Source organism: Pararhizobium sp. LjRoot255 (genome assembly GCF_964252905.1).
Classification (GTDB): domain Bacteria; phylum Pseudomonadota; class Alphaproteobacteria; order Rhizobiales; family Rhizobiaceae; genus Pararhizobium.
Window position 1 is genome coordinate 335,409 of record NZ_CAXUPQ020000001.1, and the last position, 53,974, is coordinate 389,382.

At 63.2% G+C, this 53,974-nt stretch carries 62 protein-coding genes (2 of these 62 only partly in view); 11 read left to right on the plus strand and 51 right to left on the minus strand.

What is annotated here, in order from left to right:
* The 29 genes from ACSQ2W_RS01685 to ACSQ2W_RS01825 all read right to left on the minus strand — a co-directional run.
* On the minus strand, positions 1–487 hold the 5' portion of the coding sequence (locus ACSQ2W_RS01685) for a bifunctional [glutamine synthetase] adenylyltransferase/[glutamine synthetase]-adenylyl-L-tyrosine phosphorylase (RefSeq protein ID WP_436084679.1). It extends 2,468 nt beyond the left edge of the window; 487 of the gene's 2,955 nt are visible here — the first part of the coding sequence; its start codon is at positions 485–487; the stop codon falls past the left edge of the window.
* Between the two features lie 147 nt (positions 488–634).
* Positions 635–2,044, minus strand: coding sequence for a sensor histidine kinase (locus tag ACSQ2W_RS01690; RefSeq protein ID WP_436084680.1), 1,410 nt, complete (start codon positions 2,042–2,044; stop codon positions 635–637).
* Entirely contained in the window at positions 2,041–2,742 is a 702-nt protein-coding gene (locus ACSQ2W_RS01695; RefSeq protein WP_436084681.1) for a response regulator transcription factor, read from the minus strand. Before ACSQ2W_RS01695 ends, ACSQ2W_RS01690 begins: the two co-directional genes overlap by 4 nt.
* Before the next feature lie 146 nt (positions 2,743–2,888).
* Positions 2,889–4,466: a Do family serine endopeptidase gene (locus ACSQ2W_RS01700; protein WP_436084682.1), complete on the minus strand. Its 1,578-nt coding sequence runs from the start codon at positions 4,464–4,466 to the stop codon at positions 2,889–2,891.
* 205 nt (positions 4,467–4,671) lie between these two features.
* Complete coding sequence (locus ACSQ2W_RS01705) at positions 4,672–5,133, minus strand: cytochrome c-type biogenesis protein (RefSeq protein ID WP_436084683.1); 462 nt, start codon at positions 5,131–5,133, stop codon at positions 4,672–4,674.
* Positions 5,130–7,118, minus strand: a complete 1,989-nt coding sequence (locus tag ACSQ2W_RS01710) for a heme lyase CcmF/NrfE family subunit (RefSeq protein ID WP_436084684.1) — start codon at positions 7,116–7,118, stop codon at positions 5,130–5,132. The genes ACSQ2W_RS01705 and ACSQ2W_RS01710 overlap by 4 nt, the downstream gene beginning before the upstream one ends.
* A complete protein-coding gene (ccmE, locus tag ACSQ2W_RS01715) occupies positions 7,115–7,567 on the minus strand; it encodes a cytochrome c maturation protein CcmE (protein ID WP_018329591.1) in 453 nt (150 codons plus the stop codon). The genes ACSQ2W_RS01710 and ccmE overlap by 4 nt, the downstream gene beginning before the upstream one ends.
* A complete protein-coding gene (gene ccmI, locus ACSQ2W_RS01720) occupies positions 7,564–8,718 on the minus strand; it encodes a c-type cytochrome biogenesis protein CcmI (protein WP_436084685.1) in 1,155 nt (384 codons plus the stop codon). Before ccmI ends, ccmE begins: the two co-directional genes overlap by 4 nt.
* Positions 8,719–8,812: 94 nt before the next feature.
* Positions 8,813–9,259 (minus strand): hypothetical protein, encoded by a 447-nt coding sequence (locus ACSQ2W_RS01725; RefSeq protein WP_436084686.1) that lies wholly within the window; start codon positions 9,257–9,259, stop codon positions 8,813–8,815.
* A gap of 193 nt (positions 9,260–9,452) precedes the next feature.
* Positions 9,453–10,841: an ATP-binding protein gene (locus ACSQ2W_RS01730; RefSeq protein ID WP_436087643.1), complete on the minus strand. Its 1,389-nt coding sequence runs from the start codon at positions 10,839–10,841 to the stop codon at positions 9,453–9,455.
* Positions 10,842–10,968: 127 nt separating this feature from the next.
* A complete protein-coding gene (locus tag ACSQ2W_RS01735) occupies positions 10,969–11,655 on the minus strand; it encodes a response regulator transcription factor (protein ID WP_436084687.1) in 687 nt (228 codons plus the stop codon).
* Between the two features lie 127 nt (positions 11,656–11,782).
* Positions 11,783–12,034, minus strand: a complete 252-nt coding sequence (locus ACSQ2W_RS01740) for a hypothetical protein (protein WP_349433498.1) — start codon at positions 12,032–12,034, stop codon at positions 11,783–11,785.
* 111 nt (positions 12,035–12,145) lie between these two features.
* Complete coding sequence (locus ACSQ2W_RS01745) at positions 12,146–12,352, minus strand: hypothetical protein (RefSeq protein WP_436084688.1); 207 nt, start codon at positions 12,350–12,352, stop codon at positions 12,146–12,148.
* A gap of 35 nt (positions 12,353–12,387) precedes the next feature.
* The gene (locus tag ACSQ2W_RS01750) at positions 12,388–16,248 is read right to left on the minus strand and encodes a baseplate multidomain protein megatron (protein ID WP_436084689.1); all 3,861 of its coding nucleotides are present in this window, start codon (positions 16,246–16,248) and stop codon (positions 12,388–12,390) included.
* 5 nt (positions 16,249–16,253) lie between these two features.
* Positions 16,254–16,694 carry an NlpC/P60 family protein gene (locus ACSQ2W_RS01755; protein WP_436087644.1) on the minus strand — a complete coding sequence of 147 codons (441 nt, stop codon included), beginning with the start codon at positions 16,692–16,694 and terminating at the stop codon, positions 16,254–16,256.
* A 64-nt stretch (positions 16,695–16,758) separates the two neighbouring features.
* The gene (locus ACSQ2W_RS01760; protein ID WP_436084690.1) at positions 16,759–17,649 is read right to left on the minus strand and encodes a DUF2163 domain-containing protein; all 891 of its coding nucleotides are present in this window, start codon (positions 17,647–17,649) and stop codon (positions 16,759–16,761) included.
* Positions 17,646–18,287 carry a phage distal tail protein, Rcc01695 family gene (locus tag ACSQ2W_RS01765; RefSeq protein ID WP_436084691.1) on the minus strand — a complete coding sequence of 214 codons (642 nt, stop codon included), beginning with the start codon at positions 18,285–18,287 and terminating at the stop codon, positions 17,646–17,648. The genes ACSQ2W_RS01760 and ACSQ2W_RS01765 overlap by 4 nt, the downstream gene beginning before the upstream one ends.
* 251 nt (positions 18,288–18,538) lie before the next feature.
* On the minus strand, positions 18,539–19,117 hold the full coding sequence (locus ACSQ2W_RS01770) for a phage tail tape measure protein (protein WP_436084692.1): 579 nt from the start codon (positions 19,115–19,117) through the stop codon (positions 18,539–18,541).
* A 93-nt stretch (positions 19,118–19,210) separates the two neighbouring features.
* Complete coding sequence (locus ACSQ2W_RS01775) at positions 19,211–19,444, minus strand: rcc01693 family protein (protein WP_436084693.1); 234 nt, start codon at positions 19,442–19,444, stop codon at positions 19,211–19,213.
* Entirely contained in the window at positions 19,441–19,797 is a 357-nt protein-coding gene (locus ACSQ2W_RS01780; RefSeq protein WP_436084694.1) for a gene transfer agent family protein, read from the minus strand. The genes ACSQ2W_RS01775 and ACSQ2W_RS01780 overlap by 4 nt, the downstream gene beginning before the upstream one ends.
* Positions 19,798–19,799: 2 nt before the next feature.
* Positions 19,800–20,207, minus strand: coding sequence for a phage major tail protein, TP901-1 family (locus ACSQ2W_RS01785; protein WP_436084695.1), 408 nt, complete (start codon positions 20,205–20,207; stop codon positions 19,800–19,802).
* Between the two features lie 67 nt (positions 20,208–20,274).
* Positions 20,275–20,673: a DUF3168 domain-containing protein gene (locus ACSQ2W_RS01790; protein WP_436084696.1), complete on the minus strand. Its 399-nt coding sequence runs from the start codon at positions 20,671–20,673 to the stop codon at positions 20,275–20,277.
* Positions 20,670–21,005: a phage head closure protein gene (locus ACSQ2W_RS01795; RefSeq protein ID WP_436084697.1), complete on the minus strand. Its 336-nt coding sequence runs from the start codon at positions 21,003–21,005 to the stop codon at positions 20,670–20,672. The genes ACSQ2W_RS01790 and ACSQ2W_RS01795 overlap by 4 nt, the downstream gene beginning before the upstream one ends.
* 2 nt (positions 21,006–21,007) lie before the next feature.
* Entirely contained in the window at positions 21,008–21,577 is a 570-nt protein-coding gene (locus ACSQ2W_RS01800) for a head-tail connector protein (protein ID WP_436084698.1), read from the minus strand.
* Between the two features lie 139 nt (positions 21,578–21,716).
* Positions 21,717–23,003 carry a phage major capsid protein gene (locus ACSQ2W_RS01805; RefSeq protein ID WP_436084699.1) on the minus strand — a complete coding sequence of 429 codons (1,287 nt, stop codon included), beginning with the start codon at positions 23,001–23,003 and terminating at the stop codon, positions 21,717–21,719.
* Positions 23,004–23,018: 15 nt separating this feature from the next.
* A complete protein-coding gene (locus ACSQ2W_RS01810; protein WP_436084700.1) occupies positions 23,019–23,573 on the minus strand; it encodes an HK97 family phage prohead protease in 555 nt (184 codons plus the stop codon).
* A 42-nt stretch (positions 23,574–23,615) separates the two neighbouring features.
* Positions 23,616–23,927, minus strand: coding sequence for a DUF6107 family protein (locus ACSQ2W_RS01815; RefSeq protein ID WP_436084701.1), 312 nt, complete (start codon positions 23,925–23,927; stop codon positions 23,616–23,618).
* 248 nt (positions 23,928–24,175) lie between these two features.
* The gene (locus ACSQ2W_RS01820; RefSeq protein WP_436084702.1) at positions 24,176–25,327 is read right to left on the minus strand and encodes a phage portal protein; all 1,152 of its coding nucleotides are present in this window, start codon (positions 25,325–25,327) and stop codon (positions 24,176–24,178) included.
* A gap of 205 nt (positions 25,328–25,532) precedes the next feature.
* On the minus strand, positions 25,533–26,183 hold the full coding sequence (locus ACSQ2W_RS01825) for a hypothetical protein (RefSeq protein ID WP_436084703.1): 651 nt from the start codon (positions 26,181–26,183) through the stop codon (positions 25,533–25,535).
* A 163-nt stretch (positions 26,184–26,346) separates the two neighbouring features.
* Between ACSQ2W_RS01825 and ACSQ2W_RS01830 the strand changes: the two genes are divergently transcribed.
* Entirely contained in the window at positions 26,347–26,496 is a 150-nt protein-coding gene (locus ACSQ2W_RS01830) for a hypothetical protein (RefSeq protein WP_436084704.1), read from the plus strand.
* 350 nt (positions 26,497–26,846) lie between these two features.
* On the opposite strand, the gene ACSQ2W_RS01835 is transcribed toward ACSQ2W_RS01830, so the two are convergent.
* A complete protein-coding gene (locus ACSQ2W_RS01835; RefSeq protein WP_436087645.1) occupies positions 26,847–28,058 on the minus strand; it encodes a DNA-packaging protein in 1,212 nt (403 codons plus the stop codon).
* A gap of 346 nt (positions 28,059–28,404) precedes the next feature.
* Positions 28,405–28,986 (minus strand): hypothetical protein, encoded by a 582-nt coding sequence (locus tag ACSQ2W_RS01840; RefSeq protein WP_436084705.1) that lies wholly within the window; start codon positions 28,984–28,986, stop codon positions 28,405–28,407.
* A 261-nt stretch (positions 28,987–29,247) separates the two neighbouring features.
* On the opposite strand from ACSQ2W_RS01840, the gene ACSQ2W_RS01845 reads away from it, so the two are divergent.
* Positions 29,248–29,607 carry an MmcQ/YjbR family DNA-binding protein gene (locus ACSQ2W_RS01845; RefSeq protein ID WP_436084706.1) on the plus strand — a complete coding sequence of 120 codons (360 nt, stop codon included), beginning with the start codon at positions 29,248–29,250 and terminating at the stop codon, positions 29,605–29,607.
* A gap of 9 nt (positions 29,608–29,616) precedes the next feature.
* On the opposite strand, the gene ACSQ2W_RS01850 is transcribed toward ACSQ2W_RS01845, so the two are convergent.
* On the minus strand, positions 29,617–30,078 hold the full coding sequence (locus ACSQ2W_RS01850) for a YcgN family cysteine cluster protein (RefSeq protein ID WP_436087646.1): 462 nt from the start codon (positions 30,076–30,078) through the stop codon (positions 29,617–29,619).
* 151 nt (positions 30,079–30,229) lie between these two features.
* On the opposite strand from ACSQ2W_RS01850, the gene ACSQ2W_RS01855 reads away from it, so the two are divergent.
* The 3 genes from ACSQ2W_RS01855 (at position 30,230) to ACSQ2W_RS01865 (ending at position 33,855) form a co-directional block, all read left to right on the plus strand.
* Complete coding sequence (locus tag ACSQ2W_RS01855; protein WP_436084707.1) at positions 30,230–32,476, plus strand: transglycosylase domain-containing protein; 2,247 nt, start codon at positions 30,230–30,232, stop codon at positions 32,474–32,476.
* Between the two features lie 253 nt (positions 32,477–32,729).
* The gene (locus ACSQ2W_RS01860; protein ID WP_436084708.1) at positions 32,730–33,317 is read left to right on the plus strand and encodes a DUF1214 domain-containing protein; all 588 of its coding nucleotides are present in this window, start codon (positions 32,730–32,732) and stop codon (positions 33,315–33,317) included.
* Positions 33,310–33,855, plus strand: coding sequence for a DUF1254 domain-containing protein (locus tag ACSQ2W_RS01865; RefSeq protein ID WP_436084709.1), 546 nt, complete (start codon positions 33,310–33,312; stop codon positions 33,853–33,855). Before ACSQ2W_RS01860 ends, ACSQ2W_RS01865 begins: the two co-directional genes overlap by 8 nt.
* A gap of 201 nt (positions 33,856–34,056) precedes the next feature.
* Here ACSQ2W_RS01865 and ACSQ2W_RS01870 read toward each other — a convergent pair whose 3' ends face one another.
* Positions 34,057–34,239 carry a hypothetical protein gene (locus tag ACSQ2W_RS01870; RefSeq protein WP_436084710.1) on the minus strand — a complete coding sequence of 61 codons (183 nt, stop codon included), beginning with the start codon at positions 34,237–34,239 and terminating at the stop codon, positions 34,057–34,059.
* Between the two features lie 393 nt (positions 34,240–34,632).
* Positions 34,633–34,911: a hypothetical protein gene (locus ACSQ2W_RS01875; RefSeq protein WP_436084711.1), complete on the minus strand. Its 279-nt coding sequence runs from the start codon at positions 34,909–34,911 to the stop codon at positions 34,633–34,635.
* A gap of 294 nt (positions 34,912–35,205) precedes the next feature.
* On the opposite strand from ACSQ2W_RS01875, the gene ACSQ2W_RS01880 reads away from it, so the two are divergent.
* Positions 35,206–35,973: an SH3 domain-containing protein gene (locus ACSQ2W_RS01880; RefSeq protein ID WP_436087647.1), complete on the plus strand. Its 768-nt coding sequence runs from the start codon at positions 35,206–35,208 to the stop codon at positions 35,971–35,973.
* 617 nt (positions 35,974–36,590) lie between these two features.
* The gene (locus ACSQ2W_RS01885; RefSeq protein ID WP_436084712.1) at positions 36,591–37,670 is read left to right on the plus strand and encodes a DUF2336 domain-containing protein; all 1,080 of its coding nucleotides are present in this window, start codon (positions 36,591–36,593) and stop codon (positions 37,668–37,670) included.
* 9 nt (positions 37,671–37,679) lie between these two features.
* Here ACSQ2W_RS01885 and ACSQ2W_RS01890 read toward each other — a convergent pair whose 3' ends face one another.
* From ACSQ2W_RS01890 to ACSQ2W_RS01900, 3 genes are all read right to left on the minus strand, one after another.
* Positions 37,680–38,027: a DUF1491 family protein gene (locus tag ACSQ2W_RS01890; RefSeq protein ID WP_436084713.1), complete on the minus strand. Its 348-nt coding sequence runs from the start codon at positions 38,025–38,027 to the stop codon at positions 37,680–37,682.
* 238 nt (positions 38,028–38,265) lie between these two features.
* Complete coding sequence (locus tag ACSQ2W_RS01895; protein ID WP_436084714.1) at positions 38,266–39,213, minus strand: peptidoglycan-binding domain-containing protein; 948 nt, start codon at positions 39,211–39,213, stop codon at positions 38,266–38,268.
* Positions 39,185–40,762: a sensor histidine kinase gene (locus tag ACSQ2W_RS01900; protein WP_436087648.1), complete on the minus strand. Its 1,578-nt coding sequence runs from the start codon at positions 40,760–40,762 to the stop codon at positions 39,185–39,187. The genes ACSQ2W_RS01895 and ACSQ2W_RS01900 overlap by 29 nt, the downstream gene beginning before the upstream one ends.
* A 599-nt stretch (positions 40,763–41,361) precedes the next feature.
* On the opposite strand from ACSQ2W_RS01900, the gene ACSQ2W_RS01905 reads away from it, so the two are divergent.
* Positions 41,362–41,796 (plus strand): DUF5330 domain-containing protein, encoded by a 435-nt coding sequence (locus ACSQ2W_RS01905; RefSeq protein ID WP_436084715.1) that lies wholly within the window; start codon positions 41,362–41,364, stop codon positions 41,794–41,796.
* Positions 41,797–41,918: 122 nt separating this feature from the next.
* Here the strand turns inward: ACSQ2W_RS01905 and ACSQ2W_RS01910 are convergent, their stop codons facing one another.
* Together ACSQ2W_RS01910 and ACSQ2W_RS01915 are read right to left on the minus strand one after the other, a co-directional pair.
* Positions 41,919–42,281, minus strand: a complete 363-nt coding sequence (locus tag ACSQ2W_RS01910) for a type II toxin-antitoxin system YafQ family toxin (RefSeq protein ID WP_436084716.1) — start codon at positions 42,279–42,281, stop codon at positions 41,919–41,921.
* A complete protein-coding gene (locus ACSQ2W_RS01915) occupies positions 42,211–42,543 on the minus strand; it encodes a type II toxin-antitoxin system RelB/DinJ family antitoxin (RefSeq protein ID WP_436084717.1) in 333 nt (110 codons plus the stop codon). The genes ACSQ2W_RS01910 and ACSQ2W_RS01915 overlap by 71 nt, the downstream gene beginning before the upstream one ends.
* 311 nt (positions 42,544–42,854) lie before the next feature.
* Here ACSQ2W_RS01915 and ACSQ2W_RS01920 point away from each other — a divergent pair, with 311 nt between their 5' ends.
* Positions 42,855–43,277, plus strand: coding sequence for a SufE family protein (locus ACSQ2W_RS01920; RefSeq protein WP_436087649.1), 423 nt, complete (start codon positions 42,855–42,857; stop codon positions 43,275–43,277).
* 11 nt (positions 43,278–43,288) lie between these two features.
* Here ACSQ2W_RS01920 and ACSQ2W_RS01925 read toward each other — a convergent pair whose 3' ends face one another.
* From ACSQ2W_RS01925 to ACSQ2W_RS01970, 10 genes are all read right to left on the minus strand, one after another.
* The gene (locus tag ACSQ2W_RS01925; protein WP_436084718.1) at positions 43,289–44,122 is read right to left on the minus strand and encodes a DUF6456 domain-containing protein; all 834 of its coding nucleotides are present in this window, start codon (positions 44,120–44,122) and stop codon (positions 43,289–43,291) included.
* Entirely contained in the window at positions 44,115–44,606 is a 492-nt protein-coding gene (locus tag ACSQ2W_RS01930) for a helix-turn-helix domain-containing protein (protein ID WP_436084719.1), read from the minus strand. The genes ACSQ2W_RS01925 and ACSQ2W_RS01930 overlap by 8 nt, the downstream gene beginning before the upstream one ends.
* 243 nt (positions 44,607–44,849) lie before the next feature.
* Positions 44,850–45,281 carry a MucR family transcriptional regulator gene (locus tag ACSQ2W_RS01935; RefSeq protein ID WP_436084720.1) on the minus strand — a complete coding sequence of 144 codons (432 nt, stop codon included), beginning with the start codon at positions 45,279–45,281 and terminating at the stop codon, positions 44,850–44,852.
* 478 nt (positions 45,282–45,759) lie between these two features.
* Complete coding sequence (mnhG, locus tag ACSQ2W_RS01940) at positions 45,760–46,122, minus strand: monovalent cation/H(+) antiporter subunit G (RefSeq protein ID WP_436084721.1); 363 nt, start codon at positions 46,120–46,122, stop codon at positions 45,760–45,762.
* Positions 46,119–46,469 (minus strand): cation:proton antiporter, encoded by a 351-nt coding sequence (locus tag ACSQ2W_RS01945; RefSeq protein WP_436084722.1) that lies wholly within the window; start codon positions 46,467–46,469, stop codon positions 46,119–46,121. The genes mnhG and ACSQ2W_RS01945 overlap by 4 nt, the downstream gene beginning before the upstream one ends.
* Positions 46,466–46,942: a Na+/H+ antiporter subunit E gene (locus tag ACSQ2W_RS01950; protein ID WP_436084723.1), complete on the minus strand. Its 477-nt coding sequence runs from the start codon at positions 46,940–46,942 to the stop codon at positions 46,466–46,468. Before ACSQ2W_RS01950 ends, ACSQ2W_RS01945 begins: the two co-directional genes overlap by 4 nt.
* Entirely contained in the window at positions 46,939–48,498 is a 1,560-nt protein-coding gene (locus ACSQ2W_RS01955) for a Na+/H+ antiporter subunit D (protein WP_436084724.1), read from the minus strand. Before ACSQ2W_RS01955 ends, ACSQ2W_RS01950 begins: the two co-directional genes overlap by 4 nt.
* Positions 48,499–48,505: 7 nt before the next feature.
* Positions 48,506–48,883: a Na+/H+ antiporter subunit C gene (locus ACSQ2W_RS01960; protein WP_436084725.1), complete on the minus strand. Its 378-nt coding sequence runs from the start codon at positions 48,881–48,883 to the stop codon at positions 48,506–48,508.
* The gene (locus ACSQ2W_RS01965) at positions 48,883–49,302 is read right to left on the minus strand and encodes a Na(+)/H(+) antiporter subunit B (protein ID WP_436084726.1); all 420 of its coding nucleotides are present in this window, start codon (positions 49,300–49,302) and stop codon (positions 48,883–48,885) included. Before ACSQ2W_RS01965 ends, ACSQ2W_RS01960 begins: the two co-directional genes overlap by 1 nt.
* On the minus strand, positions 49,299–51,662 hold the full coding sequence (locus ACSQ2W_RS01970; RefSeq protein WP_436084727.1) for a putative monovalent cation/H+ antiporter subunit A: 2,364 nt from the start codon (positions 51,660–51,662) through the stop codon (positions 49,299–49,301). Before ACSQ2W_RS01970 ends, ACSQ2W_RS01965 begins: the two co-directional genes overlap by 4 nt.
* Before the next feature lie 254 nt (positions 51,663–51,916).
* On the opposite strand from ACSQ2W_RS01970, the gene msrB reads away from it, so the two are divergent.
* Positions 51,917–52,324, plus strand: coding sequence for a peptide-methionine (R)-S-oxide reductase MsrB (msrB, locus tag ACSQ2W_RS01975; RefSeq protein ID WP_436084728.1), 408 nt, complete (start codon positions 51,917–51,919; stop codon positions 52,322–52,324).
* A gap of 40 nt (positions 52,325–52,364) precedes the next feature.
* Here the strand turns inward: msrB and ACSQ2W_RS01980 are convergent, their stop codons facing one another.
* Positions 52,365–52,631: a hypothetical protein gene (locus ACSQ2W_RS01980; RefSeq protein WP_436084729.1), complete on the minus strand. Its 267-nt coding sequence runs from the start codon at positions 52,629–52,631 to the stop codon at positions 52,365–52,367.
* A 254-nt stretch (positions 52,632–52,885) separates the two neighbouring features.
* Between ACSQ2W_RS01980 and ACSQ2W_RS01985 the strand changes: the two genes are divergently transcribed.
* On the plus strand, positions 52,886–53,404 hold the full coding sequence (locus ACSQ2W_RS01985; RefSeq protein WP_436084730.1) for a hypothetical protein: 519 nt from the start codon (positions 52,886–52,888) through the stop codon (positions 53,402–53,404).
* Positions 53,405–53,423: 19 nt separating this feature from the next.
* Here the strand turns inward: ACSQ2W_RS01985 and trhA are convergent, their stop codons facing one another.
* A protein-coding gene (trhA, locus tag ACSQ2W_RS01990; protein ID WP_436084731.1) for a PAQR family membrane homeostasis protein TrhA crosses the window boundary here: on the minus strand, positions 53,424–53,974 show its 3' portion. The gene runs 109 nt beyond the window's last position; 551 of the gene's 660 nt are visible here — the last part of the coding sequence; its start codon lies off the right edge, out of view — the gene reads right to left on this strand; the stop codon is at positions 53,424–53,426.

Sequence of the window (53,974 nt, forward strand, 5' to 3'; positions counted from 1 at the left end):
GTAGCAGGTGATCCACCGTTGCCGAGACGGCGACACCGGCGAAATCGCTGAGCCAGCGCGTCGTTTCGCGCGCATCGAACAAGCGTGAGAGATCGGCCAGCGCAATGGCGAACGCGATATCACGCTTGGCGTTCCTGAGCCGCGCCATGATCTCGGCATCCGACAAGGGCTTGCCGGCCTCAGCCCCTCGCCAGGCGTCCCTTGCCGTTTGAATGCATTTCTCCAGGTGCAGCGCAATCGGCTCGGCCAGAGCCCGAACGAGCACCTGTGGATGCGAGACCACGGTATCCCGCAGATAGGGCGACAGCGAGAGAGCCGCGACGATGAAGTCCTTCAGCGGCGTTTGCGAGGTCAGCAGACTGGCAATTTCCGGATGCTGTTTGCCGATATCCTTGAGACTGGAGAGGACGGACTTCGCATCCGCCTGGCTCATCGGCCGCAGGGTGCATGTAGCAATATCCGCCAAACGCCGCATATCCGTCTGCATCGTCGCCCTCCTAAGCAGGTTTCGGAAAAGTGTCCCGCGGTTTCCGATCAAACCCTGCGACAAAACAAGAAAAGCTAAGCAGATGAATCGTTGGCTTGCCAACGATTCATCTGCTTAGCCGCTCCCGACTTCGGCTCCCCATGCCTATCAGCCGGAAGGCGTCGCGAAAACCATGCTGGCGGTCAAACCACGATTGTTTTCAGCATCCGGCACCGTATCGCTCAATTCCAGGCGCCCCTGATGCATCTCCATGACGGCCTCGACCAATGACATGCCAAGCCCTGTTCCCGGCTTGCTGCGGCTTTCGTCCAGCCGCACGAAACGAGCAACGACATCGCCGCGCTTGTCCGCCGGAATGCCGGGTCCATGGTCTGCCACCGATAGCACGATCGTCCCATCGCGTTTCGCAAGGCTGACCTTGATCAGCGGATCGTCGCTTCCCTCTGAATATTTGATGGCATTGTCGATCAGGTTGCCGAGCGCCTGCCCGATCAGCTCGCGATTGCCGGACACGTGGATATCGGGCGACACATCGGCTTCCAGCTTCAGCGCCTGTTCGTCGGCCAGCGGTTCGTAGAGCTCGACGCAATCGGCAACGCTCTGTGAAAGATTGACATCGCTCATTTCCGCAGGCGCCGACCCCGCCTCGACGCGCGAAATCATCAGGAGCGCGTTGAACGTGCGGATGAGTTGATCGGATTCGCCGATGATCTCTTCCAGAGAAGAGCGGTAACCGGCATTCGTCGCCTTGTGTGCCAGTGCCGCCTCCGCCTTGTTGCGCAGGCGCGTCAACGGCGTCTTCAGGTCGTGGGCAATGTTGTCGGAAACCTGCCGCAAGCCCTCGTTCAGCTTTTCGATCCGGCCGAGCATGGCGTTAAGCGATTCCGAGAGCCGGTCGAACTCGTCGCCGGAGCCACTCATCGGCAGCCGCTGCGACAGGTCGCCCGCCATGATCCGCGTGCTGGCATCCGACATGCGGTCGATTCGCCTCAGCGCGTTGCGGCCGATGGCAAACCAGATGATCAGCGCGCCGAGACCCATGATGCCGAGGGCAACAACCAGCGCCTGGCGCACAAGCACGCGAAATTTCTCCGGCTCCTGCAGGTCGCGGCCAACGAGGATGCGCAGCCCGTTGTCGAGCACCAGAACATGCGCAAGCGCCACATGGCTCTCCTTGCGGCTTTCGTCGGTGTAGCGCTGATAGCGGAAGGCCTCGCCCGTCCAGCCCTCCTGATCCAGAAGCCCAGGCTGCAGAGAAGCTACGTTGCCGGCAAGAATTTCACCGGTCGGCCCGGCGATAACGTAGAGATTGGCGCCCGGCTGGCGCGCGCGACGTTCGAGCGTCCGCAACAACCCATTGACGCCCCCCCGGCTGTAGATCTCCTCGATCTGGGAAACCTCCGTCGCCACCGCATCCTGCGTCTGCTGCTCCAACAGCCGCTGCGACATGGCGGTGACGTAAAAGACGAGAAAGGCTGCGCACAGTGAAAAAAGCAGGAGGTAGAGCGCCGAAAGGCGCAGCGCAGTCGTGCGGAAGAGAACGCGCAGTCTGCTCATGCCTCGGTGCGTCCGTCTTCCTTGATCATGTAGCCGGCACCGCGAACCGTGCGCAGCAGCGGCTGGTCGAAGTCCTTCTCGATCTTCGAACGCAACCGTGACACGTGCACGTCGATGACGTTGGTCTGCGGATCGAAATGATAGTCCCAGACATTCTCCAAGAGCATCGTGCGCGTCACGACCTGGCCGGCATTCTTCATCAGATATTCGAGCAACCGGAATTCACGGGGTTGCAGGAGAAGCTCGCGCCCCTGGCGGCGTACCGTGTGCGAAAGCCGGTCGAGCTCCAGATCGCCGACGCGATAAACCATGTCCTGCTCCGGCGCGCCCTTGCGGCGGCCGAGCACCTCGACACGGGCCAGAAGCTCGTTGAAGGCATAGGGTTTCGGCAGGTAGTCATCACCGCCGGCGCGCAGGCCGGTCACGCGGTCATCGACCTGACCAAGAGCTGACAGGATCAGCACAGGCGTATGAACGCCCTTGCGGCGCAACTCGGAAATAACGGAAAGCCCGTCGCGGCGCGGCAGCATCCGGTCGATGACCAGCACGTCGTAGCTATTCTCGGTGGCCATGAACAGACCGCTTTCGCCGTCGCTGGCGTGATCCGAGACGATCCCCGCCTCGCGAAACGCCTTGGCCAGGTAGGCGGCGGCCTCAAGGTCATCTTCAATAATCAGAATCTTCATGCGGGTGACCATAGTCCCGGACCCCTGTCTTCCACAACCGGTTTGCCTTCGGGAGCTCATGTCCGCCTGCGCGTCGCAGGCAAGCCTGGCCCGAAACGCCGGGCGCCGCGAAAACCTCGTCGGAAGGTCCGCGGCGCCCGGTTGTCCGATGGACCGCGTCAGCCCTGGCTGATCGGCAGCGCCACGAAGCGGCTGGCGTTATCGGCCTCGATCTGGAACAGCGCCTTGGTGCGGCCGTCCTTCCTGGCTTCCTCTATCACCTTGAGGATGTCGTCAGCCGACTTGACCTCCTGATTGTTGACGGAAACGATCTTCTCGCCTTCCTTCAGCCCGCGGTCACTGGCGTCAGAGTCCGGATCGACCGAGGAGATGGTGACACCGTTACCGTCTTCCGACGGTGTCACGGTGACGCCGAGATCAGCCAGCGCCTTCTCGCTCGAAGGCTGTTGCTCTTCCTGCTGCTGCTCGTCGGTACCAGCAGCGGCTTCCTTGGTTTCGGCCGGCAGCGTGCCAATTTGCAGCTTCACGCTTTCGGCCTTGCCGTCGCGCCACAGCGCAACATCAACGCTCGTGCCGGGGCGCATCATGGCGATCTTGCGAGCCAGTTCACGCGGGCCCTTGATCGTGTCGCCGTTGACGGCGGTGATCACGTCGCCCTTCTTGATACCGGCCTTTTCACCCGGCGATCCAGCCTGCGGCTCGACAACGAGCGCGCCGCTTGCCTCGGCAAGGCCGAGCGAATCAGCGACATCCTTGTCGACCGGCTGGATCTGCACGCCGAGCCAACCGCGTGAGACTTCACCATGCATCATCAGGTCATTGACGACATCCTGGGCGACCGACGCGGGGATGGCGAAGGCAATGCCGACGTTGCCGCCGGACGGCGAGAAGATCGCGGTGTTGATCCCGACCACTTCGCCATTGAGGTTGAAGGTCGGGCCACCGGAGTTGCCGCGGTTCACCGCAGCATCCACCTGCAGATAGTCGTCATAGGGACCGGAACCGATATCGCGGCCGCGTGCCGAAATGATGCCGGCGGTCACCGTTCCACCGAGACCGAAGGGGTTGCCGACGGCAACCACCCAGTCGCCGACGCGAACCTTGCTGTCATCGGCGAAGGCCACGTAGGAGAACTTGCGCTTGTCATCGACCTTCAGCACGGCGAGATCGGTGCGGCTGTCCTTACCGACCAGCTTGGCTTCTAGTTCGGTGCCGTCATTCAGGATGACAGTGAAAGCGGAACCCTCGGAAACGACGTGGTTGTTGGTGACGAGATAGCCATTCTCCGAGATGAAGAAGCCCGAACCCTGCGATGTCGGGCGCAGACGGCCAGGCTTGCCGTCGCGCGGACCATGGCCACGCTCGGCGCGCTTGTCTCTATCCGGGCCGCCGCCATCCGGGCCGCCGAATTCCTTGAAGAAGCGCTTTAGCGGATGGTCGTCCGGAAGTTCGTCCAGACCACGGCCACCGAACTCGAAGCTGAAGCCGTTGCTGACCTCGTCGGAAACCGGGTTGGCGCGGGACTGAACACGAACAGAGACAACGGCCGGCGAAACGGCATCCACCACGTTGGCGAAGCTCGGAACCTGCGGCGCTTCGATCTTCACGGGAGCCGCAAAGGAATTGGTGACGGCGGCGGGAATGCCGGTCGAAAGCAAAACAGCCGCGAGACCCGCAACGGTCGAGGTCTTCAAAACGGTCTTGAGGGAGGGACGCAGTGCGTTTGTCGTAAACATTCGATTCGCCTTTTCTCTTCATGTGTCTGGCTGACTGGAGGAACAGCCGTTGAGAAAGGAATAGCCGAACGCACCTTACTGACTTGTGTCCGAAAAATGAACTTTTGGTAATGTTGGGTCGGTAGTCGGTAGTCGGTAATCGGTACAAAAAGGCGTTCAATCGCCAGAGCCCTGCAACTACTCACTACTCACTACTCACTACTCACTACTCACTGTCCCTCAACACCGCATCCAACCTTGCCCGCTCTTCGTCCGACAGCGGCGTTCCGGTCGCCTTGCCGCTCCGTCGCCGGGCTGAAACGATCATCGCCACAGCACCCGCCAGAAACAGAACGATCGGCGCGCCCCACAAAAGCAGCGTCTTCATCTCCAAACGGGGCTTGAGCAGCACGAATTCGCCGTAGCGCGAAACGAGATAGGTGATGACCGCCTCGTCGCTGTCCCCGGCGGTGATCCGTTCACGCACAAGAAGGCGCAGATCCTTGGCCAATTCCGCGTTCGAATCGTCGATCGACTGATTCTGGCAGACCATGCAGCGCAATTGCGCCGAGAGCGCCCGGGCGCGCGCCTCGAGCGCCGGGTCAGCCAAGACTTCATCCGGATTGACGGCAAAAACCGGCGACGCCGACAGCAACAGTAGCAGAACGAAGACCAGCCGCCGGATCATTGCGCAGGCTCCAGAACGGGCTTCTTCAGTTTCTTCGCCCGCGACGGCGCGCCAATCCGCAGGCGCCGGTCGCTCAGCGAGACCGCGCCACCCATCATCATCACGAGCGCGCCGGCCCAGATGCAGAGGATCATCGGTTTCCACCAGATCCGCACGACAACGCCGCCATCCGCCATACCATCACCAAGCGACACGTAAAGCTGGCTCAAACCGAACGTCTTGATGCCCGCTTCGGTGGTCGGCATCCGCCGTGCCGTATAAAGGCGCTTCGAAGACCAGACCTCGGTCACGACGACGCCCGCGCGCATGACGGTGAAATGCCCGGACTGCTCGGTATAGTTCGGCCCCTTGCCGTCCCGCAATCCGTCGAAGCGCAACGTATATCCGCCAGCGTCGGCCATCATGCCCGGCTTCATTTCGACGATATGCTCGGTCTCGAAGGCGGTGACTGCGACGATCCCGATCAGCGTGACGCCAAGCCCGATATGCGCCAGCGCCGTCCCGAAAACCGAGCGCGGCAATCCCGCAAGACGCCGCAGCGCCACCGATCCCGCCACGTTGCCGACGCCGGACCGCAGAAACAGTTCCGTCAGCGAGCCGGCGATCATGTAGGCTCCCAGCGCCAGGCCGAACAGCGCCATGATCGGCCCGCCATGCTGTGCATAGTAGATCGCACAGCCGGCAACCAGACCGATCGCCACTGCCACGAACAGCCGCTGGCCAGCCCCGAGCAGGTCGCCGCGCTTCCAGGCCAGCAACGGCCCGAACGGCACCGCCAGAAGCAGCGGCAGCATCAACAGCCCGAAGGTCATGTTGAAGAAGGGCGCGCCAACCGAAATCTTCGCGCCGGTCAGCGCTTCCAGGACGAGCGGATAGAGCGTACCGGTCAACACCGTGGCCGCCGCAGTCGTCAGGATCAGGTTGTTGAGAACCAGCGCCCCCTCGCGTGAAATCGGCGCGAACAGCCCACCCGCCTTAAGATGCGCGGCGCGGAACGCGAACAGAGAGAAGGCCCCGCCGATGAACAGGATCAGGATCACCAGAATGAAGACGCCGCGCGTCGGATCGGTCGCAAAGGCGTGAACCGAGGTGAGCACGCCGGAGCGAACAAGGAACGTGCCGAGCAGCGACATCGAAAAAGTCAGGATCGCAAGCAGCACCGTCCAGATCTTCAGAGCCTCGCGCTTCTCCATCACCAGCGCCGAATGAAGCAGCGAGGTCCCGGCAAGCCACGGAATGAAGGAGGCGTTCTCGACCGGGTCCCAGAACCACCAGCCACCCCAGCCAAGCTCGTAATAGGCCCAGTAGGACCCCATCGCGATGCCCGCCGTCAGGCAGGTCCAGGCAGCCAGCGTCCAGGGGCGCACCCAGCGCGCCCAGGCCGCATCGATGCGGCCCTCGATCAGGGCCGCGACGGCAAAGGAGAAACAGACGGAAAATCCGACATAGCCGAGATAAAGCAGCGGCGGATGGATGGCGAGACCGATATCCTGCAGCACCGGGTTGAGGTCACGTCCCTCGCCCGGCGCGTCGATGAGCCGGTTGAACGGGTTCGACGTCAAGAGAATGAACAGCGAAAACGCGCTCGCGATCCAGGCCTGAACGGCAAGTACATTCGCCCTCAGCGTATCCGGCAGATTTTCTCCGAACATCGCAACGAGCGCCGAAAAGAAGGTCAGGATCAGCATCCAAAGCAGCATCGAGCCTTCATGATTGCCCCAGACGCCGGAGAACTTGTAGATCAGCGGGATCTGCGAATGCGAATTTTCCCAGACGTTCTGCACGGAAAAATCCGAGGTCACATGGGCGTAGGTGAGAACGCCGAAGGAAAGCGCGACGAGCAGGAAGGTCGCCTTCGCCGCGACTGTGCCGATCTCCATCAGCGCCCGGTCGCCGCGCGCTGCGCCGAAGACAGGCATGATCGCCTGCAGGATCGACACGCCAAGCGCCAACACCAGTGCGTAATGACCGAGTTCGATGATCATTGGATGTTTTCCTTGCCCCCGAGCGATACACCTTGCGCCTTCAGCCGGTCCGCCACGTCCTTCGGCATATAGGTCTCGTCATGCTTGGCGAGCACTGTATCGGCCACGAAGACCGGGCTGCCTGCCACGAAGGCTCCTTCGGCGACAACGCCCTGCCCCTCGCGGAAGAGATCCGGAAGAATGCCCGTGTAAGTCACCGGCACGCGATCCAGCGTATCGGTCACGCTGAAGCTCACCGTCATGCCGTCGCCGCGTTTGACCGATCCCGCCTCGACCAGCCCGCCCAGCCGGATGCGGGTGCCCGGCGCCAGATGCGCCTTGGCAAGATCGCCGGGAACATAGAAATAGGCAACGGCCTGGCTGAAGGCGAACATCACCAGGAGCACGGCGGCGATGATGAAGCTGACGCCCCCGCCGATGATTGCCAGACGCTTCTGCTTACGGGTCACTTCACGCCTCCATCCACCGTCAGGCCGAGTTCGCCCGCCAAAGCCAGCAATTGTTTGCCCTGTTCGCCTTCGGCCGGAAAGGCGCTCAAACCTTGCTTCAAGGCCTCGGCAGCTTTGTCTTTCTGGCCAAGCACGGAATAGGAACGGATGATCCGCATCCATCCATCGAAATTTTTCGGATCGTTCTTCAGTTTTTCGGCAAGGCTCGCGACCATGCCTTCGATCATGGCGTTACGATCGGCGGCATTGACGATCTGCGCGGCGGCGACGTCATCGGCCGTAGGGCCGCCCAACACGGTACCCGCCTGATCCCCGGAGGGGTCAGCGCCGTCAGCCTTGAGGCTGGCGATATGCTCGTTGACGAGCGGCAGCCAGGGCGCGTCCGCCGGCGATGCCTTGACGATCCCCTGGAACGCCGCAAGCGCTTCCGGCGCCTTGCCTTCCTGTTTCAAGGCCAGCGCCAGATAAAATTGCGCGCGCGGATCGTTCGCCTCGATCGTCAGCGATTTCCGCAGCGCCTCCTGCGCTTCATTCGTGATCAAGCCGCCGGAAAGCGCAATCTGGCTCTCGGCATAGCCGCCGAGGCGCGCTGGCGTCGGCCCGAGAATACGAAGGGCATTGCGAAAAGCGGCGGCAGCATCCTCGATCCGGCCGCTGCGATAGTAGATCGGCGCCAGAACATCCCACCCTGCGCCGTCTTCTGGGTTGGAGACGAGCTGCTGTTCGGCCCGCGCGATTAAAATATTGATGTCGTCGCCCGGATTCGCCAGCCGCGCCGCCAGCGGCGCATCCGGCAGGTCCGGATTTCCCGTCCTCAGGTAAAGACAGAGGCCGATGGCGGGTAGAACGAGAACGACGGCGATCTGCGCCAGCCGGTTGCTCCGTCGCGTTGGCTGGGCGGGTGCCGGGGCCTTCATGGCATCCGTCGCTGCGAGCAACCGGCGCGCCACTTCGGCGCGGGCAAACTCCGCATCCTCGCCGGAAATCAGGCCGTTCTTCTCGTCGCGCTTCAGCTCCTCGAGTTGGTCGCGATAGACTTCGACGTCATGGGATTGCGGAACCTCTGCGCCGGCGGCGGCACGGAGCAGCGGGAGCAGCAGGACAGCGGCAACAGCCGCCGTCAGGGTGGCAACAAGGATCCAGAACAGCATGTGCGCTCAATTACTATGCGCGACACGCCATTCCAATCGGAAAACGCTAAATGACGGAAATTTGAGGCGTTTCGTCGCAATGCGAGGAGCGATGTCAGGTCAGCGGCGTCCAGGTGCCGTTCGGGTTGCGGCAGGCGGCACCACGCGCAATGCTGTCCTGGCCCTTGATCGTCACCGTATGGCTGTACTGGCGGCAGTTTTGCGAACCGACCTGATAGGGTGCTGCGGCCACGACGGTACCGCTGATGCCCGATCCCTCCCAGACGACCGGCTGCCCCCCGCGCGCCGCTTCCAAGGCGCGGTATTCCGCTTCCAGCGCCCGCTGGCGATCGGCCTTGCTGATCGAAAGACCGGCCGTGCGTCCGATCACGCCGCCGCCCAGTGCCGCGATATAGGAAGCCGACGTTTCCGGTGTCATGGCGCCAGCAGTCTTTCCGGCATCACGCGACGCGCTGGCGCAACCGGTGAGCAGCGACGAGGCAATCAGGCACGCGGCTGCGGGAGCGGAAAAGAGCGTGGTGAAACGGGCCTGGTTCTTCATCGTGCGGGGCAGCTCTCGCGATTTCCGTTGCATCGGCTCGACATGGCCGGTGAGACACCGAGTCCATGGCTGACCACCTTTTTACATTCCGCGCCTGGCCAGGCAACAAAGGGCGAGCGCAAAGCTGAACCGTTTCGCGATTTTGCCCGTAACTCTGTCAAAAAAGTCACGCCACCCATGAACGGGCGTCCCATCATGAGACAGCCGGCAGCAGGATCCGCGCATTCAGCCCGCCGCGCTCCCCGCGCGACAGATCGAGCGTCCCCTGATATTCTCCGGCGATCTCGCTGACAATCGAAAGTCCGAGTCCCGTGCCAGGCTTGCTTTCGTCCAGCCGCCTGCCGCGCTTGATCGCCACGGCTATCTGGTCCGGGTCAAGACCGGGACCATCATCGTCGACCTCGATGGCGATCCAGCTCCGCCGCCCCGGGTCCTTGCCCTGCAATCCCTCCGGCGCAATCTGCGCCGTAACGCGAACCTGGCCGGCCGTGTAACGCGCGGCATTGTCCAGGAGGTTGCCTACCGTTTCCTCGACGTCCTGCTGCTCCATCGCAAGGATCAGCCCGGGCGTCGAGACCGTCAGCAGGAAGGTCTTTTCCGGATGCAGCCGGCGCATCACCCTCACCAGCCGCTCCAGCACCGGCTCGACCTCGGTGCGCGCCAGCACCGACTCGCGCTGGGCGGCGATCCGCGCCCGGTTGAGATAGGATTGAACCTGCATCTGCATCGCCCCGGCCTGCGCCTTGACGAGATCGCCATGCGGCGCCTCGAGCACCCGCGCCTCGTTCATGAGAACCGCAATCGGCGTCTTCAACGAATGGGCGAGATTGCCGACCTGCATGCGGGCACGCTCGATGATTCGGCGATTGCTGTCGATAAGGGCGTTGACTTCGCTTGCAAGCGGCTGAATTTCGCGCGGAAACTCGCCGTCCAGCCGCTCGCTCTCGCCGGCACGGATCTTTTCGAGCGAGCGGCGCGCCTGATCGAGCGGTCTGAGGCCGAAGAGGATCGCCAGCGCGTTCATGCCGAGGCCGCCAAAGCCGAAGATCGACAGGGCCAGATAGAGATTACGGTTGAAATCGTTGATGTCGGCTTCCAGCACGTCGCGATTGCCCGCAACCCGGAAGCGGGCCGTATGCCCCTGGATGTCGAGCACGACTTCCGTCTCGGCCACTTCGACTTCGTTATTGAAGGAATCGACCGTCGTGTAGAAGCGCTCGTAGCGGATATCGAACGGAACTTCATCGAGGCTGGCAATCGGCAGCTTGCCTGACCCCAGCGAGGTCGACATCAAGGGCGGCGTATTGAATTCGCCGATCGGCTCGACGATCCAGTACCACCCGGTCTGCGGCTGCGAAAACCGCAGGTCGCCGAGCTGAGGGCTGCCGGCCAGCTCCGACTTGTCGTTCACGACAATCGAATTGATGACGTTGTAGAGCTGCGCGCGCAACAGGTCCTGAAAGCCGCGCTCCGAGCCCTGCCGGTAAAGCGCCGAAATCACCACGCCGATCACCACCAGCGCCGCCACCGCCCAGACGGTGGAGACGAGCAGCACGCGCGCGGTGAGCGATTGCGGTCGCAGCCTCATGGATAAGATCGATACGGCTCAGGGGGAAACGTTTCGCGCGCCGGACCAGCGCATGCGCACGCGTCATGCCTCGGCGTAGCGAATGTGAAAAACCCATTGGTTTCGGTCATGTCGATCCCGCTCAGGATTTCGCTTCCTTGCTGGCCATGCCCGGCGGCTGCATACGGTAGCCGAGGCCGCGCACGGTCTCGATCAGGTCATTGCCGATCTTCTTGCGCAGCCTGCCGACAAAAACCTCGATCGTGTTGGAATCGCGGTCGAAATCCTGATCGTACATATGCTCGACCAGTTCGGTGCGCGAAACCACCTGTCCCATATGGTGCATCAGATAGGAGAGCAGCCGGAACTCGTGCGAGGTGAGCTTCAGCGCCACGCCGTCGACAGTCGCTTTGGAACCCTTGGTATCCAGGCGGACCGGCCCGCAGACGATCTCCGAGCTTGCATGCCCGGCCGCCCGCCGGATCAGCGCCCGGATACGCGCCAGGACCTCTTCGACGTGGAACGGCTTCGTCACATAATCGTCGGCACCAGCATCGATACCAGCGACCTTGTCGCTCCAGCGGTCACGCGCCGTCAGGATCAGAACCGGCATTGCCTTACCGGCGCCACGCCATTTTTCAAGCACGGTGACACCGTCCATTTCCGGCAGGCCGATATCGAGTATGACCGCGTCATAAGGCTCGCCATCACCGAGATAATGGCCTTCTTCGCCGTCAAAGGCCTGATCGACGACGTAACCCGCCTCCTTCAACGTATCCGTCAGCTGACGGTTGAGGTTGACGTCGTCTTCGACCACCAGAATGCGCATGAACAGACCTTTTCCCTTTCAGCGAGCGCCCGTCCGCCGGATCGAGCTGCGCGCTGCCACACGAGACTCAATGAATATCCTATTAGATCCGGTTCGAGAACATTTTCGATGTGCGCCTGCAGCTCCGTTACATCGGCACCCGCATCGTCACCTTCTTCGGCCGGCCGCCGTTGCCGGGAATGAGAACGGTCACGACACATTGACCGTCGCTGGTCGGCTGCGCGGACAGGAGTTCGCCGCCGGTCTTTGCCACGACCTCAGCGGCAGCCTGGCCGCAATCGCCGTCCACCTCGACAACCGCCGATGGCACATCAATCGCTGGCGGCGCGAATCCGGAAAGGCCCGCGGCTAGCGTTGCTATGATCAAGGGTGAGGACATGGACGCACTTTCGACTTGGGAAGCATCATTGCAAATTTAATAGACGATACAGTCTGAATGGCAAATGAATGTCCTTCTAACGCCGCGATTCGCCCCTCATCGGGCATATCTCTAGCGCAACCGCTTTGTCGCCGAAATTCGGCCCCAGATTGCCACCAGCCCGCCCGCCGCGGTAGCAAGTGCGGTCAGGGCGTCCACCAATCCACTCTGGTCGTCCGAGCCTATCTCCACCCCGAGAAGATGACTGCACGAAGCAAGGATCGCAACCACGCCGCCCCACACGGTCTTCGACATATACCAGTTCTTCAATTCACCCATCGCATTGTCCCTTTCCCGTTTGCTGCTTGTTTCCGTCACAGGTTCAGCGTGGCCTGCGCCGGTACCCCAAAGGCAACCTTCTGCCCTTTCTGCCGCACGCGGACGGACAAGACCGTCTGCTGTGTGCCGAAATCGTCCATTTCAAACGCTGCCGCGTAGGCGAACACCGGTTCGGACACATCCACGGCCCGCTTCACCGTCAAGCCATCGAGAATTTCGATCCGATAGCGCTCTAGCGGTTCGTCCAGCGCAATGTCGCCGTCCAGCCAGTGATCGGCATCGCGCCGGGCGCAACGGGTCCAGTTGATCCGGATGCCGCCGCTTTCCAGACGCCGCGCCCGCAGGTGCACCGGCGCAACCGGCGTTTCGGCCCTCAAGCCACCGGCGAATGCGAACGGCCCGGCCGGCCCCGTCGTCTGCCCGCCCGCCTCCACGATCCAGTTGATCATGCGCCCGGCCTCGTCGGCACTCAGCCCGAGCGGTTTGAGCGCCGCATTGAGGACGACGCAGGGCGCGCCGACGCTAGAACCCGCCATCGTCGCATCGCTGGTCCCGTGCAGCCCGCGCAGAAGCTTCGATAGCCGCCAGCGCCCGGCAGCGATTTCCTCCGCAGCGCTGAACCCGATCACCTCCCAGACGCCGTTCTCGGCAAGGATCGCGATGCGGTTCTGCCCGTTCAGCACGGACAGTCGGCCCGCTGAAGACAGGCCGCCGAAATGCAGGTCGAGCGTGATCGTCCGGGCCGCGTCGAACCGGCCCAGCACCCCTTCAGCCAAAGCCTCTTTCAGCGCGCCCGTCTGCGCCGGCTGGTCCAGCCTCGCGCGCGCTTGATACCCTTCCGTCGTCGCAGACGACGAGAGCAAAGCGGTGCGCCACGGCCGCGCGAAGATCGCGCCCCGGGCAAAACTGGCCAACTCGCCGGCCTCGTATTGCGGCAGATCCATCAGATGCACGATCGGCGAAAACCCGTCCGAGGGCGTGCGCGGCGGATCGACAGAGCGCGCTTGTGGGCTCGGTCCTCCGCCACCGCTCGACGGCACGAAGGCCCGTGCCTCGACGGAGCGCACCGCCCCGTCCTCGATCCGGCCGACGATGAAGTTTCCTGCAGGCCCGTCATCGAGCGCCCCACCCGCGAACGCAACGATATCACCCGGCTCGACGTCGATCGCTGTCGGCGAAAGGGAAAACCGGATACTGCGGCGCGAAATCTGATGATCCCGAAGTGCATCCTCGACGGCAGATGCGGCCGAACCGTCGTGCATCGCGCCGGGCACGGAGAGGCGCAAGACCCGGTCATTCGCAGGCGTCACGCGCCGCGACCGGGTCGTTGTCCGCTCATAGGCATTCACCGGATCAAGATGATCAAGAATGGCCTCGCTGCCGAAATCGCTGTCATGGCCGCGTTCCTCCTCGAACAGCGGCTGCTTGTCGATGTCCGCCAGCACCGAAATCGGCCGCGCCGGTGACGCCTGCTTCATGCGCGAACGAAACCGCAGGGTCGCACCCTCTTCCACCGCATCGATCTGCAGTGCCGCCATCAGCGGTTCCAGCACGTCCCGGGCCGAGGCCTGCTCCGATTGCACATAGCCGCTGAGATCGCCGCTGACGAGCCGCGTGTCGCCGGCCTCAAATCCATGATCGGCAAGAACCGCGGCGATCACGTCCGCTGCCGTCGCTGCCCCGAGCCGTCCGTTCAGCCAGTGCCCGGTCTGCCAGTTGCCGCCATCGGACCAGAGGTCCGTATTCTCCGGAAAGGCCGGCACCGGCCGCGCGTCCCAGGTCCAGACGAACATGTGGTCCGGATCAACGCCATCAGGCGCATCCGGCCCCTGCCAGAAGGCATGCTGCGCTTCGAGAAACCGCCGTTGCATGGCGTCGCAGCGGGCGCCATTCGAAAAATACGGAACCGCAGTCTCCGACGATTTCGGATCGGTGAACACATTCGGCTGATTGGCCCCCTTGTCGATCGCCGGGCAGCCAAACTCGGTGAACCAGACAGATTTGGAGGCCGGAACCCATGACGTCGGCGTCGTCTGCTCTGCGCCGCCCACCCGGTTGCGATGCGCCTTGTCCCACCAGTTGGCGATGTCCTTGTAACGATAGACCCACGGCTTGCCTGCCAGCCCATCCGTGATCGGCGTGCGGACCCGATCCCGGCGACCCGCATCATCCGCATAATACCAGTCATAACCTTCGCCGGACGCGATCATCGCCCGCATCGCGTCGGCGTCTTCCGCCAGCGCGAACCCGTCCGGATTGCCTTCGGAAAGATCGCTATCGCGCCAATCGGAAAGCGGCATGTAATTGTCGATACCGATCGCGTCGATATCGGCCGATGCCCAGAGCGGATCGAGATTGTAGTAGACGTCGCCCGAGCCATCGGCCGGGTGGTAGCCGAAATACTCGCTCCAATCGGCCCCGTAGGTCAGCTTGGTCCCTGCGCCGAGAATGGCCCGGACATCGCCTGCCAGCCCAATCAGCTGCTCGACGAAAGGAAACGCGCCCGCCCCATCGCGCAACTGTGTCAGCCCGCGCAACTCCGAACCGATGATGAAACCATCGACGCCGCCCGCCACCTGCGCCAGTAAAGCATAATGGAGGATCAGACGCCGATACCCATCGTCGGCAGCCGCCGACGTCACCGAAGACCCGGACACCGAAAAATCCCCGGCGTCCGTCGCCCCGCAGAATGCCTCGATCTGCACCCGCGCAGCAGCCGTCAGATCGGCGGTCCCCGGCAGTCCCGGCGCCGGATGCGACGTGATGCGCCCGCGCCACGGATAAGCCGGCTGGCCCGTTCCGCCATAGGGGTTCGGCAGCGTGTTGCCGGCCGGAATGTCCATCATCACAAAAGGATAGAGATAGACCTTCAGGCCCCGCGTCTTCAGGTCGGCGATTGCCGCCGCAACGCTGGCATCGCTTGGCGTGCCACCATAGGCCGGCCCGCCGTTATTCCGGCTGACCACCATCGCGTTGCTTCGCGCTGTTCCCGAGACCAACCACGGCCGGCTTTCGTCGTCGCGCGCCGCCGTCTCGACGCCCGGCAAAATTCGGCAATGGCCCGCCCTGAGATCCGTCCCGAACCAGGAGACCACCAGAGCGACGCGCTCAAGATTGGGGCACAGCGCCTGCAACTCGTCGATCGACGCGCGCCAGTCCGAACTCGCATGGAAAACATTGCGATTGATCAGCCGGCTCGCGCCGGCACCCGTCTTTTCCTTGACGACGGCCGGATCGTAGCCATGCTCGCTCGAGCCCGGAATGATCGTCACCGCCCGGATCGCCCTTTCCAGCGCACCAACCGGCCGCAGCACCTCGAACTGGATTACCGGAATGCGGTTGCCGTAGCCGTCGAGCGGAAAGCGCTCGAACACCACATAGGCAAGCCCCCGATAGGCCGGCACTTTGCCAGTTCCCTGCTTGGCCTCGATCAGCGGATCGGGGAGCTGGTCATCCGTTCCGCGATAGAGCCGCATCTCGACCCCGGTCAGGTCGATCTCGCGCCCATCCGCCCAGACCCGCCGCACGCAGGCGATCTCGCCCTCGCAAATGCCGAGCGCGAAATTGGCATGATATCGGAAGGTTTCGACCCGAGGCCCGCTCGCCTTGCCGCCCTGCCGCTCGACGCGCACCTCCTCTTCGAACCGCGTCGCCCAGATCAGCGTGCCGCCGATCCGCACGGTTCCATAGGCCCGCGTGATCGCCGTTCCTTCCTCAGCCCCCGGTATGCGCGCGTCGCCGAGGCGCGTCCCGGATATCGTCGTCATCCCGTTGATGATCGAGCGGTCAATGACCGACCCGGCAAGCGCACCGGCAGCGCGGCCCAGCACCGCGCCGACCGGACCGAACACGCTGCCGAGTGCCGCGCCCGCTGCCTGCAGAAGGATGGTTGCCATTGATGTCAGACCTTTTCCGGAAAACGAAAAATCCCGGCGATGCGTCGCCGCCAGGACGGCACGAGCGCGGATTCGATCACTGCCGCCTGCTCATAGGCATGGATGAACCGGTCGGAGGCGCACAGAATTCCGGCATGTTTGGCTGGCAGCTCCGGCCGCCAGCAAAACAGTACGAGATCGCCCGACCGCATCTCCGCAGCCGCAAGCTCCGCCCCGAAATGCCGCCGCGCCGCGTCGCGCAGCCGATCCTCGCCGCTGCGTTCGGCCCAATCCGGCTGGTAGGCCGGCGGCAGTTCCGGCTCGCCACCATAGATCTCCCGCCAGACACCCCGCACCAACCCCAGGCAATCGCACCCGACACCCTTGAGGCTCGCCTGATGCCGATACGGCGTCCCGATCCAGCCGCGCGCCGTTTCAATAACCCGATCAGCAAATGCGGACGACACACCCTCCCCTTGAGGGGGAGGGTCGGCGCAAAGCGCCGGGGTGGGGTGATCCGCCGAACTCACCTCACTCATAGAGCGCCCGCCCGTCATGCACCGTATCCCCATCCGCATAGCCGAACGCGAAATCCGTTCCGGGCATATGAGGAAACCCCTGAAAATTCAATGAATTGGAAAATTTCCGGCGACAGGTGGCAAAGCTCTTGTCGCACCCGGCCGTCACCGTAAACGCATCCCCCGCGGCAAGCGGCAGCGGCGGCGGCAGCCAGAGTGACAGCGTCACCGTGCCATCGTCCTTCCGGTGATCCTCGATATCGCAGACATGCCCCGCATTCGCGCCGGTCGCGAACCGAAACACCCCGTACCGATAAAATCCCGCTGTTGCCGCATTGAGCCCCGTCACTAGCACCCGCGTCTCGCCAAGGACGGTCGCAACCGCCCCCTCCCCGCGATAAGCCGGATTATCGAGATTGACCTTGCAGCGCCCGTCGCCAAGCACCGCGTCGCAGCGGCGCCCGTAAATCCGCCCCTGCACCTGATCCAGCCGATGCGTCATCCGCCGCAACTCGGCCCGGAACGCGCCTCCGGCCCTGACGACACCGCCGATGTCCTGCACTCTGAGCAGGACATGTTGCTCCGGCGCCTGCCAGTTCACCTGGAAGACCTCGACCCTGGCGCCGTCATAACGGCCGGCGAGGACGTCCGCCTCGCTGATCGCCGCACTCGAAAATCCGCCAGTAACCTCGCCCGCCTCGACCGAAAGCCCGCTCGCCGCCTCGCTGTCCGCCGTCTGGAAACCGCTTGCGGCCAGAAAATTTGTCCCGGCGAAAGTAAGATCATGGTCATGCTCGGTAAATCCAAGCACAACGCCATCCCGCCGCGTCACCCGCCAGCAATGGCACATCGTCGTGGCGTCACCCGAAAGATGCGCGGCAAGCGCCGTTGGAAGCGTTCTCATGGCTTGATCTCCACCAGAGGAATCGACGGAATACGCCCTGCCTGGAATTGCGCCAGATCGACCTCGATCCGGTCGGTATCGAAGCGCACCGGCACATCGAATTCGTAACCGGCGCGAATTGCCGCGCCGCTTGCCGGAATTTTGGCGGGTATGAACGTCACCCGGCCGGTCGTGGCATCGAGCGCAAAGTCGCCCGGCCCCGCCAGGACGCCGCCCACCGAAACGGCCACGCTCCCCGCCACCGGCTTTGCGATCCCGCGGACGCTCGCGCCGCCTGCGTCGCCATAGGTCTTGATCAACTGGAAGGTGGCGGTCAAACCGTCCCCCGTCCCGATCCCCTCGTCGTTCGCCGTCACCGTGCCGCCGGGCGGACAGGATTTGAAATCAAGCGGATCACGAAACCGGAAGCCATAAAGCTGGCCCGCCCGCGCCTCGAAAAATTCAAGCACCGCATAGAGGTCTGCCATCGACTTGATCCCCGACCCCGCATCATAGTGCCGGCGTGCATCGCGCCAGCGCCGGTTGCGGTTTTCCCGCCCGTTCGAAAGGCTGACGATATCCGTCCGCCTGACCGGCCCGCCGCTCGTCCCGAGCGCCAGGCGCAAGGGAAACCGGACCTCGTGAAATCCTGTCGTCATGATGTTTTCCGTTATGTCTTGAATCGGTTGGCTGAAAGTCTTCACCGATCGCTGGATGAAACAGTGGGATGCCCCTCATCCGGCCTGTCGGCCACCTTCTCCCCGCAAGCGGGGCGAAGGGACAAGCGGCAATCTCCGTCGTTGCATATCCGCCTGCGGAGGACAGCAAGCTCGGTCGTCCCCTCTCCCCGTTCACGGGGAGAGGGCTAGGGTGAGGGGCATCCGAGGACGACAAGGCATCAGAAAGAATCTCACACCCCTCGCCGCCCGCGCCCGACCGTCCGCGTCAACATCGCGGCGATCTGGCCCTCGGACTTGCGAAAACTCTGCGCGTCGGATGCCGTGACGTTGAAGACGACATTCATCGGTGCCGCACCGCCCGAAGCGGCCACACCAAGCGAACCATCGGATCCGCGTTTCAACGGCAAGATCGCCTCCGACCCCGCCTCGCCCATCAGCCCCATCTCACCGTCCATCGGAAAATAGGTGGGCATTGAGACGACGCCGCCGGCGGCAAAGGGCGTCACCCGCCCCGGCACCCCGCCGTCGGCAAAAGCCGTCACCCCGCCCAAACTCCCGGCAAGCCCCGACAGGGCCGAGCCAAGCAGCCCCTCAAGCGGCTTCAGGCCCGCCGAAAGCGCGATCTCCGTCAGCCTGAGGCCAGCGCTGCGCAAGACGTCCTCCAGTCCCTTGCCGCCGCGCGTCGCCGAAGCCAGCGCCCCCGTCAGCGCCGAGCCGAACGAGCGGGATCGCCCCTCCAGATCGTCGAGCACGTCCTTCAAAGCCTCCGCATCGTCCGCCGCTGCGGAAAAATCCGTCTCGTTGGTCATCGTGTCTCTCCTTTAGGAAATTGGCGAATGGAAATACCGGCTTCTGCCTTGGCGACAAAAATCCCCTGCTCACTCCTCACTACTCACTATTCGCTATCCGCTATCCGCTGCCCGATCCGGAAAAGCCCCCATCAGCGCCTCAAGCCCGGCGCGCTCCGGCACCGCGGCACGCGGCCGCAACCCGCCCAGCGCCGCCTGCAGCTCGCGCGGCGTCATCGCCCAGAAGTCCTTCGCTGGAAGCCGCAGCAGACAAAGCCCGGCATGCATCGCCGCGCCCCATGGAAAGGGTTGAGGCCGATGTTCCCCCTCGCCCGCTGCGGCCTTCAAGGGTTTGGCGGTTCCTCCGCGCTGCCGAAGGTCGCCGTCAGCAATTCGGCCGTCAGCCGCGCCAGCCCGGCAATGCCGCCCTCGACGCTCATCACCGCCACGTCCTCGTCGGAGACCAGATTGCCGCCGCCACGCAAACCGGCGCCGAGGATGCGGATCATATCTTCCGCCTTCAGCCGGCCGGAGGAAAAACGCACCGCAAGCGCCATCAGATTGTCGGCCGCGAATGCTGTTTCCAATTCGGCCAGGCTGCCCAGCGTCAGGCAGAGAATCCGCCGCTCGCCGCCGATCACCGCCTCCACCTCGCCGCGATGCCGGTTGGCCCGGCCTGTAGCTACATTGTGCCGCGTCATCATCAGAGCGCCGTAAAGGTCAGCGCGCCGGCGGATTCGAGCGCGGTCTCGAACAGGATCTCGCCGTTGTACTGGCCGGAATATTCGAGCGCCGTCACCTGGAAGGCACCGGTCAGCGTGCCGAAATTCGGGATGACGATCTGCCAGCTGAGGATCGATCCGTTGAAGAAGGCCGCGCGCACCAGCGCATCCGAACTCTGGTCCTTGAAAATGCCTGCACCCGAGACCGAAGCCCGCTGGACGCCTGCCCCACCCAGCAGCTCCCGCCACCGCCCCGCCGATTCCGCGTCCGTCGCATCGACGGTCTCCGCATTGAACGCCAGCCGCTTGGAGCGAAGCCCCGCCACGGTGACGTAATTTCCGCCGTTGTCGATCTTCAAAAGAAGATCCTTCCCCTTCTGCGCCACCATGTTCTGTCCTTCCTGAAACGAAAAAAGCGCCCGCGAGGGCGCCGACAACATGCTCCTTAGCGAAACGTCACTCCGTCACCGCCCGAAATACCATCTCCGCGACGTGGCCCTTAGCCTTCGCGTCCCTGCCAATCCGGGTGCGCCGGTGAAACAGGCTGACCAACGCGAAGCCGTCCAGCACAAGTTCGGCGTCATCCAGCAGAGCCCGAATGCGTGCCGAAATCTGCTGCGCCGCCCGGTTGCCGCCTTCGCCGGTGCGAACCTCCAGCGTGACAAGATGCTCTTCTCCCGCTTCGCTCGCGGTCGAGGCATCGCGGCTCTCCAGGCTGACAATCCAGACGCCGGGCCGATGCGACCCCGTCTGCAGATGATCCCGCATGCCGCTGTCCCCGATCAGCGCGATCAGCGCGACGTCGCCCGCCAGTCTCCCGTAGATCGCCTTCTGCAAGGCCGCCGCAGCGCTCATCGTCCTTCCTCCGCGCATTGGCAAACGAGATAGCGCCTCGTCTCGTCCGGGTCGTACCATGCCCGCAGAGCAAAAAGCCGACCACCTTTGCGAAACCGCATGCCCGCCACGAGGTCCTCGCGAAAGCGAATCCAGATGCGGTGCGTCACGGCGAAGACCTCCTCGTCGGCGCGCTCTTCGTCTCTGGCCGAAACCGGCACGATCCGCGCCCAGAGCGAGGTGACGACAGCAAAGCCCGTCACGCCGCCGCCCTGCCCGTCGCTGACCTCTTCGCGCGTTTCCAGCTCCAGGCGCGCCGACATTTGCCCGGGATCAAGGGTGGTCGCCCGCATGGTCACAGCCCCCGCCGGCGAAACGGCGCAATCAGCCGGTCATATCCGGCAGGCACCGCCGCCGGCTGGTCTTCCGGCGCCACCGCGCCACGGAACTCGTACAGCAGCGCCAGATGCAACAGCATCGCCCGCTTCAGCGTGTCCGGCACGTCGGCGCCGGTCGCGCCGAAACCGGCGGAAAAATCGATCTCGATGCCATTGATCGCCCGTCCCGGCTTAGGATGCTCGGGCAGGACAAGCCGCGCCGGACGCGCCTGCCCGTCAAGCACGAAGCCGGAAACGTCGATCTCGCCCGGTATGCCGTCCGCATCGTAAACCGTAACCGCTTCAATCGTTTGCACCGGCCCTCTGAAAATCTGAATCACGCGCGACCGCGGCCAGTCGTCGAGAAAAAGCCGGAAGGTGCGGGTCAAGAGCGCCAGCCCCGTCTCCCGCTCCAGGTGCTCGCGCACCGTGCGCATCAGGGATGAAATCAGGTCGTCCTCGGCGCTGCCGTCGATGCGCAGATGCGCCTTCGCCTCGGCCAGCGTCAGCGGCTCGCCTGCAGACGGCGCCAGTTCCGTAATCGTCATGGGATTCTCCGTCGTGCATCTGGGGAAATGGGCGGACGCGGCGGGAGGGAGCCGCGTCCGCCCTCGCGCCAGGCGGCAGGGAAGGCCGCCGGCGCGAATGATCGACATCCTTTCGAGAAAGGGCCGCCTTACACTTTTTTTAAGATGGCGCGAATTTGACGAGCTTGATAGCCTCGAAATTTTGCACCCCGCCGCCGACGCGCTTGGTCGTGTAGAACAGCACGTAAGGCTTGGCGGAATAGGGATCACGCAGCACCCGCACGCCGGTCCGGTCGACGACGAGGTAGCCGGCGGCAAAATTGCCGAAGGCGATCGCGGTGCTGTTGGCGGCGATATCCGGCATGTCCTCGGCCTCGGCGATCGGGAAGCCCATCAGCGAGGCCTGCTGGCCCGCAGCCGCCGGCGGGTGCCAGAGATAATTGCCGTCGGCATCCTTGAACTTGCGGATTTCGGCTTGCGTCTTGCGGTTCATCACGAACGAGGCATTCTGCCGGTGCCCGGCCTTCAGCGCATAGATCACGTCGATCAGCGTGTCGGAGGGGCCGCTCGCCTTGAAAGCGCCAGCAGCGCCCGTGGCGATATAGCCGATATTGCCCCAGCTCCAGCTCGCCTCGGCCACGTTGGTGTAGCTCAGGAAGCCCTTCGGCTTGTTGGTGCCGTCGCCGGTGATGAAGGCCGTGCCCTCCTGCTCGCCGAAAGCGATATCGACCTCGGAGGCGATCCAGTTCTCGATATCGACCGCCGCGTCGTCGAGCAGTGCAGCCGTTGCCGCCGGCATGGCGTAGAGCTCCATCGTCGGGAAGGACAGCTCGGCCAGCTGCGGCGTCGTCGTCTGCGGCCGCGCTGCCGTTTCCGCCACCCATCCGGTCGCCATGCCGGCAAGCGCAAACGGCTTTTTCAGCACCGCGCCCGAAACCTGCCGGACCGTCGCCATACCCCGGATCGGCGAAACCACCGAAAGGCGGCGACCTATCTCGCTGTCGGTCTCGTTCGGCACCAGATAGCCGCCATCGCTCGCCGAGCCGATCGAAAACGCCTTGGCCTCCAGCTCACGCAGCTCCTGCTCGTCGCCGCGGCGGATGTAGCTTTCGAAAGCCGCCCTGTGCTCCGCCGCTTCGAGACTCGTCTCGCCGCTGCGGCCGAGCGCCGGCCGTGCCTTTTTCAGCGTCATCTGGTCGATCAGCCGCTTCTGCTCGTCCATGCTGCGCGAGATGCGGTCCATCTTGTCGCGGGTGACGACATCGGCCGTCAGCTTGCTTTCCAGCTCTCCCAGCCGCCGGTCGTTGGTTTCCTTGAACGCCTCGAAGGCACCCATGAAATCCTCGAAGGCGGCGGTCATCGTCTCCGGCCCCGTCTTGATCTCAGGGGCTATCTTGATCTCGGGGGCCACCTTGATCTCAGGCGCCACACTGCTTGTCTTGCTCATTGGCATATCCCTTTTTTAGAGCTTCATCATCCGGGCCGCCCGCCGCATGGTGCGCACGAGCTCCGTTTCCTTGTCGCGGAAGAACCGCGCATTCTTGACGTTCGAGACCCTGGCCGATGGCAGCATCGGAAAGGTCACGATCGAGATTTCCCAGAGGTCGGCTTCGAGGATGCGGCGCACGCCGCTCCTGTCGGTTTTTGCCTTCACGGTCTGGAAGCCGATCGACAGCCCGTCGAGCGCACCCGCCTTCATCAGCTGATGCACCTCCCTGGCGCGCGCGACGCCGGGCGAAAGCAGCCCCTCGACATAAAGCCCGCGCCCATCCTCGCGGATCGTCTTCCAGGCGCCGAGCGGCTCGCCCGGGTCGTGCTGGAACAGCATGCGCACGCCTGCGGCGCCACGCCGGGCAAGAGACTGCGCAAACGCCCCCGGCTCGATCGCGTCCTTGCCGAGATCGACCTCGCCGAAGATGCTGGCATAGCCGGAAAAACGCCCCTCGCCGGTCACCCCGGCAAGCGTCAGATTGGCAAACTTCTTCGTTCGCCAGACAGGCAAGCTGTCGGTCGTCATGTGATGTCTCCGATATCTGGAATGCGGCGCCGATCGCCGCCGTTATTTTCTGCCGTAGCGTTCCGCTACCCGCGCCACGGCGCCGAGCACCCACCACGCCGAAAGACTGGCAGCGGCCGATCCGGTCAACATCACCTCGGTTCCCGACAGGTTGCCGGCGATGCCGAGCTTGGTGACGATCCACAGGCCCGCGGGCCTGCCGAAGATCAGCCCGCAGAGCAGGCCGCTAAAGAAACGGGAGCCTGCTTCGCGCTTTCCCTTCGGCAGCATGTAGACAAGCGATACGGCAGCACCCGCCGCCGAGCCGATGCCCTTGGCCGCCCAGAGGCTCGGGTCGTTGCCAAAATCAGCCATTTGTTAAGCCCTTGATGCTATTTGGAATTGATCATTGCTGACGTAAACTCAACCTTCTCACTGAGGGTGAGGCATCGCCTGACGCTGCATCAGCCACGGAAATTCCCGAGTCTTTTGAATCGCTTGGCCGCCCCTCTTCGAGAAGCGATTCAAGGTGCTCGGAATTTGATTCAGGATCGTCGCCGATCGAATGCGGATCGCCCGTCAAACCTCTGAACCATTGTGCAATTCAGCCTCGCGGCAGGAGCTCAATACCCAACCGCCTGCCGCTTCTCCTCGTCGCTCAGGAAATCCGCGTCCTTCACGCGCGCCCAGACCTCGCTGCGCTCTCCCGTCAGCCCCGTCACCTGGTCGAGGTCCGGCACCAGCTTCAGCGCCTCGCCGAAACGCGCCGACAGCCAGCCGGACATCGCCGCGGCCGTGCGGCCGATCAGCGGCAGCACCGTCAGCCGATAGAAGGCCCGGTTGGCCTCCTGGTAATTGGCATAGGTGTTGTCGCCGGGAATGCCGATCAGCATCGGTGGCACGCCGAAGGCGAGCGCCACGTCGCGCGCCGCCCCGTTCTTCGCCTCGACGAAATCCATGTCCTTCGGCGAAAGCCCCATCGCCTTCCAGTCGAGCCCCCCTTCGAGCAGCAACGGGCGGCCCGCCCGCATCGGCCCGGAATAGCCCTCGTCGAGCTCCGTCTTCAGCCGGTCGTACTGGTCGGCCGACAGATTGCCGCCCTCCTTCGGTTGATAGACCAGCGCGCCCGAAGGCCGGGCCGAATTGTCGAGCAGCGCCTTGTTCCAGGTCGCCGCCGCATTGGAGAGATCGAGCGCCATCTGCGCTGCCGCCAGCGGCGGAAAGCCTAAGTGATCGTCGAGCGGATGGAAGAGCCGCAGATGCAACAGGCCGCCCTCGCCCGCTGCGATCCGCCGCACATGGTTGCCGACCCGGTAGTCATAGGCCTCCGGCCAGCCGTCCCGCCCCTCGCGAATGCTCACCCGGTCCGGCCGCAGCAGATGCAGCTCCCGCAGGTCCTCGCCGATATTGACCGCGTCGACATAGGCATTGCCCGAGAGCAGCAGATGACCATAGAGCGTCTCCAGGAAATCGACGCCGGCCATGCGGCCATTCGGCCGCGAGAGCAGCGCAAGCAGCGGGTGCTCGCTGCGCTCCTCGGTCCCCTCGTAGAGCAGCAGCGGCACCGCTGCCGCCGCTTCCGAAATCAGCCTGACTGCCCGGTGCGCCACCGGATTCTTCATGAAGCCCTCGCGCGCCAGCGCCGCATAGGACCGCCCGGTCCAGTGCGCCCGCCCCTCATGCGCGATCGCGATGAAGCCGGAAGCAGTCTTTGTTTCGCGCAAGCGCTCGCTCTCCGCCGGGCGCCGCCACGGCAGACGAAATGGATTTTTCATTGTCTCGATCCTCGAATGCAACGATGGGTGGGTCTGAAAGAGAAGGAAGCGCTTGCCGCTTGCCCCTCACCCCTGCCCCTCTCCCCGCAGGCGGGGCGAGGGAAAACCGGAGTGCGTCGCTTGTCCCTTCTCCCCGTTCACGGGGAGAAGGTGCCCGGCAGGGCGGATGAGGGGCAACACAGTGGCATCATTCGAAACACAGCGCTTAAGCGGCAGACCGGCCGACCGCCGGCGGCGCGCCCGATGCGAGCCTGAGCGCTGCGAGATACTGTTTGCCGTAGCTTGCCACCAGCTCCGCCTTGTCGCGGCCGTTGATGATCCGCCGGGCGCCCGCCCAGCTCTCGCGGGAAAGAGAGAAATAGTCGCCGAGTCTCTTGCCGGTGAAGGCGCCGCCCTGCATGCCCGCAAACAGGATATCGACAGAGACCGGAAGCTCCATCGCCCGCTCCGGATGCGCCACCAGGTCGATCCCCGTCGCCGCCGCCATCTTCGCGTAGTTCTCCCTGTGCGTCAGTTGCACCAGCCCGCGCCCGAGCCAGCTCTTGCCCTCGCCGTCCCGCCGCCAATAAGGCGTAGACACGGCAGGCAGCCTGCGCTTGCGGAACGCCGCCTCCAGGATGGCGATCGCCCGTTCGTCGCTCTTGGCAAAGGTCTCGCGCACAGGCTGCATCGTCCGCCCCGTCTCGTGATGCGCGGTGGCCAGCATATAGGCGAGCCAGCGCCTGTCCGCCGGGGCCGGCATCCGTGCCCAACGATCGAGAATCGCCGTCAACCCGTTCACCTGGCCCTGCTTCAGGACATCGTCGAAAAGTGACGCACGTACCGCTTTGAAAAAGACTGCCCGGTCCATCGTCATTGTCGCTCCGCCATCGTTCACTATGCTGAAAAAAGTCGTGTCTCTAAATCGATTTAACCAATTTAAATCGTTTAAACTATTTAATCCGCTGATTTACTTTGCCTTTGGGATGTGAAATTTGAAGACAGCAATATGACATTGCCCTTTCATCAAGGAGGATCGCATGAACGCAGAGACGAAGATACAAGCCGACGCCACCCGCGCGACGGTCCCCCAGCACATCCTCGACCGCTTCGAAAATGCATGGCAGCAGATGCGCCTCAACGCCTCCTCCGCCCAAAAGCCGTCCAACGGTACCGACGACAAACGCTGATCATCCCATCCTGATTTCTTCCACCGCATTGCCTCGTCCGGCCCGACGTTTCGGCGCCCTCGACGCCACCGGTGGCTGCAAAACCAAAGAGAGGATCGCCCATGCCGGCCCAGCAAATCTCCCAGGCCCAGTTCGAACGCCTCGAAAACGAATGGCGCCAGATGCGCGAAAGCGCATCGGCCGCGCCCAAGCCGTCGGCCTCCACACCGCGCCAATAACCGCGCGTCCACCCTCCCCTTGAGGGGGAGGGTCGGAGCGAAAGCTCCGGGGTGGGGTGACTTTCCGCGACACGCAAATGGATCACCCCCACCCGCGACTTCGTCGCGACCTCCCCCTCAAGGGGAGGTAGATCAAATCCCCCTGACCCGCGGCTCGCCGCCGCCTTCCAGCATCAGCGCCGTCAGCGCCCAGACCAGCGCGTCCAGCCGGTCCGGCGAGCGTCCGGATGACAGCCCTTCCGGGCCGAAATCGCACATCTGGTCCTCGAGTGCCGGAAACGAGCCGGCATGCACCACCCGCCCCTGCTCGTAGAGCGCGGCGACCGGTTCTGCCCGAAGCCATTTTCCGCGCGAGGCCCGCACCGCCGTCACCGGCAATTGCGCGTCGATGCCCTTCAGCACCGCCTGCACCATGTCGCCGCCCTGGTTGACCTCGGCAACGATCCGGTCGGCATCAAACCGCCGATAGGCCTTGACCACGGCACCCGCCCATCCGGCCGGGCTCGCGCCCTCGACCGAGCAGTCCGCCAAAACGACGCCGCGCCCGGTCCGGTCGAGCCCTGCCACAATGATACCACAACAGGATTCCCGTCCCATGCCGGACGGCGGATCAACCGCGACGACGATGCGGCCGAGCGGCCCGGCGTCGCGCAGCTTCAACGCCTCGATCGCAGCCCGCGACCAGAGCGCATCCTCGCGGTCCTCGATCATCTCGCCATCGAGTTCCTGCCGTCCCAACCGCGTGCCGCCATAGCGCCCGGCCATGGCGTCGAGAAAACCCGGCGCCAGGTTTTGCGCGTTGTCGCTGGTGCGAATTCTGCACGTCGTCGTGCCGGGATCGGCGATCAGCGCCTTCAGCACCGGCACCGGCCGCGGCGTCGTCGTCACCAGCGCCCGCGGATTGTCGCCAAGCCTCAGCGCAAACTGCAGCATGTCCCATGTTTCCTGCCCATGTTTCCATTTGCCGAGTTCGTCGCACCAGGCATAGTCGAACTGCGGCCCGCGCAGGCTTTCCGGGTCCTCGGAGGAGAATATCTGCGCCACCGTCCCGTTCGGCCAGACGAGCCTGCGCCGCGACGCCTCGAACTCCGGCCGGTTTTTCCAGGCGATCCGGCAGATGCCGGAAACGCCGTCGACCATCACCTCGCGCGCATCCCCCAGCGTCTCAGCCACCAGCGCGATCCGCAAACCCGGCCGCGCATCCTTGCCGCCTGCCAGTTGCTGAACCCATTCGGCCCCCGCCCGCGTCTTGCCCGAGCCGCGCCCGCCCATCAAAAGCCAGACCCGCCAATTGCCGGGCGGCGGCATCTGTTCGTCGCGTGCATTTTTCGTCCAGCATCGCATGAACCTGAGGAGGTTCGGTCCTGCATGGATTGGTTTTCCTACAGTCTCCTCGACCGTGGCGCTGCCAACTCCGGCCAGCGGCTCCGCAGTGCTCGGCAACGAGCCGTCCTCGTCCACCACTTTCGGTCCCCTATCGTCGCCATCTGGCGTCGCATCGTGTGAGGGAGCATCGACTGCCGTGCCGTCATCCGGCGCTTTGGAGATCTTGAGCGACGGCGCAAGTCCGGCGTCGAGTACCTCGATCAGTTGCCGGCCATTGTTTCGCCCTTCCAGCACGCTACCCATTTCCCGATCGAGATCATCTTCCAGGTCGAAGAACTGCCGCGCCGCCTCGACGAGCCACGGCTCAGGAGGGTCCGCCGCCTCGCGGCACGCCGACGGCGTCTGTGGCAGGCGCGTGCTCAGCCGCAACATTCTCCGCCGCGCCTTCAGCCTCTCGGCGCTTTTCCTCTTGAGACAACTGGAGGGCCCGCTCCTCGACGCGGTTGTTGAATTCGCGCACAAGAGCGTCGTACCCTTCTTCATCCAAATTCTGCTCCGCCTGCAGTTCCCGGTCGCGGACAATCGTCCTCTGCAGGCTGTCGATCTTTTCGAGGGTTCGAACGATCAGCGACATCGCCTCGATGCTCGCCTTGGCATCCGCCTGGATCAGCTTGCGGTCGATGTCGGCCTCGGCCTCGGTTTCCCGCTCGCGTGCCGCCTCGCGCAGCCGCTGGAACTGCTGCATCTGCTCGCGCAGTTCCTTGGTCATGCCGTTCAGCATGTCCTGCAGATCGTCCAGCGAGGTGCGCTCGGCCTTCGTGTCGAGAATGACGTACCGCGCCATGGCCTCGAGTTCCGCCTCGCCGCCCGGCCGCAAGCCATCATAGACCGGCGCCTTCGGCCAGAAACCAAAGAACTCCGGATCGAAATCCAGATCAGATGTCATCGCAATGTCCTTGAGAGCAGCGTATCGTTACGCCGATGATGCCAGGCGCCGGATACCACCCTCCCTCGAGGGGGAGGGTCGGAGCGAAGCTCCGGGGTGGGGTGACCCTTTCGAAGAGAGAGCGAAACCGCCACCCCACCCGCACTTTTCCGACTGTGCCATAACCCTATCAAACCACCGTCACGGCGTCAAGGATTATTTTCCTATACCGGATAATTTTCTTAATTTTGTACATTTAGCGATGCGTGGTAATCTTCCGCCATGAGAGCCGAAGACCTGGAAAAGCGGGCTTTGAGCCTGCCGGGCGCGGTGGAAAGCGCCCATTTCGGCAAACGCGATTTTCGCGTTGGCAATCGCATCTTCATGTCCCTGCCGGAGGCCGGCCGTGCCGTCTTCAAGTTCACGCCCGATCAGCAGAGGATGCTGATCGAAACCGAGCCCAGCGTCTGCGCCGCCGTCCCCGGCGGCTGGGGCGAAAAGGGTTGGACCTCCGTCTGGTTCGCCGATGCCGACGAGGACATCATCGACCACGTGATGGAAACCGCCTGGCGCAACGTCGCCCCAAAAAACCTGCAGAAAAACGAGGAAACCGTGCAGAAATCCGAGGAGCCTGCCGAATAGCCCCGCGCCTCAGCCTTTTGCGCCCACCCTCAGCGGCCACTCCACCAGATAGTCCTCGAAATCCTCGACATCGACATCATCCTCGCTCACCGTGCGGCCGCGCGCGGAAATGCCCGCCTGATGCACCGTCTCCGGGTCGCCGGAAATCAGCGGATGCCACCAGTAGAGATCATGCCCGTCGCGCACCAGCCGGTAGCCGCAGGTCGGTGGCAGCCAGGCGAGCGTCTCGACCTCCTCCGGCGTCAGCCGGATGCAGTCGGGCACCGTCGCCTGCCGGTTCGCATAGTCCTTGCAGCGACAGCTCTCGCCATCGAGCAGCGTGCAGCCGATATTGGTCCAGGCGATCTCGCCCGTCTCCCAGTCTTCCAGCTTGTTCAGACAACAGAGCCCGCAGCCGTCACAGAGGCTTTCCCACTCCGCAGTCGTCATCTCGGCCAGGCTTTTCGTCTTCCAGAAGGGCTCGGCGCCCATGATTTTCATACTTTCATGTGTTGGATTTCGGCGACAATTTTACAAAAGATTGCCGGTTTTTTAAGGCTCATTATCGATATCGCCATAGAATAGAAACCCGCCCCATGCAAATATCGGCCGGAGATGCCGAGCCATCAGGACGCAAACCGCCGTGCAGGATCCACGCCAAGACGACAACCGGACGGAGGAGGACAGCGGCCCGCAGGATGACCGCCCGCGGAAGCGCCATATCCTGCTGCGCATCGACAGCTGGATCGATTCGACCGTCTGGAACGCCGGCTTTAGCCTCGGCGTCTGGTGGGAGGACATCACCATCTTCTTCCGCCGCTTTACCGTGCGCGGCTGGAAAAAGGCGCTGTTCGAGGTGCTCGGCGAGTGCATGACCTGGGGCACCGCCGGCTCCGTGCTGATGCTGGCGCTGGCGTTGCCCGCCTTCGAGGAGACCAAGGGCAACTGGCGCGCCCGGAGCGATTTCGCCGTCACCTTCCTTGATCGCTACGGTAACGAGATCGGTCATCGCGGCATCATCCACGAAGATTCCGTGCCGATCGACGAGCTTCCGGACACGCTGATCAAGGCGGTGCTGGCAACGGAAGACCGCCGCTTCTTCGACCACTACGGCATCGACTTCCTAGGCCTGTCGCGCGCCATCTCCGAGAACGCCCGCGCCGGCGGCGTCGTCCAGGGCGGTTCGACGCTGACGCAGCAGCTCGCCAAGAACCTGTTCCTGTCGAACAAGCGCACCATCGAGCGCAAGATCAAGGAGGCCTTCCTTGCCGTCTGGCTGGAAAGCAACCTGTCGAAAAAGGAGATCCTGCGTCTTTACCTCGACCGCGCTTACATGGGCGGCGGCACGTTCGGCGCGGCCGCGGCCTCGCAGTTCTATTTCGGCAAGGCGATCACCGATATCAACCTTGCCGAAAGCGCCATGCTCGCCGGCCTCTTCAAGGCCCCGGCCCGCTATGCGCCGCATGTCAACCTGCCGGCCGCCCGTGCCCGTGCCAACGAGGTCCTGACCAACCTCGTCCAGGGCGGCCTGATGACCGAAGGACAGGTGATCGCCGCCCGCCTCAACCCCGCGACCGTCATCGACCGGGCCCAGGTCCGCGCCCCCGATTTCTTCCTCGACTGGGCCTTCGACGAGGTGCAGCGCATTGCCGCCCCCTTCGCCCAACACTCCCTCATTGTGCGCACCACGATCGACATGGGCCTGCAGCAGGCCGCCGAGGAATCGGTTGAATCGAGCCTTCGGCAGTATGGCGAAAGCTACAAGGTCAAGCAGGGCGCCATCGTGATGATCGAGAATGGCGGCGCCGTGCGCGCCATGGTCGGCGGAAGGGACTATGGCGAAAGCCAGTTCAACCGCGCCACCAAGGCGCTGCGCCAGCCGGGATCGTCCTTCAAGGTCTACACCTACACCGCCGCCATGGAAAAAGGCTTCAAGCCGGACTCGGTGATCAGCGACGCGCCGGTCACCTGGCGCGGCTGGTCGCCGCAGAATTACGGCCGCAGCTATTCCGGCCGCGTCACGCTTCTGACCGCCATCGCCAAATCGATCAACACCGTTCCTGTCCGCCTCGCCAAGGATGAACTCGGCACCGAGATCATCGCCGCGACCGCCAGGAAGATGGGTGTTGAAACCCCGATCCGCACCGACAAGACCATGCCGCTCGGAACGTCGGAAGTGACGGTGCTCGACCAGGCGACGGCCTACGCCGTCTTCCCGGCAGGCGGCCTTGAGGCCCGCCGCCACGGCATCAGCCAGATCCTCAATTACGACGGCGACATCCTCTACGATTTCGGCCGTGACGCGCCACCGGCCAAACGCGCCGTGAGCGAAGAAGCCAACGCCAATATGAACTCCATGCTGACCCAGATCCCGATCATCGGCACCGCGCGCCGGGCAGCGCTCGACAACGGCATTGTCGTCGGCGGCAAGACCGGCACGACGCAGGCCTATCGCGACGCCTGGTTCGTCGGCTTCACCGGCGACTACACGACCGCCGTCTGGTTTGGCAATGACGACTATACCTCGACCGACAACATGACCGGCGGCTCGCTGCCGGCCATGACCTTCAAGCGGTTGATGGATTACGCCGAGCAGGGCATCGAGCACCGCGCCATCCCCGGCATCGAAAACCCGCTGCCGGGGCCGGACGCCAAGAAGAAGGAGGCCGAGACCGCCGCTGCCAGGCCCGAGGACGAAAACGCGCTCCCGCCGCTCGTGCGCCCCCGCTCGCTCTCGTCCGACGTCACCCGCCTGTTGAAATCGATCGCCGAGAAATTCAACAGCGCGCCGCCCCTGAAAATCCCGCCCGACCTACCCGGCAAGGTCGCCGTGATCGATCCCCAGCGCACCGGCGAGATCGTCAAGGGAGGACGGAATGCGGGACGCTGATGTTTGCAGGTCCACCCTCCCCTTGAGGGGGAGGGTCGGCGCGAAGCGACGGGGTGGGGTGACCCCTTGTGCGTCCCTGACGATCACCCCCACCCGCAGCTTCGCTACGACCTCCCCCCTCAGGGGGGAGGTCGGGCCGCCAATCTCCCCCCTTGTGGGGGAGATGTCCCGAAGGGACAGAGGGGGGTATGCCGCGACGAACTCGAGACGCTGTTCGCCTGCGATTCAACTTTCCTCCCTAAGGTAGCCTCTCTTGTTCCGCATCCCCCTCCTCGTCGCCCTTGCCCTGTCCGTCGCCTTCGGCGTCGGTATCGCCTCGACCGTCTCCGCCTTGAAGGCGACTGTCGGTTTCGGGGCGATCGCGCTTGGGCCCTGGGTCGCCTTTCCGGATGCGCAGACCGAGAACACCGACCCTTATGCCAAGGCGCACCGGGCGCGCGCGGGCAAACTTCTTTACGGCGGTGCCGAAGGCCTGCAGTTCACCGCCGCCATCGACAGCGACGGTAAAAAGCTTTCCTCCGGCTGCTCCTACGACATCACCGGCATCACCCCGCCCGCCCGATTCTGGACGCTCTATGCCACCAATGCCAACGATCAGCCGATGAAAGCCGATCCGGCGCTTCCAGGCGCGATCAATGCCTGGACCGTGCTCAGACAGCCGGACAGTTCCTTCATCATCCACGTCTCCCCGGTCGCCGAGCCCGATAACTGGCTGGCAATCCGCCGCATCGGTGCCTTCAAGCTGGTACTGACGCTGCTCGATACTCCGACCGCCGGCTCCTCCGGCCTCATCGATCTTACCATGCCGAAGATCGTCAAGACGGGGTGCCCGGATGCGTAGTGTCCTTTTCGCGGTCCTCGTCGGCCTGGTCGGAGCCGCGTTGCTGCACATCGTCATCATCCTGGCGCTGCCGCAGTTCACCGGCAAGGATGCCTACAGCCGGGTGCTCGGCCTCTACGAGATGGACAGTTTCTTCCCGCTCACCAGCGAGCCAGGCCCGACCGGCCTTGCCAATGAGGATCCGTTCCTGCGCGTCGCCGTCTGCGGCTTTTCAGTCAGCACCGGCCCCGCCCGTTTCATCGCCAAGGGCGCGGTCCCGTTCTGGTCTCTGTCGATCTACGACGCTGATTCCAATGAGATTTTCAGCATGAACGACCACACGGCGGTCAACGGCAATCTCGATCTGGTGATGGCGACGCCGATCCAGCTGGTCGATCTTAGAAAAACGCCGCCCGAAAGCCTTGCCCAGTCGATCGTGGTCGAGATGCCGGATGAGGAAGGGTATGCCGTCTTGCGGGCGCTCGCCCCGACCGGCAGTTTCGAAGAGCCGGTGCGCAATTTTCTCGCCGAATCGAGCTGCGAGCCATTCCGGCGCTGAGGCCGGCGCTGAGGCCCGGCGCTGAGGCGCAAAAAGTCGAAGGTCGCTTGATCGTGGCTCATGCAGCCGATCGAGCAGCCAATGCCGCGGCCGCTGTCGAAAATCCAGCGGTCTCCTCTCATGGCGGGGGTGTGTCGGAAAAGGTGCCACGGCAGGGGATGAGTGACACCGGCCTAAAACATCTCGCTGTTTCTTGGTATCTCAGTGTTTCTTGGTCTGGTCGGGAACCGGTTGCGGCGGCGTTGCGCCGTGATCGCCGTCCAGCCGCTCGTAGCGGATGCCGGTAAACAACAGGACGACGGCGTTGCTCGGCGCAACGGGACCCATCGCCGGTTTTGGCGGTGCCCGCGTCAGACGGTCCTCTATTCGAATAACTTCTGCCATGCTCGTCTCCAAAAATCTGGTTGAGACGGATGAACTATCGTTTATCTCACCCTGCCCGTTCTGCGGGCTGGCGCGTTCCTTAAAAGCTTTCGCCCGGACATCTGCGCCTTTCTCGTTTGCTCCTTCTTCCGGGACACCCGGATGTCATGCCATTCGTGAAAGCGGGTCGCCTTGATCGAGTGATCTGCAGGCTGTCCGATTGAGCCATACGATAGTTAATAGCTCGTGAACCGTCAAAACCCCAATCCTAGCGATAGAAATCGCTGTTGCCGGTGATCTGACCAACTTTGCCGGGACGATACCACCGGACAGAGCCTTGCGCTTTCAAAAACGACAATAGACGAGCAATTGAAGCGCCGCCGTTCCGAAGGGAACAGGGCAACACCCGGACGATCACCGCCTTGCCAGCAATCCGATGACGAAAGCGACCCCGGCGATCGCCAGCAAGGTCGATACGGGTTCCTCGCGGACACGCTCGCGCAGGCGCTCGGTCAGCACTTCGGCCTCGGACTTCACGACGGCCCTCGCGTCCGTGCCGATGGCTGAAACGGTTTCTGTCAGCCGGACAATCTCGGCGCGCAATTCGGCAATCTGGTTGTCGAGATCGACCCGTGCGGCACTCGCTTCGGCGTCGACTGCGTTCGGTACGGATGCGAATTTCTTTTCAACCATGTCAGGGCTCCTCTTCCAACGTCGCTTCAACGCACCAGCCTGTCTTTGGTTCCCGTTTTTTTCAGCTGCCCCGTTTCCGGCCGGCGCCATTCGCCCCCTCCTCGCGCTCCCTCCCCGGAACGAAGGGCCAGGCTTTCGCGTTTCTCGATGAAACACGCACGGCCTTTCATAGGTGTCATCTCAAAAAAGACATAAAAACAAAGGTGTGTGCGCAGGAATGGCGCGGCTGCGAGAGCAGACCGACGCCGCATCGATAGGGATGGATAGTTGATGACGACACATCGAAAACACGCATTGAAGGCCGCTTTTTTAGCGATAGCTGCGTTTCTGCTGCCCGCCGCCGCACAGGCGGCAGCAGGCTTTGCTACCGCCAACGTCAATATGCGGTCAGGACCGAGCACGCGCTATCCGGCAGTCACCGTCATTCCCGTCGGCACGTCGGTGGAAATCCATGGCTGCCTTGCCGACATCCCCTGGTGCGACGTGTCCTTCTACTACGGTCGCGGCTGGGTCGCCGCCCGCTACGTGCAGGTGGAGTACCGGCAGAGCCGCGTCTACCTGGAGCCCGATTATTACGACACGCTCGGCATTCCGTTTGTCACCTTCGAGATCGGAAGCTATTGGGATCGCCACTACCGCAACCGCAACTTCTACAGGCAGCGCGACTATTATCGCGGCGATCGCTACTACCGGGACCGCGACTACTACCGCCGTGATACCGACGGGGATCGCTATGAGCGCGATCGCCGCATACGTCGCGACTACGACGACTTCGACCGCGACGATGACGACGAGATTTTCATCGAGCGGCCCCGCCGTGACCGCGACCGTATCGAGCGCCGCGATCGTGACCGTATCGAACGGCGTGACCGCGACCGCGACCGGGATCGGGACCGCGCCGAGCGCCGGCGCGGTGATGACGATCAGGAATTCCGCGACAGCCGCGAACGTGACCCGGACAGGGTTGGCCCGCGCGTACAGCGCCGTGACACTGATGACGACAAGATCCGGAATCGCGATAGCCGCCGCCGTTGCCGCCCCGGCGACGACCGCTGCAACTGATCTGGGTTCCCGCAAACATGACGACGGGCGGCGCAACGCCGCCCGCTCTGCGTTCCAACGCAACCCCCGGCCGACAGGCCGTGGCAGGCACCTGTGTGCAAGATGTCGCACGGTACACGACAGTGGCCGTCTCACCCCCTCTGACCTGCCGGGCATCTCCCCCTCAAGGGGGGAGATTGGCGTGGGGCTGGCCTCGTGTTCCCCATCTCCCCCCTGAGGGGGAGATGTCACGAAGTGACAGAGGGGGGTATTCCCGGTGCTGTCGTTGATGTGAGGATGCCGGTACCATCCTTCGTGATCGGTAAACGGAATGTTAACCACGTCGCCGTACTCTCTGCCAATCATTCAGCCATGATCGGCAGGGTCGCATGAACTGTGCCGACGCCAATGTTTTCAGCGCTTTACAGCGCCGCGCGTCACACGCGCAAAGGTCGCTGTAACGCTTTGATCTGCTGCATAATTTTTTCCTTAAATCGATTCCGATTTAAGGAATTATGCAGTAGGTCGGTGACACTGGTGTCGGCCACGACGTTCGAAGCTATCCCTCCCGATTTTGCCTGAGATTTCGAGTTCCCTTCGGATAACCGGGCAGACCGCCCGTCCGAAATCGGGACAGTGTGGTGTGCGTACGAGTGGGTGTATCCGTGGCGGACCGGTTTCGTGAGTTGGAAAGGCCGCAGGCAGGACGGCTGAAGGACGTCGTCCTGATGGCGACCGTGACCGGTTTCGAGGGATTGCGCCATCCGCGCCGGTCCGACCTCAAGCAATTTGCCGAACTGTTCGAACCGCTGTTTGGCGCCTCCAGCGACGAAGCCCGCCGCCAGGCGGCAGCCGCACTCTCGCAATGCCAGCACGTACCGCAATCGGTGGCGCTCGTGATCGGCAACGCGCCAATTTCCGTTGCTGCGATTTTCCTCACCCGCTCGACCTCGATCAGCGACGCAACGCTGTCGCAGATCATCCGCGCCCAGGGTCCGGCCCATGCCACCGCAATTGCCCGCCGCGAGAATTTGTCGGTTCACGTGGTCGATGCGCTTGTCGAGCGCCGCCAGACGGCCAGTGCACCGGCAAAAACGGTTGACATCCCTGCCGCTGCGGAAAAACGCCCGCCGGAAACCATCGCACCGGATGCGGCGAAACTGGTGCGTGAAGAAAAATTGCGCGGCGATATCAGGGCGCTTGCCCGCGTGACCAAACAGGACCTGCCGGCCGATCCGGTCATCGAACCGCTAAGCCCGCTTCACGAGGCGCTTCTCGTGCGCTTCGCCCGCTCCGGCGAGGCCAATCTTTTCGCCGCCAGCCTTGCCGCCGCCCTGTCGACCAGCCCGGAGCTCGGTGAACGCATCCTGCTCGACATATCCGGCCAGCATCTCGCCATTGCGCTGACGGCGCTTGGCATGCGACACGCCGATACCCTCTTCGTGCTTGGGGCGCTCTACCCGGATCTTGCCGAACGCTTCGGCGGCGCCACACGCGGTGATGCCCTCATCGCTTCGCTCACGCCGGAGACAAGCCGCGCCAGCCTTCAATCCTGGCTGCGAGCAGTACAGGACGAAATGGCGGCCAAACGCGAACACCAGCCCTATCTTGCCCCCGAACGCGGCGCCGATCCGCGCCGCTCGCCGATCGCCAAGGAAAAGACCGCGCGCGACGGCGCAGTCACCCAGCCGAACCGGACTTTCGGGCGCGGACGCTGAAACCCGGCATCAGCCTTCCCTTTCGGCGGTGACATCGAACAGATCGCCGCGGCCATCAACCTCGATTTCCACCACCCAGCAATCCGGATCGAAGCGGATCTCGCGGGCAATCGCCTGATCGACCGCCTCGCCGTCTGCCTCTTGCAACCGGATCTCGAACAGCCGGCCAGGCGCGCGATCATCAAAGAAACTTTGGGGTGCGGGGGCATAGAGCGTTTCGTGGCCAAGCCGCGACCGCTGCCGGATGAAAATCGCCCCGGCGTCTTCGGCGCCCTTTCGAAGCACGGCCGCATAGCCGCCGAGGTTGAACACCCGGCGGAGAAGAGCGGAGACGAAGAGTTCGGATTTCAGGCGCATGGCAGGCAGATACACCGGCGCGGGTTGCAGCGCAAATGTCGCGACAGCGGAAAGCTGCGCGCCACTCGCAGGACATTGACGCGAAGCCCCTCATCCGGCCTGTCGGCCACCTTCTCCCCGCGAACGGGGAGAAGGACCAAGCGGCACCCTCGATCGTCCCCTCTCCCCGTTTGCGGGGAGAGGGTCAGGGTGAGGGGCAAAGCTGGCCTGGATTTTCATCGGACATGCGCGCAACACCTCAGAGCGCGCCGATTTCCTTCATCTTCTTCAGCACCTTGTCGCTCGGCTGGCCGGTTTCGGGCAGGCGGTAGTGCTTCTCGAAATGGCGGATGGCCGAGCGGGTCTGTTCGCCCGCCACGCCGTCGATCGAGACGTCGGTATAGGCAAGGTTGCTCAGGCCCTTCTGGATGTTCATCACCAGTTCGCTCGAGGCCGGGATATCGACCTTCGGAATGAACTGAGGATCGATCTCGGCATTGCGGATCGCGGCGGCGACCGGGTCGAGTTCGCCCTTGCCGCCCTTGACGTTCTGATAGGGCCGATCGGCAGGCCGGGCAGCGGTCAGCGTCCTGCCCTTGGCCGGCTCCTTGTGCAGGGCGGCGAGCAGCGTTTCGTTCGCAACGCCGGTTTCCGGGCGGCCGGCCTGCTTTTCGAAGCGCAGGATCGCGGCTGAGGTCTTCGGGCCGGTCTTGCCGTCGGCGGGGCCGTCATAGAGGCCGCGCCGGGCCAGTTCCTTCTGGATGCCCGCCACCAGCGCCAAGCCCGTCACCGGCGTTGCTGCCGGCTGGACTTGCGCCGCTTCCGCTGCGGGTTCCGGCTTCGGCTTATCGATCGGCGCCGCCGCGGTGTCATCCTCCCGCTGGATGACGAAGGTCGTCACCTTGCGCGGCGAAGCGCCGGCCGGTTCCTCGTCCAGACCGGCGATCTGCGGATGTGTGAACGGCAGGCGAGTGCGCAGGAGCGGTGACGGATGTGCGCCCGGCTGGTACCACATCGCGTTCGCCGCGATGAAACTGAACGCCACAACGAAAGCCGCAGAGCCGCCAAAAAGACGGGGATTGCGCGAGACGAGGCGACTGGCGACGATCAAACCGCGGCCGACCACCACAAGGCCCGTCATTGCAAGACCGGGCCCGCGCTGCGCCTTCTTTTTCCGCTCAGGCTGTTTTCGCTTGCGAGCCGTCATGGCCAGCGCCTCCAATCCTCACGTCAACTTCCGCCCGGTCCGCTTCCGCAAGCGCCCGGCCGTTCGTTGTCTTGCCCGCGCGCTCCTTCAGGCGCGGCGGAAACTCCACCATTGTCTGTTCCACAACTTCATGCTCGTCCGCGACACGGATGCCGGAGCCGTCAAGCGGAATTGTGACCGTGATCACCGTTCCCTCGCCGGAACGGCTGGCCAGGTCGAACTGGCCGCCGTGCAGCGCCACCAGCCCCTTGACCAGCGACAGGCCAAGGCCGGTTCCCTCATATTTCCGGGTATAGTCGTTCTGGATCTGCACGAAAGGCTGGCCGAGCGTCGCGAGCTGGCTCTCGGCGATGCCGATGCCGGTATCGCTAACGGTCAGCTTCAGGTCGCTGCCGGAAACCTCCGCATCGATGGTGACGAGGCCGCCGCGGTCGGTGAATTTGATCGCATTGCCGACGAGGTTGATCAGGATCTGCTGCAGGGCGCGCTGGTCGGCATTGACCTCGCCCACCGTGCGCATGATGCGGCTGGTCAGCTGCACGCCCTTTTCGCGCGCCTGCAGGCCGAGCATCGCCTCGCAGGCATTGACCACCTCCGACACCCGGAACGGTTCCGGCATCAGTTCGTAGCGGCCAGCCTCGATCTTGCTCATGTCGAGCATGGTGTTGACGACCGATAAAAGGTGGGCGCCCGACTGGTTGATCAGCGCCACATATTCCCGCTGGCGGTCGTTTTCGAGCTTGCCGAAATATTCGCCGGCAAGGATGTCGGAAAAGCCGAGGATGGCATTGAGCGGCGTGCGCAGCTCGTGGCTGACGGCGGCCAGGAAACGGGTCTTGGCGTCGTTGGCCGTTTCTGCGAGCCGGGTCTTCTGCACTGCCTCTGCCCGCAGGCGCGCCTCTTCGGAGACGTCGCGCGACTGGACAAGAATGGAAGAAAGTCGGTGCCGTTCATTGCCGAGCGCGGTCATCTCGCAGCGCATGTGCACGAACTGCTCGCCCTCGACAAAGACATTGGGCCGCTCGAACCGGATATCGATCGTCGCCTGGCGGCTGCCCTGGCGCAATTCATCGATCGCCTGCAGGAACAGGATGCGGTCGGAAACGTGGATCTGCTCGATAAAGCCGCGCCCCAGCGGATTGCGCATCCATGCCACGTACGATTCCGCATCTCGCCCGTGGATGGCGGTGACCGAACCCCTGATATCGTGGATCGTGACGAGACCGGCGAAGCAATCATAATGCCGCGCGCCGTTGTCGGCAGGCGCCGGCTCTGATCCGGCCGCCGGCAGGACAACCGGACGGTTGCGCACATAGGCGATACCGCCTGCCACCGTCATCAGCGCGGCAGCGGCGACGAGTGCCGCACCAACGGGCAAAGCCAGCGAAACGGGCAGCGCAGCCGACAGCGCCAGCGGCACCGAGGGGAAGGCAACAAGAGCGATGGCGGCCACGGCGCGAACAACGGCGAGTTCACTGCTTCTCTCTGGCTCGCCGGCCACCTGACGCGGCAACCACAGGCGTGCAGCGTCGTCCACGCGGGACGCCATCTTGCCAGCAATGTTACGCAATACGCTCACGTTTAACCCTGTATGCTCGTTTTTTCGCGGAATCCATCATGGTTCCGTCCTTATGCGAGGCCGTCATCCCGGGCCCAAAAACGGGCTTGCCGGAAGATGACTTCACCTATCCGAATTTCGCACCGGCGGCTTAATGAAAGGATAAATCAAATTGCCGCAAACCCCGCGGAATCGCCCGAAAGTCCCATTCCGGGACAAATCGCAACGGCTTCGTCTTTTGTGGTTAATGGGGCGTAAGCAACGGATTTCAGGCGGTTTTTCCCACGACATTAACCTTTATGGCAACACCACCCTGACCGCGACCCAGCGTTTGCAGGACAGCCGGACAGGCCCTCGCCATGATCCTTAATGGCGTCCGTTAAAATGCACGTAAAATGCAGTTCAAATGCCGATATCGACAATTTTACGAAAAGACGGTGCAAATGCGAACGGTTTTGGCAAAGGCATGTTCCGAATCCCCGCCTAAGGTGTGATGACAAGGCGCCAGGAAGCGAAGCCGGCAAAGACCGGACGCCAGGCGCCGGACCAAATGCCGGACCAAAGGCCGGACCAAAGGATTGGGCAAAACAATGTGGTTTCTGATCAAGGGAACATTCTGGTTTTCGCTGGTGCTGGTGCTTCTGCCGTTTCTCGACCCGTCGAGCAGCGCGACGCTTGAAAAGGGTCCAAAGGTGGATGTCGGCGACACGATGTCGGCCGCGACCGAGGCCTTCGGCTATATCAGCGCGCTCTGCGTGCAGAAGCCGGACGTGTGCGAAAAGGGTGCCGAGACCTTCGTGGCGCTCGGCCACCGGGCCCGCGAGGGCGCCAAGATCGCCTATCTCTTCCTCGACCAGCAATTCGCCGAGCCGAGCGACACGGTAACGACCGGCACCATCACCACTCCTGTGCCGGCCGCGGCTGTCACGACTGAAGAACCCGGCTCCGCCGAAGCCGAGCCGCTCTTCAACAAGATACCCGTGCCGGAAAAGCGCCTCGATCCGAAGACGGCTGCGGCGCAGTAAAACATAATTGAAAGCAGACAGACACCGAGCGAACGTCGTCCCGGACCTATTGAACAGCCGGACCATTGAATAGATGATGCGCTGACGTTTTCATGCGGAGGGGCAGTGTTACGACCGCCTTTTTACCGTCCGAACAGCTCAGAATGCGTGCCCAGCCTGACAAATTCGACGAAGTCGTCATCTGCATCATAGACGAGGAGAAAATCACCTCCGATATGGGCTTCCCTTGCGCCTTTCCACTCGTTACCGGAAAGCTCATGATCAGCCCACTCTGCTCCAAGCGGCTTTTTCAGAATAATCTCAGTCATCAATTCGATGACGCGATTCATGTCCATTTTGCCGGCCTTGTTGTACCGGTCCCAGTCTTTTCGAAATTGCTTGGTATACTCAGAGGCTCTCGGAAGAGAGGCTCGTCTAGCGGCGCTTGGTTTTCTCAAGTTGCTTGCTCGCAGAACTTGGAGTCGAGGCCTGTTCCTTCTTGCCATCGAGATCAGCGAAAAGCTCCTCCGGCGTCGCAAAGCGGGCCTTGCGAGCTTTCCTGATCTCACGAGCCTCTGCAAGAGCGGCACGGGTCGTTTCGTTGGGGACCTTGAGTTCAAGCGGAAAGCTCTGGCTAGCGACGACACGATGAAGAAACACTCGAACGGCCTCTGAAACCGAAAGACCGAACGATCCAAGAACCGCCGCAGCTTCTTCGCGGATGTCGTCATCGACCCGAACGTGAATCATTTTTGTGTTAGCAGCCATTTTAGGACTCCCATGCCGTGATTAGCTACCTGTCGGCCACTCACCTCAATGGCGATTGGTCAGCAAATGGTCAACCTATATGTATCTCAACTGCGATACAGTCAAGACCTGGGATAGCCAGAGGCGATGCGGATGGCGAGAACCACGGTAGCTTCCATTTTTTGTAGCATTTGCTCGAACGCCGGGACACAGGCTTCGGGGACCATTTCCGACGGCGCGACACCGACAACGCGCTGTATTGCGCAAAAACGCTTCACACTCCCCGGCATCGCGCCTATATGAAGGGCATGGATCAGATGAACACATCGCGGATCACGCCGCTTGCCGAAATCATCGACAATTGCTCCTATCTGGACGATTGGCAGGACCGGATGAGCTATGTCATCGAGCTCGGCCGCAAGCTGCCGGAGATGCCTGAGGCAAAGCGGACGGCCGAGACCAAGGTGCATGGCTGCGCCAGCCAGGTCTGGCTGGTCACCCATGCCGATGGCGCAAGCCGCGATCCGATCCTCACTTTCGAAGGCGAATCGGACGCGCATATCGTGCGCGGCCTCGTCGCCATCGTGCTGTCGATCTTTTCCGGCAAGCCTGCCTCGGACATCATCAAGATCGATGCGCTCGACCTGTTCGGCCGCATGGGCCTGATCGAATACCTGACGGCGCAGCGCGCCAACGGCCTGCGCTCGATGGTCAAGCGCATCAAGGACGAAGCTGCCCGGCGGCTGGCGGCCTAAGCCCGGGCCGGTCATATGCCGGTCACCGAGCCGGCTGCGAGGCCGCTCGCATCCGGCCGATACCCCTCCGCTCCCCAGACATGGCTGTGCCTGCTCGCGGAACGCGGCGGCGCGTAGTGACGGGCAAGCGCCATCAGGGCGGCGCGCAACATCAGTTTGGCGGAGCGCACCGGCCATTGCCGCTCCCGCTCGACGAGTTCCAATCCCTTCTGAAAGCAGCAGATATCGAGCGCGACGCCGCAGAGCTCCGGCCCGATCGCCTCCATCGCCTTGCCGACGCGCATCCGCGCGGCAAGCGCCGTGTCGCAGAGATCGGCCGTGCCGCCTGCCCCTCCCTTGGTCTTGGAAGCAAGGCGCGGCTCATAGGCCATGGTCAGGCGCGGCTGCAATTGCGCCCGGGTGAAATCGGCATGCAGCCGTTCTCCCGCGGCAAGCGCTTCGGGGGGCAAGAAGGCGTGGCCCGATTTCTCCTTCAGCCGGGCGATTGCGCCAAGCGGTGACTCCAGCGCGTTGACCCGCGCGGTCTGACGGATGCCATCGACGGATACCGTACGGTTTTCAGTGTCGCGATGCTGCTCCTGAAACGCGTCTTCCGACGCCAGCAAGGCGCGGCGCAGGAAGGCCCGCGCTTCGGACGTGGCGCGAATGCGGTTGCCGTCACGGACGACGAGGCCTAACGCGCAGGCCTTTTCCAACGCATCCAGCGGGAAATGCCGGGGCGGCCGGTTTGCGCCGGAGTGGAACGTCACGCCCCCCTCCACGGCGTCCATGAAGACGGCCGAATGACTTGCTGCGTATCGGACAAGGCGGACGATGGTCTTGTGGGCATCAACGGCTTTATTCATGCCCGCGACCTCCCGGCGCGCCAAAAACCGAGGTGATGACGCGCTCGACCGAGGCGACGAAATCATCGAAGGCCGGATCGTCGCGACGGTCCTCGACGACGTTGCAGGCATGGCTAACGGTCGTCCGGTCGCGGCCGAAAGCGTAGCCGATATCGGTGAGCGAAATCTGCAGCACCACATGGCAGACATACATGGAGATCTGCCGGACATGGCAGCTGGTGCGCCGGCGATCGCGCCTGAGCGGCACCCGCTCACCGACCAGCATCACCATCTCGGCCGCCAGCTGGCGCACGACGCGGCAGCGCAGATGGACGGCGACGGGCAGGACCGGTCCCCAGGGCTCGGCAATGCTGACCGCATCGCCCAATGGCGATGGCGAAGTCGACTTGATTTCCAGTGGCGGGCGTTGGCCGGCCGCCGCACGGGTGCGGTTCGGCGGCGTAAAATGATCGGCGGAAAAGGGGGCCATTTTGCAGAGGCGCATGATTTACTCCTTTAAATAGGAAATAATTCATACACCCTAGTGCGATTGCGGGGATGAAAGGAACGACCTTTCCGCAATCAAGCGTTGTTTTTTTGAGGTTTCTCGTTATTTATCCGAAAAAAATAGGTATATTTTCCTCTAGCCGCGAATCTGATGTCGGGCTCTTGCCGCTCGCGGGTGATAAAAAACCGGCCTGGTCTCGCCGGGCCGGTTCGCTGTTCAAAGGGCTGGGGCACCCTGCCCTTACTTGCCGCGACGCTTGCGGCGCTGGCCGAGACCCATTTCCTTAGCGAGGCGCGAACGCGCTTCGGCGTAGGCCGGAGCCACCATCGGATAATCGGCCGGCAGGTCCCACTTCTCGCGGTACTCTTCCGGCGACAGGCTATGGTGCGTCATCAGGTGGCGCTTCAGCGACTTGAAGGTGCCGCCGCATTCCAGACACGTGATCTGGTCATCCTGAACCGACTTGCGCACGGAAACGGCCGGCTTCGGCTTTTCAACGGCAACCACGACCGGAGCCGGGGCGCTGGTATTGTTCAGGGCGGCATGCACATCGCCGATCAGCGTCGAGAGTTCGGCAACCGGTACGACATGATTGCTGACATAGGCTGCAACGATCTCTGCGGTGAGTTCGACCAGAAGATCGTGGCCCGAGCCAAGCGTTAGATCCGTCATTCTTTCTTTCTCCTATCGGAATTCTTCCAACATGCACGCGACGGGGATCGCGTGCACAACCAAAACATGCGAAGAAAATGTCCGAAAACCGCGTTAAACGACTCTGATCCGAAGTTTTCCCTCGACAGAAACCGTAAAACCGCGACAAGCTCTCATATTACTCCAAATTCCGGGGTTTGAATACATCGCCAAAGCGCCGGGACATACCGGCTCCTCAAAGCAACAATCAATATTCACAACCCATGCTGGAATTTCGGAACGAATTAATATGGAAATGGACACTTTGCTTTTACTCGATTAACACTGATCGAAGAAAAGTCCAATAATAATTTGTGCGAGATCTAGCCTACTCATCTTGGACTGTGGCGCCAACCGTCACCGCGATGGAAACATTACGTTACATCTAAAAAAAGACATGGCTTTGTGTTGGCGGGCGAGCGATTCTCTACGTCCAATCTGCTGCAGTTCTTTCAGACATTTAGAGATTATCGGACTTCCGCTTTTCCAATGGCAATTGGTCGGTGACCGAAAGATTGGTGAGCTTGTATCCCGCCTGATGGGCGGCCTTGGCGAGAAGATGGGCGGAAATCGGCGCAGTTAAGACGAAAAAGGCGAATCCGGCGAGCGCTCTGAGCAGAATGGCGATATCGAGCGCGTGCAACCCCGCCGCCAGCAACAGCAGTCCGGAGCCGACAGTGCCTGCCTTCGAGGCTGCATGCATGCGCGTGTAGAGGTCCGGAAAGCGCAGAATCCCCAGCGCTGCCACCAGGCTGAAGATCGAGCCGACCATCATGAGCACGCTGACTGCGATCGCCACGGGCATATCGGGACCGGTGCTCATCGGCGGCCTCGCTTTCTCGGGCGCCGCGCCGTTGCCAAGGCCTTGCCGGAGGCACGGCCTGATTCCGGCGACAAGCCGCGGGCGAGAATGAAGCGGGCAAAGGCGACGGTGGCAAGAAAGCCGACCAGGCTCAGCGCAATGGCGATGTCGATATAGAGATTGAAGCCGCTGCGGATGGCGATGACGGCAATGAAACCGATGGCGATGGCGACCAGCATGTCGAGGCCCAGCACCCGGTCCGGCAGGGTCGGGCCGCGCACGATCCGGCCCACCGTCAGCAACAGGCCGAGCGACAGGGTGACAAGCGCGAACGTGGTCGAGAAGGAAAGGATGGAGGACGCGCTCATGCCGGAAAAGCCTCCCTGATGCGGCGTTCGAAGCCGCTGGAGATCGCTCGCCTTTCGGCCGCCGGGTCATGGCAATCGAGCGCATGCACATAGAGCATCTTTCGGTCGTCCGAGACATCGACCGACAAGGTGCCGGGCGTGAGCGTGATCAAATTGGCGAGGAGGGTGATCTCGAAATCGCGCGTGATCGTCAGCGGAAAGGCAAAAATGCCCGGCCGCAGCCGCATGTTCGGCCTGAGCACCACGACCGCGACCTTGATTGCCGACAGCGCGAGTTCCTTGAAAAACAATCCTGCCAGCAACAGCAGCTTCACCGGGCGGACGCGATGCAGGCTGGCCGGCAGCCGCTCGCGCACCAGCATGAGCGACAACGCGCCGATCAGGAAGCCGAGCGCCAGATTATGGAGGGTGAAGCTGCCGGTGACGACCGACCAGACCAGGGTCAGCAGCAGATTGACGATGACGAATCTCATGGCGCGCTCCCGGCTGGAAAGACGGAACCCAGATAGGCGGACGGCTCGTTGAGCGTCAAGGCTGCCTTCTGGACGAGGCCGAGCAAGGTCTCGGGAAACAGTCCGATCAGGATGCTCACCGCCGTCAGGCCCACAAGCGGCAGCAGCAGCGTTGCCGGCAAGGCAGCCTTTCCCGACGGTGCGGCCGCGGCCGCCGGCCGCCAGTAGGCGAGCAGGAACAGGCGCGCCGTGGCGATCGTCGTCAGGAAGCCGGTGGAAAGCAGCGCCGCCGCCAGCCACCAGGCGCCGACGTCGAGGGCCGACTTGACCAGCATCACCTTCGGCCAGAAGCCGGAAAACGGCGGCAGGCCGGAGACTGCAAAGAACAGCATCAGCGACACCGCTGAAAACAGCGCATGACGTGTATAAAGCCCACTGAGCGAGGCCAGCGAAAAGCCGCCGCCGAGACGGGCGGCAAGCCCCGCCGTCAGATAGAGCGCCGTCATCACCACCATGGAATGCAGTGCGTAGAAGACCGCACCGCCGACGCCGCCAGGACCGCCGACGGCAATACCGGCAAGCATGGAGCCGATGCCGGCAATGACGAGGTAACCGAGCAGGCGCCGCGTGTCGGTCTGCGCCAGCGCCCCGAGCGCGCCGGTGATCATCGTCAGCGCGCCGACAAGCGCAATGACGAAGCTGAGCTCTTGCCGCTCTACCGGGAACAGCATGACGGAAACGCGGATCAGCGCGTAGATGCCGACCTTGGTGAGCAGACCGGCAAACAGCGCCGAGACGACGACGCGCGGCGTATGGTAGGAGGCGGGCAGCCAGAAGTTCACCGGAAAGGCAGCGGCCTTCATGCAGAAGGCGAGACTGTAGAGCGCAACCAGCGTCGTCAGCGGCGCGGTGCTCTGCAGCTCGCCGGCCTTGGCCGCGATATCGGCCATGTTGAGCGTGCCGAAAATGCCGTAGAGATAGCCGGTGGCGATCAGGAACAGCGTGGTGGCGACCAGGTTGAGGAAGCCGTATTTCACCGCCCCGTCGATCTGCGCACGCTCCGCGCCGAGCACCAGGAGTCCGAAGGACGAGATCAGCAGCACCTCGAACCAGACATAGAGGTTGAAGATGTCGCCGGTCAGGAAGGCGCCGCTGACGCCGGCCATCAGGAGCATCAGAAAGGGATAGAAGCCGTAGCGGCGGCCGCTGTCGTTGATATCGGTGACGGCGGCAACGGCGCCGGCGAGCGCCACCAGGGCCGCCATGAGCGCAAACAGCGCGCCGGTCAGATCGACCGTAAAGGCGATGCCGAAGGGCGGCAGCCAACGGCCCATGACCATCGTCACCGGACCGTTTTGAGAGACATGCCACAGGAGCGCAGCATCAAGCCCGGCCAGAACGCAAAGTGCCGCAATGGCGATCAGCGGCTGGAGAAAGGTCCGTGGCCGGACCATCATCAGCACCGCTCCGGTGCCGATGCACCAGGCGACGGGCAGGATCACCAGCCAGTCGAGCGCTGCCACCGGCTCAAGAACCAGCGCTGCGGACAGATCGGCGGGGGGCGGGGAAACGGCCATGGTTGCGTCAGTATCCCAGCGGCGGCAGCGCGGCGTCTTGCGGCTCGGCCACCCGCATCTCATCGGTGTTGTCGGTGCCAAGCGTGCTGTAAGCGCGCCAGGAGAGCACCAGCAGGAAGGCGAAGAACGAGAAGGAAATCACGATCGCCGTCAGGATCAGGGCCTGCGGCAGCGGATTGGCGACCGGCCCTGCCGGCACGTCGAGACCCGGCCCGATCACCGGCGGCACTTCCCGCATGATCCGGCCGCTGGTGAAGATCAGAAGGTTGACGGCATTGCCGAGGATGGCGACGCCCATCAGCATGCGGATGATGAATTTCGACAGAAGCAGATAGATGGCGATCGTCAGGAAGATGCCGGTCAGGAGGGCGAAAACGGGTTCCATCAATCCTCTCCCCTTTCCTCGAGCGACAGGGCGACGGAGGTCACCGCGCCGACGACGACCAGATAGACGCCGATATCGAAGGTCATGACGCTCGACAGCGGCACCTCTTCGCCGAGGATGACCGGATAGGTCCAAAGCCCCGACATGAACGGCACATGGAACACCATCGACACGAGGCCGGACAGCGTCGAAAGCAGCAGCCCTGCCCCGGCAATGGCCAGCGGATGAAAGACGATTGCCCGGCGCACGGTTTCGACGCCGAAGGCGATGCCGTAGATCGACAGGGCGGCAACCGCGATCAGCCCGCCGATGAAGCCGCCGCCTGGCTCGTTGTGGCCGCGCAGGAGCACGAAGAGCGAAAACAGCATCATCAGGCCGACGATCAGCGGCGCCACCGTGCGCAAGATCAGCGATTTCATCGGCTCGCATCCTCCGCATCGGGATCATTGTCGACGATGCGCCTGAGCGAGCCTGCCCGCAGCCGCACGAGCGACAGGATCGCCAGCGCGGCGATCATCACCACGGCGATTTCGCCCAGCGTATCCGTGCCGCGGAAATCGACGATGATGACGTTGACGACATTGGCGCCGTGGGCGATCGTCTTCGAATACTGGTTGAAGAAATCACTGAGCGCCGTGTCGAACGGCGCTTCCGTCACCTTGAGCAGAAAGAGCGTCGCACCGAGCCCGCAGGCCAGCGCGATTGCCATATCCGGCAGGGTCTCGCGACGCGGACGATGATCGGAGGGCGACAGCCTGAGCCGCGTCATGACCAGCGCCAGGATGACGACAGCGAGCGTTTCGACCATGAACTGGGTGAAGGCGAGGTCCGGCGCACCGAAGAGCAGGAAGATCACGGCGACCGAAAAGCCCTGGATGCCGAGCGAGACGATAGCCGTCAGACGGTCCTGCGCCAAAACGACCGCGACGAGCCCGATCGCCGCGATGACCATGATGGCGAGTTCATGCAGCGGAATGTCCTGCGGGAAAACCGGCGCCCGGGCCAGTTCGCCGTAGAGGAAGGGCGGTGCGATGAGGACGATCGCCAGCAGCAGGAATGTGGCCGTCATATAGGTGTCGAGCCGGCCAGTCTGCAGCCGCCGCGTCACCGTCGCGGACAGGCGGATGAGGCCGCGCATCGCCTGATCGAAGCCGCGGTCCGGCCCCCAGCCGATCGCGGCGAGAACGGCAGCGATCCCGCCGCGAAAACGCGCAAGCGCGAGATAGATGCCGATCCCGAGCAGAACGGTAAGGGTCGAGAGCGCCAGCGGAACGCCGATATGCGGCACCAGCGAGATGGTCACCACCCGCGCCTCGCCGGCAATGGCGGATGCCATCGGCGACGTGATCAGTTCATGGACGGTGCCGGAAAAGAGTGCGACCGTCAGCCCCTTCAGCGCCAGAACGGCAGGGCCGAGCCAGAGCAATATGGGAGCCTCATGGGGAGCCGTCGGCGTTTTCACCTGTTTGCCGACGAACGGCTTCAGCGCCACCGCGAAGGCGACGGCGAACATCAGGGCATTGCCGACAACGGCCAGCGCCGCGAAAATGATCGCGCGCCCGTCGAAGGACGACAGCGCCATATAGATTTCTTCCTTCGCCAGGAAGCCGGAGAACGGCGGCAGGCCGCCCATCGAAACGGCGGCGGCCATGGCAATGGCAAATGTCAGCGGCATGGCGAAGCGCAGGCCGCCGAGCCGGGTGACGTCACGCACTCCCGTTTCGTGATCGATGATGCCGGCGATCATGAACAGCGCCCCCTTGAACAGGGCATGGGCCACCAGGTAGAGCGCTGCCGCCTCGATCGCGTGGGGCGCGCCGAAACCGGTCAAGAGAACCAGAAGCCCGAGCGACGACATCGTCGTATAGGCGAGCATCAGTTTCAGATCGGTCTGGCGCACCGCCAAAAGCGCCCCGATGACGAGCGTCGCGGCGCCGAAAACCGGGAGGATGACCTGCCACTCCGCCGTGCCGCCCAGCACCGGGTAAAGCCGCATCAACAGATAGACCCCGGCTTTCACCATGGTCGCCGAATGCAGATAGGCCGAGACCGGGGTCGGCGCTTCCATGGCGTTCGGCAGCCAGAAATGGAAGGGAAACTGCGCCGATTTGGTGAAGGCGCCGCCAAGCACGAGGATCAGCGCAGCCAGATAGAGCGGGCTTGCCTTGACCGCCGGGCCGAAGGCGGCGAGCAGCGAAAACTGGGTGATGCCGGTGATGTTCCACAGGAGGAGCAGCCCGGCGAGCAGGAACAGCCCCCCGCCGCCCGTCACCACCAGCGCCTGAAGGGCTGCGCGGCGGGCCGCTTCGCGCTCATGATCGAAACCGATCAGCAGGAACGAGGTGATCGAAGTCAGCTCCCAGAAGACGAACAGCATCAGGAAACTGTCGGATGCCACCAGTCCCAGCATCGAGCCCATGAACATCAGGAGGAACGAGAAGAACCGGCCCTGATGCGGATGTCCCTTCAGGTAACCGCCGGAATAAAGCACGATCAGCGCGCCGATGCCTGTAATCAACAGGATGAAGGTCAGCGACAGTCCGTCGACCAGCCAGGAGAAGCTGACATTGAAGGACGGCACCCAGACATAGCCGCCGGTCACCACCTGGCCGCGCGCAATCTCCGCCGCGAAGCCGGTAAAATGCAGAAGGATCGCCACGGGAATGAGTGCCAGCGCCCAGGCGGCATTGGGACCGAGGATGCGGGTCAGGAGCGGCGCCACGATTGCGCCCAGGAACGGCAAAAGGAGAGCCAGAAATGTCAGATCGGCGACATTCATGGTTCCGATTGTTCCTTTCAAGGGTTGCGGGCTGCGGCGTGGCAGGAGACAGCAAGGAAGCCCTGCGAACGAATGTCGATGGCGAACACTCTTGGGGATAAGCCAAGCGAGCAACGAACTCAAGCTTATGGCCGGAAAAACGGCCCTTCTCCCCAGATTGCCACGGGCTGGCGCGTGATTGGACGCCGCAGACGGGGTGATTGCCGGAACGCCCGATCCTTCCTATATCTTTGCAGCAAATCAGGGAGACACCGATGAGCGACACCAGCACCTTGAAAATACTCAGGACCGATGAGGAATGGCGCGCGCAGCTGACGCCGGAACAGTACCGCATCACCCGTCAGCACGGCACCGAACGCGCTTTCTCGAGCCCGGATTTCGACTTGAGCAAGGAGGGTGTCTATCACTGCGTCTGCTGCAACCGGCCGCTCTATCGCTCGCAGGCAAAGTTCAATTCCGGTACCGGCTGGCCGAGCTTCTACGAACCGATCTCGCCCAACGCCGTGACGAAACATCACGACACGTCCTATGGGATGAGCCGGACGGAAATCCGCTGTGCCGATTGCGACGCGCATCTCGGCCACGTCTTCCCCGACGGCCCGCCGCCGACCGGCCTGCGCTACTGCATGAATGGAGTGGCCCTGACCTTCGAACAGGGGTGAATTTGCCCGCCGGGCGCGGCTCAGAACAGCGCCGCGCACATCACGATGGTAGCCTGGTGCTTTCAATGACAGTCTCCGGCGCGGACGGCAGGCCGAAGACATGGGCAAACAGGGCGTAAAGACAGAGCGCCAGCACGGCCAGCGCCATCAAGGGCACGAACAGGAAGACGAGGATGACCGACCAATTGCGGCCCGACGCCATCTCTTCGTCCGCCTCGGTCCAAAGCGGGACGCCCTTGTCATCGACGCCGTAGTCCGGGCGCTCACCTGAGATGTTGCGGTTTGCGGCATTGCGTGGCTCAGACATTCGCCCTCTTTCTCGGTGCGTCTCCACCGTTTTCACTCAAGAATGCATGTCTTTCGGCAAAAGTCTTTAATATTGCTAATACATTGCGTGGCCCTTACCACTACCCCAGGGGGCCTTTGCGGTTCCAGTCGAAAGATGGTTTTTCAACCCCTTGTTTTTTTCTTGCGGTTCGCCGTGAATACGTTTCCGGCCCGCTCCGTCTCAAATGAGAACACATGGCCGCCTGGCGGCGTACTGCAACAACGGAGGTGACCTTGAGACATGCGCTGTTGCTGACAGCAGCCCTTTTTTCAAGCTGGCCCGCCCTCGCCGCGGACGATTGGACGCGCTATTCCAATCCGCGCTTCGGATACAGCGCGGCCGTACCGCCGGCGTTCACGCGTCAGCAGGAAGCCGACAACGGCGATGGCGCGACCTTCCGCTCCGACGATGGGCGTTCCGAGCTTTTGATCTACGGCACGATGATCGAGGATGGGGAATTTGCCGGCGTGGCACGCAAGCGCATCGACGGGGACAGGGCTGAGGGATGGACGATCACCTATGACAAGGTGACAGAGGGCTGGGCGAGCTATTCCGGCTCGCGGGCGGCAGATGTTCTCTATGTCCGCGGCATCGCTCTCTGCGATGGAACCGCCGCCTATTTTCACCTTCGCTATCCGCGCGACGCGCTGAAAACGTTCAACGGCGTGATCGGCCGGATGGTGAAATCGCTGCGGCCCGCCACGGGATGCGATCAGGCGCCGCAGCAGGCTCCCGGCGCTGCGCCGAACTGACGTCCGGTGAGACAACGGCTCAGGCCGAAGCGCTGCTGATGCAGGTGAGAACGGCTGAATAGTGCACGGCGGACGCCGTTACCACGAAGCCGTGCCAGATGGCGTTCTGGAAGCGCAGCTTTTCCCAGACATGGAAGATCACGCCGCAGGAATAGATGATGCCGCCGATCAGGATGAGGATCAGCGTCGTTCCCGTCAGCTGCGACAGCAGCGGGCCGGCAGCAAACACGCCGCTCCAGCCCATGGCGAGATAAAGCAGGATCGCCACCTTGTCGAACCGGCCGGGAAAGACGCATTTGATCAAGACGCCGACAAAGGCGATCGCCCAGATGCCGATCAGCATGCCGAACAGATAGGGATCCTCCCAGCCGCGCTGCAGGAACGGCGTATAGGTGGCGGCGATCAATACGAAGATCGACGAATGGTCGAAGCGGCGCAGGAACCATTTCGTCTTCGACACGGGATAGAGATTGTAGAGGAAGGAGATCGACAGCGTCGCAACCAGCCCGGCGCCGTAGATCCAGGCAGCGACCAGCTGGCCGGACGTGCTCCAGAGGGTCGCATAGAAGA

Excerpts from the sequence above, each read along its gene's own strand:
- ACSQ2W_RS01690 (WP_436084680.1), bottom strand. The coding sequence starts at position 2,044 with ATGAGCAGACTGCGCGTTCTCTTCCGCACGACTGCGCTGCGCCTTTCG.
- ACSQ2W_RS01695 (WP_436084681.1), bottom strand. The coding sequence starts at position 2,742 with ATGGTCACCCGCATGAAGATTCTGATTATTGAAGATGACCTTGAGGCC.
- ACSQ2W_RS01700 (WP_436084682.1), bottom strand. The coding sequence starts at position 4,466 with ATGTTTACGACAAACGCACTGCGTCCCTCCCTCAAGACCGTTTTGAAG.
- ACSQ2W_RS01705 (WP_436084683.1), bottom strand. The coding sequence starts at position 5,133 with ATGATCCGGCGGCTGGTCTTCGTTCTGCTACTGTTGCTGTCGGCGTCG.
- ACSQ2W_RS01710 (WP_436084684.1), bottom strand. The coding sequence starts at position 7,118 with ATGATCATCGAACTCGGTCATTACGCACTGGTGTTGGCGCTTGGCGTG.
- ccmI (WP_436084685.1), bottom strand. The coding sequence starts at position 8,718 with ATGCTGTTCTGGATCCTTGTTGCCACCCTGACGGCGGCTGTTGCCGCT.
- ACSQ2W_RS01725 (WP_436084686.1), bottom strand. The coding sequence starts at position 9,259 with ATGAAGAACCAGGCCCGTTTCACCACGCTCTTTTCCGCTCCCGCAGCC.
- ACSQ2W_RS01735 (WP_436084687.1), bottom strand. The coding sequence starts at position 11,655 with ATGCGCATTCTGGTGGTCGAAGACGACGTCAACCTCAACCGTCAGCTG.
- ACSQ2W_RS01740 (WP_349433498.1), bottom strand. The coding sequence starts at position 12,034 with ATGTCCTCACCCTTGATCATAGCAACGCTAGCCGCGGGCCTTTCCGGA.
- ACSQ2W_RS01745 (WP_436084688.1), bottom strand. The coding sequence starts at position 12,352 with ATGGGTGAATTGAAGAACTGGTATATGTCGAAGACCGTGTGGGGCGGC.
- ACSQ2W_RS01750 (WP_436084689.1), bottom strand. The coding sequence starts at position 16,248 with ATGGCAACCATCCTTCTGCAGGCAGCGGGCGCGGCACTCGGCAGCGTG.
- ACSQ2W_RS01760 (WP_436084690.1), bottom strand. The coding sequence starts at position 17,649 with ATGAGAACGCTTCCAACGGCGCTTGCCGCGCATCTTTCGGGTGACGCC.
- ACSQ2W_RS01765 (WP_436084691.1), bottom strand. The coding sequence starts at position 18,287 with ATGACGACAGGATTTCACGAGGTCCGGTTTCCCTTGCGCCTGGCGCTC.
- ACSQ2W_RS01770 (WP_436084692.1), bottom strand. The coding sequence starts at position 19,117 with ATGACCAACGAGACGGATTTTTCCGCAGCGGCGGACGATGCGGAGGCT.
- ACSQ2W_RS01780 (WP_436084694.1), bottom strand. The coding sequence starts at position 19,797 with ATGACGCGGCACAATGTAGCTACAGGCCGGGCCAACCGGCATCGCGGC.
- ACSQ2W_RS01785 (WP_436084695.1), bottom strand. The coding sequence starts at position 20,207 with ATGGTGGCGCAGAAGGGGAAGGATCTTCTTTTGAAGATCGACAACGGC.
- ACSQ2W_RS01790 (WP_436084696.1), bottom strand. The coding sequence starts at position 20,673 with ATGAGCGCTGCGGCGGCCTTGCAGAAGGCGATCTACGGGAGACTGGCG.
- ACSQ2W_RS01795 (WP_436084697.1), bottom strand. The coding sequence starts at position 21,005 with ATGCGGGCGACCACCCTTGATCCCGGGCAAATGTCGGCGCGCCTGGAG.
- ACSQ2W_RS01800 (WP_436084698.1), bottom strand. The coding sequence starts at position 21,577 with ATGACGATTACGGAACTGGCGCCGTCTGCAGGCGAGCCGCTGACGCTG.
- ACSQ2W_RS01805 (WP_436084699.1), bottom strand. The coding sequence starts at position 23,003 with ATGAGCAAGACAAGCAGTGTGGCGCCTGAGATCAAGGTGGCCCCCGAG.
- ACSQ2W_RS01810 (WP_436084700.1), bottom strand. The coding sequence starts at position 23,573 with ATGACGACCGACAGCTTGCCTGTCTGGCGAACGAAGAAGTTTGCCAAT.
- ACSQ2W_RS01815 (WP_436084701.1), bottom strand. The coding sequence starts at position 23,927 with ATGGCTGATTTTGGCAACGACCCGAGCCTCTGGGCGGCCAAGGGCATC.
- ACSQ2W_RS01820 (WP_436084702.1), bottom strand. The coding sequence starts at position 25,327 with ATGAAAAATCCATTTCGTCTGCCGTGGCGGCGCCCGGCGGAGAGCGAG.
- ACSQ2W_RS01825 (WP_436084703.1), bottom strand. The coding sequence starts at position 26,183 with ATGACGATGGACCGGGCAGTCTTTTTCAAAGCGGTACGTGCGTCACTT.
- ACSQ2W_RS01830 (WP_436084704.1), top strand. The coding sequence starts at position 26,347 with ATGAACGCAGAGACGAAGATACAAGCCGACGCCACCCGCGCGACGGTC.
- ACSQ2W_RS01835 (WP_436087645.1), bottom strand. The coding sequence starts at position 28,058 with ATGCGATGCTGGACGAAAAATGCACGCGACGAACAGATGCCGCCGCCC.
- ACSQ2W_RS01840 (WP_436084705.1), bottom strand. The coding sequence starts at position 28,986 with ATGACATCTGATCTGGATTTCGATCCGGAGTTCTTTGGTTTCTGGCCG.
- ACSQ2W_RS01845 (WP_436084706.1), top strand. The coding sequence starts at position 29,248 with ATGAGAGCCGAAGACCTGGAAAAGCGGGCTTTGAGCCTGCCGGGCGCG.
- ACSQ2W_RS01850 (WP_436087646.1), bottom strand. The coding sequence starts at position 30,078 with ATGGGCGCCGAGCCCTTCTGGAAGACGAAAAGCCTGGCCGAGATGACG.
- ACSQ2W_RS01865 (WP_436084709.1), top strand. The coding sequence starts at position 33,310 with ATGCGTAGTGTCCTTTTCGCGGTCCTCGTCGGCCTGGTCGGAGCCGCG.
- ACSQ2W_RS01870 (WP_436084710.1), bottom strand. The coding sequence starts at position 34,239 with ATGGCAGAAGTTATTCGAATAGAGGACCGTCTGACGCGGGCACCGCCA.
- ACSQ2W_RS01875 (WP_436084711.1), bottom strand. The coding sequence starts at position 34,911 with ATGGTTGAAAAGAAATTCGCATCCGTACCGAACGCAGTCGACGCCGAA.
- ACSQ2W_RS01890 (WP_436084713.1), bottom strand. The coding sequence starts at position 38,027 with ATGCGCCTGAAATCCGAACTCTTCGTCTCCGCTCTTCTCCGCCGGGTG.
- ACSQ2W_RS01895 (WP_436084714.1), bottom strand. The coding sequence starts at position 39,213 with ATGACGGCTCGCAAGCGAAAACAGCCTGAGCGGAAAAAGAAGGCGCAG.
- ACSQ2W_RS01900 (WP_436087648.1), bottom strand. The coding sequence starts at position 40,762 with ATGGCGTCCCGCGTGGACGACGCTGCACGCCTGTGGTTGCCGCGTCAG.
- ACSQ2W_RS01905 (WP_436084715.1), top strand. The coding sequence starts at position 41,362 with ATGTGGTTTCTGATCAAGGGAACATTCTGGTTTTCGCTGGTGCTGGTG.
- ACSQ2W_RS01910 (WP_436084716.1), bottom strand. The coding sequence starts at position 42,281 with ATGGCAAGAAGGAACAGGCCTCGACTCCAAGTTCTGCGAGCAAGCAAC.
- ACSQ2W_RS01915 (WP_436084717.1), bottom strand. The coding sequence starts at position 42,543 with ATGGCTGCTAACACAAAAATGATTCACGTTCGGGTCGATGACGACATC.
- ACSQ2W_RS01925 (WP_436084718.1), bottom strand. The coding sequence starts at position 44,122 with ATGAATAAAGCCGTTGATGCCCACAAGACCATCGTCCGCCTTGTCCGA.
- ACSQ2W_RS01930 (WP_436084719.1), bottom strand. The coding sequence starts at position 44,606 with ATGCGCCTCTGCAAAATGGCCCCCTTTTCCGCCGATCATTTTACGCCG.
- ACSQ2W_RS01935 (WP_436084720.1), bottom strand. The coding sequence starts at position 45,281 with ATGACGGATCTAACGCTTGGCTCGGGCCACGATCTTCTGGTCGAACTC.
- mnhG (WP_436084721.1), bottom strand. The coding sequence starts at position 46,122 with ATGAGCACCGGTCCCGATATGCCCGTGGCGATCGCAGTCAGCGTGCTC.
- ACSQ2W_RS01945 (WP_436084722.1), bottom strand. The coding sequence starts at position 46,469 with ATGAGCGCGTCCTCCATCCTTTCCTTCTCGACCACGTTCGCGCTTGTC.
- ACSQ2W_RS01950 (WP_436084723.1), bottom strand. The coding sequence starts at position 46,942 with ATGAGATTCGTCATCGTCAATCTGCTGCTGACCCTGGTCTGGTCGGTC.
- ACSQ2W_RS01955 (WP_436084724.1), bottom strand. The coding sequence starts at position 48,498 with ATGGCCGTTTCCCCGCCCCCCGCCGATCTGTCCGCAGCGCTGGTTCTT.
- ACSQ2W_RS01960 (WP_436084725.1), bottom strand. The coding sequence starts at position 48,883 with ATGGAACCCGTTTTCGCCCTCCTGACCGGCATCTTCCTGACGATCGCC.
- ACSQ2W_RS01965 (WP_436084726.1), bottom strand. The coding sequence starts at position 49,302 with ATGAAATCGCTGATCTTGCGCACGGTGGCGCCGCTGATCGTCGGCCTG.
- ACSQ2W_RS01970 (WP_436084727.1), bottom strand. The coding sequence starts at position 51,662 with ATGAATGTCGCCGATCTGACATTTCTGGCTCTCCTTTTGCCGTTCCTG.
- msrB (WP_436084728.1), top strand. The coding sequence starts at position 51,917 with ATGAGCGACACCAGCACCTTGAAAATACTCAGGACCGATGAGGAATGG.
- ACSQ2W_RS01980 (WP_436084729.1), bottom strand. The coding sequence starts at position 52,631 with ATGTCTGAGCCACGCAATGCCGCAAACCGCAACATCTCAGGTGAGCGC.